Below are 55,762 nucleotides of genomic sequence, written 5' to 3' on the forward strand. Positions count from 1 at the left end.
CAGTAGGTTTGGTCAGGTGACATCGACTAGCAGACGGTATGCATCCAGCCGTGGGTATCGGGGGCCGTGCCATGCTGCAAGCCCAGCAGCGCTTCGCGCAGGGCCAGGGTGACGGCGCCGTTTTCATTATTGTTGATGGTCATTTCAAAGCCATTCGCCTTGGCCACACCCACCGGCGTGATGACGGCGGCCGTGCCGCAGGCGAACACTTCGGTCATGCGGCCCGAGGCGATGTCGTCGCGCCATTGCTGGACGGATAATTTACGCTCTTCCGTGGCATAACCGAGGTCTTTCGCCATGTCCAGCAGGCTGCGGCGGGTGATCCCTGGCAGCAAGGTGCCCGTCAGTTCCGGCGTCACGACGGTAACTTTCTCGCCATCCTTGTAGACGAAGAACAAGTTCATGCCACCCATTTCTTCGATGAATTCGCGGTGCACGGCGTCCAGCCAGACGACCTGATCGCAACCCTTCTCTTGCGCTTGCGACTGGGCCATCAGGCTGGCCGCGTAGTTGCCCGCGCATTTCGCTTCACCGGTGCCGCCCGGCGCGGCGCGCACGAAGTCTTCGCTGATCCACACGGTGACGGGTTTCACGCCTTTCGGGAAATAGGCGCCGGCCGGCGAGGCGAACAGCACGAACAGGTATTCTTCCGAAGGACGCACGCCCAGGTAAGGATCGGTGGCGATCATCAGCGGACGCATGTACAGACTCTCGCCCGTGTTCTTCGGCACCCAGTTGCGGTCTTGCGCAATCAGCGCGTCGCCCGCTTCCAGGAACAGCTCGACCGGGATTGCCGGCATGGCCAGGCGCGCGGCGCTGCGGTTGAAGCGCTGGGCATTTTGTTCTGGACGGAAAGTCTTGATGCTGCCATCGGGCTGGGCAAACGCTTTATAACCTTCGAAGATGGCCTGGCCGTAGTGCAACGACGAGGCGGACGGGTCCAGCGTCAAAGGGCCGTATGCCTTCAATTCGCCCTGCTGCCACTTGCCGTCGCGGTAAGGAATCACCACCATGTGGTCCGTGAAGATGCGGCCGAAGGCGGGATTGACCATGCGCGCGGCGCGTTCGGCGTCGGACAAGGGATGGGCGGATGGGGTGACGACGAGATTCGGTGTGGAAGTGGTCATGGCGGCAATGGGAACTAGTGAACAGTATCCCTATTGTAGCGCCTATGGCGCCTGATCAGGCAAACGAGGATGGCCAGGAGGCTGCGCAAGACGACGACCCTGCCCCGCGAAAAGCGGCCCCATCATTTGCGAATGATTCTCGTTTGCGTTATTATGTCAGCCTTCCTTCTTCCCCGCCATGCCTGACGCCCTGCTTGGCGGCGCCATCGAAAGCCGCTTCATGACGACCTCCTCCCTTCCACAACCCCAGCTGCGCGCCAGCGCCGACGAGGCGCCGGAAACCCTCCGGCAGCGTCTGTTTGCCGCCCCGCAACAAAGGCGCTGGCATTGGAGCTGGAAGCAAGTGTGGTTTCAATTGCATTGGTTCATCGGCATCACGGCCGGCACGGTGCTGGTGATCATCGGCCTGAGCGGCTCCACCCTGGCCTTCAAGGAGGAATTGCTCGATGTCATGAACCCCGGCGTGCGCCATGTCCCCGTGGAAACACGCGCGCCGCTGACGCCGGCCCAGCTGAGCAACATCGCCGCATCGGAACACGGCCAGCGCGTGGCGTCCATCACCGTGTATGCACAGGCGGGCGCTGCTCCCCGGCTGTTCTTCCCGCCGAAGAACGGCCAGCGGCGTGGCGAGTCCATTTATGTGCAACCGTACACGGGCGCCACCCAGCCGGCGCTGGCGGGGGCGGGATTTTTCGAGTGGACGGAGTCATTGCACCGCTGGCTGCTGCTGCCCCGCGATCCGGGCCGGCAAGTGGCGGGCGCTCTGGCCCTGTGCCTGCTGGGCCTGGCACTGTCGGGCCTGTATCTACGCTGGCCCCGCCGCCCGCTGGACTGGCGCACCTGGCTGACTGTCGACCCGGCCCTGAAAGGCCGCTCCTTCCTGTGGAATTTGCACGCCGTGGCCGGCACCTGGTGCCTGCTCGTCTACGTGGCCCTGACCCTGACGGGCATTTACTGGAGCTATGACGTGGTGCGCGACAATATCGACGCCTGGGCCGGCAAGCCGCCTAGAGTGGCGCAGGTGCCGGGTAAAAAAGGCCAGGCCAAGGAGAAGGCGCCGGCCGTTGACCTCAGCCTGGCCTGGAGCAGCTTCCAGCAGCATGCCCCCGGCTGGACCCTGGCCAGCGTGCGCCTGCCCACGCGCGCCGGAGAAGCCGTGCAATTCACCTGGCTGGCCAGCGATGCGCCGCACGAGCGGGCGCGCAGCCGCATGCGCATTGCACCGGCCAACGGCACGGTCACGGAAAACGAACCGTACAAACAGCAAACGCTGGGGGCGCGCCTCGTCAACATCATTTATCCGTTACACATGGGCACGTATTTCGGCTTGCCGGGCCGCATCATCGTCACCGTGGCCAGCCTGGGCCTGCCCCTGTTCGCCATCACGGGCTGGATGCTGTACCTGGGCCGCCGCAAGGCAAAACGGGCTGTGCAGGCACAGCGCGCCATGCTGGGCGCCGGTACGCCAGGCAAGACGGGCACGGGCTTGCCGACCCTGGTGGCCTACGCCAGCCAGTCGGGCCAGGCCGAACGCCTGGCCCTGGAAAGCGCGCGCGCCCTGCAGCAGGCGGGCGTGGTCGTCGATGTGCAGTCGCTGGACCGGTTTGATCCCGCGAAATTGCGCGAGTATGAACGGGCCCTGATCGTCGCCAGCACCTTTGGCGAAGGCGAAGCGCCGGACGGCACGCGCCGCTTCGCGCGCCTGTTGCAGCAGACGGCGGGCACGCCGCTGGCAAGCCTGGAAGTGGGCGTGCTGGCACTGGGCGACCGCCACTACAGCGACTTCTGCGGCTTTGGCCATGCGCTGGAGCGCCAATTGCGCGCGCTGGGCGCCACGCCCCTGTTCCCCCTGATCGAAGTGGACAAGCACGACCCCGCCGCCCTGGCCGACTGGTCGCAGGCATTGGCCCGCTACAGCGGCAGCGCCATCGACGCCATCGGCGTGCAGGAAGAAGCGTCATATGCCGAATGGCGTCTGGCGCGCCGCGTGCTGCTCAACCCGGGCAGCCTGGGCGGCGAGCTGCATGAAATCACGTTGACGGGCCCGGCCGATGCCACCTGGGAAGCGGGCGCGCTGGCCGAAATCATCGGGTGCAACGCGGACGGCAGCGATGGCGACGCGCAGGGCGCGCAACATGCGCCGCGCAGCTACTCGCTCGCGTCGCTGCCGTCCGATGGCGAATTGCAGTTGCTCATACGCCAGGAACGCCATGCGGGCGGCGACAACCAGGGCTATGGCATCTGTTCCGGATGGCTCACGCGCTTCGCCCCGCTGGACGCCAGCATCCGTTTGCGCCTGCAAGCCAATCCCGCCTTCGCGCCCGCCCTGGTCGATCTGCCCTGCATTTATATCGGCAACGGTTCCGGCCTGGCCGGCTTGCGCGCGCACCTGCGTGCGCGCCAGCGGGCAGGGCTGGCCCGCAACTGGCTGCTGTTCGGCGAGCGCCAGCAAGCTTTTGACAGCGTCTGCGGTGAAGAGTTGCAAGGCTGGCTCGATGCTGGCCACCTGGCGCGCCTGGACCGCATCTTTTCGCGCGATGGTGAAACACGGCAATATGTGCAGGACCGCTTGCGCGAGCATGCCGACGACTTGCGCGACTGGCTGGCGCAAGGCGCCATCGTCTACGTGTGCGGCAGCCTGCACGGCATGGCGGCAGGAATCGATGCTGTGCTGCAAGAAGTGCTGGGCCAGGAGGATCTCGACGCCCTGCTGGCGGCCGGACGTTACCGCCGCGACGTGTATTGATCTACATCAGTCCGCCCCCGGCGCCGCCCGGCTATGTGGGCAAGCGCACAGTCAGCGCCAGCCATCGGACTACAGTGGGGACATCGCGGCACGATTGCCGCTCCACTCACTGTCTGCGAGGCTAGCCATGAAAAACCCCTGGATGAGCATGTACCTGAGCGCGGCCAACCGCATCGCCAACACGGCGCGCGGTCACGCCACGGCCGCCGTCAAGCGCGAAGCGGCAAAGAATACGCGGCAATTGACGCAAGTGTGGTTCGACTCTTTCCTGCCCGCGGCAGGCAAGCCACGGCGCAGCCGCAAGGCGAAATAGGAGCAGTCACGAGCGGTATCTGGTGCGGTGCATCACAGCAATAAGTTGAAGTTACGACCAGGTGAGCTAAACTGCAAGCATGGTAGTAAAGATATGCGTACGCGATTGAAGTGACCGGCAGGCGCCGCATCCCCGCGCCGCCACCGGCTCATCAGGAGACGACCATGTTGACGCTTAAAGTACTGGCCTGCCTTGCCTTGTCGGCCTTGCTGCTCGCTCCCCTCGTGCTGAGGGATGCCATGCAGTTGTCGGCCGGCCAGCAATTGCAGGTACCCAATGTCGATGCGCACGCCATGTGGAGCCATTGGCCCAAGCAATAAGCAAGACAAGACGCGCAGCTGAGAAAACACCGCTGACTGCGTTGCTTTGACTTGCCGTACTAGCGTACTGTCTGCGTCAAAGACGCCTTGCCAACGGCGTTTTTCAGCGGCGCTTGCTAGTGGCATTCACCGTCAAAAACCGCTTTATTGCAGAGTGGAAATTTGTTCCTCTATCCATTTGTTTTTGCCTTGTTTCCCTCGCCCCTCTTCACCATATTTTTGATCCAGGTCATGGATTTGAAGTGTCGCTACGCCCACACTGGAACAGTCCGCTTCGCATCGGGACGGACTTAACCGGGAGCATCGGCATGGGTAAATCGGACTGGAAGGATGAGATGGCGCTGGGCGTTCCCGCCATCGACGAGGCGCATGAGGCACTGTTTCAAGAGCTGGCGCGGCTGGGACAGTTGAGTGACCAGCATTTCAGCGTGGCGTTTCGCGAGCTGATTGCGGCCGTCGAACGCGATTTCCGCGAGGAAGAAGATTTGATGGAAGAAATCTCCTTTCCCTCGCTGGCCAACCACCGCGAACAGCATGCGCGCGTGCTCAGCGGTTTGCACCATGCCTGGGCCGCCGTCGATGAAGGCGACCTGGAGCAGGGACGCCTTGCGCTCTCGCTCTTGCCGCAATGGCTGATCTTTCACCAGGCCACCATGGACCTGGCCCTGGCGGCGGCCCTGGAGTTGGTGCAGCGCCAACCGAACTAACGTCTACAGCAGCAGCACCGTGGCTAGCTCGGGCAAGACCACGCGGTAATGACCCGGGTATTTGTCTTCGCCATCGAAAATCTTGCAAAACACGGGCTGGCTGATGTCGTTGACGGCTGGCTCGTTCATGGGCAAGGTGGCGATCAGTTGCTCGCCATCCATCAACCGCAAGGCGCTGCCCCGTTCGGCCGCGCAAAAGGCCAGCGATTGCACATCGTTGGCAAACGGCCGCTTGTACCACGGCGTGATGGCCCGCACGGCGCGCCGGGCGTCGCGCAGGACTTGCCCCACGCGCGTGACATTCCACGCATCGCGCGCCACGGACGGCTGGAGGACGATATTTGCCGTCAGCTCGCCCCTGCCCTTGTTCACCAGAAAAGTGCCATCTTGCGCGGCAATGTCATCGTTGAGCGGCACGACAAACACGCCGCCGTCGGACACCTTGATCGGCACGGGGGCGCCATTGCCTTGCAAGGCCACCCGCACATCGTCGATGGTGGCGCTCAGCTTGGCCGGAATCAGGCGCAGTGCCATGACCACGCTGCCGCTCGACACTTGCCACACCTTCCTGGCAGTCAGATAACTCTCGCGGTAAGCCGTGAAACGTATGCGCGGCGCCTTGGCGTCGCTGTTGGCCGTAATCGTCACCGTTTGCGATGGCGAGGCGTCCTGCGCTGGCGCAGCGGGGGTGGCAGGCGCAAGGGGCGACGGCACAAGGGGTGGCAACACAACAGCGGCGGCGGGCGGCACGCTGGCGCTTTGCAGCGGCGTGGGAACAGCCGGCGGCGGCGCGTGTTCCTGGGCCCGGCCCAGCGACACGACACACAACCATCCGGCACAAGCGATCCATGTACGCATGCATTTCTTTCAATGTGGAAAATATTTTATCAGCGCCTGCATTATCGCAGAAGGTCAGCCTGTGCGCCGCTCCTGGCCTGCCGCACTCTATTGGTACGCACGCCGATGGCATGGCGCGCGGCGGCAATGCGCCGCTGCAAGACATGATCCTGTACGACCGCATCGAGGTCGTACGCGGCGCCACCGGCCTGATGGGCGGCACGGGCGACCCGTCAGCCACCATCAACATGATACGCAAGCGGCCGACGAAAGAATTCCAAGCCAGCGCCGGACTCATCATGGGCCGCTGGGACGACCAGCGCGTCGAGGCCGACCTTTCCACGCCGCTGAACGCGGAGGGCAGCGTGCGTGCGCGCACGGCCCTGGCCTGGCCTGGCAAAAACGCGATTCCTACCTGGACATGTATCACGAACGCAAGACCGTCGGCATGCTCATCGTCGAGGCGGACTTGCGTCCCGGCACCCTGCTGATAGCCGGAGTCGACTTCCAGGACAACCAGCCCACGGGCGCCACCTGGGGCGCCGTGCCCTACTGGAACGCGGACGGCAGCCTGGCCAACTTGCCGCGCAACACCAGCTGGACGGCGCCCTGGAGCAGCTGGGCCAACAAGCAGCACACGGTGTTCACCTCGGTGTACCAGCGCCTGCCCGGCAACTGGAATCTGCACCTGGGCTATGCGCGTACAGAAAGCACGAACCGCACCACTGTTCTCCATGCGGGCAAAGGTTATCCCGATCCAGCCACGGGCAAAGGCATGGAACTGTGGACGGGCGCCTGGGGTGCAGGCGAAATGAACAGCGACAATTTCGACATTTACGCTAGCGGGCCATTTACCTTGCTGGGACGCAAGCACACGGCCATCGTCGGCTGGAATGGCAATAACGGCCAGGAGCGTTCCATCGGCGGCAAGGAAAAAATCAATTACTCGAAATTCATCCCCGATTACCGCAGCTGGACGGGCAACATCCCCCGCCCCGTGTTTTACCCGGACGGCTCGCACACGGAAACCGTGACACGCCTGACGGGCGGCTATGTGGCCACGCGCCTGAGCCTGGCCGACCCGCTACACGTGATCGTCGGCGCGCGCAGCAGTACTTACCGCACGGACACGCGCAACTACAACACGCAAGGTGTATACACGGGCAGCGGCGACTTCGTGGAAACGCGCAATGAAGTCACGCCGTACGTGGGCGCCGTGTTCGATATCAACAAGCAATATTCGGCCTACGCCAGCTTCACGCAGCTGTTTAACCCGCAATCGAGCAAGGACCGCAACAACAAGTTCCTGGCGCCGGAAACGGGCGACAATGCGGAACTGGGCATCAAGGGCGAATTCTATGAAGGCAAGCTGAACGCGTCGGTCGCCCTGTTCCACACGAAGAAAAAGAATCTGGCGAAACTGGACCGCAGCGTGCCGCCCGGCTTTTTGCTGCCCGACGGCGGCCAGGCCATGGTGGCGAATGGCGCCGGCGTGACAGCCAAGGGCGTCGAGTTCGACGTTTCCGGCCAGTTGTCGCCCGCCTGGGAAGCCAGCAGCGGCTATACCTATCTGCACGCGGCCGAGGCCGATGGCCGCCGCGCCGCCACCACGCAGCCGCGCCATTTGCTGCGCCTGGCCACCAGCTACCGTTTCGACGGCCGTCTGGCAGGCCTGAAAGCGGGCGCCAGCATGACGGCGCAAAGCGCCATCTACAGCGAATCGTGGTACGGCCGCCCGCCGTCAAGCGAGATGACGAATATCCCGCAAGCGGGCTATTCGCTGGTCAACGCCATGGCCAGCTATGCGTTCAACAAGCATGCCAGCGTGCAGTTGAACGTCAACAACCTGCTCGACAAGCAATACTACCGCAACGTGGGCTTCTTCGACGGCGTATTCTGGGGCGAACCGCGCAACATCAGCCTGGCCGTGCGCACGACGTTTTAAGAGCCTATCCCAGTAGTGAGCGTCTTCTGCTGCCAGTTCATCAGGAGCGCGGACAAGGCGTGAGGAGGACGCGTGGCGAGCCACGCGACGACGATCAACGCAGTCCCCGCTTCTGAGGGGCGCCAGCAGGGGATGTATTCATCTACTGGAATAGGCTCTGAGCGCGGCCATCACACTGCCGCGCTGCGCCAGTGTGCGGGCGCCGGCAGGGTGAAGCCATCGAGCAAAGGACCGCCGACGGGCGCCAGCACGGCGGCGGTGACGTGTTCGAACGCGCGCTGGCCCGCCGCCAGGTCGCTGGCGACCAGGCGCAAGGCACCGTCGAGCTCCTTGGCGATGGCCGCGTCAAATGCCTGCAGGCGGCGGAACAGGTGCTTGCCGCCGCCGCTCCATTCGCCGGCCGCGCGCAAGTGCAGGTCGGCCAGCGCTTCATACAACTGGCAAGCCACGGCCAGCGCCTCGCCCGGTTGCATGATGTCGACCAGGTCTTCCAGCGAGGTGGTGATGGCATAGCGGCGCCGCTGCAAATTGTCCACGTCGAGCACGGGCGGCCCGGCCCCGTCGATGGCTTGCGCCAGCGCAAGCAATTGCGCGTAATGTGTGCCGGAGGCAGCGATATTTTTGCCTTCCAGCACCATGCGCACCAGCGGCACCGTGCCGCCCGGTGCATCCATTTCCTTGCAAAAATACGTGAACGTGGCCAGGTCGTGCGCAAACAGTTCCACCGTGCGCCCTTCGGCCACGATGGTCGAGCGCCAGGCGCAATCGACGTGGTCGAACAGCAGCAGCAAATCGATATCGGAACTGGGCGTCTGCCGGCCCGTGGCGAACGAGCCGCCGATGATGGCCGCCACGGCAGCAGGATAGCGCTCGCGCACCAGCCGCACGGCAATCGCGCGGATATCGTCATAGGTGAAAATGTTTGTCACAGCCAGTGCTCCGTGCTGAAAAACACTATCCTACACGGGATCTTGCACACGACATGCACACCGCCGCCATCCTGCTACACTGGCGCTATCTGATCAAGGAACAAACATGGAATACGACTGCATCGTGGTGCCCTCGCCCGTGGGCGAGCTGACCCTGGTGGCGCGCGGGGCGGCTCTGGCCGCCATCCTGTGGGAAAACGACAAGCCCAACCGCGTGCGCCTGGGCGAGATGCGCGTCGATGACAGTTGCGCCGTGCTGCAGGAAACGGCGCACCAGCTGGGCGAGTATTTCGCTGGTACCCGCCAGCAATTCGACGTCCCGCTCGATTTTGCCGGCACGTCATTCCAGCAGGAAGTCTGGCGCGCGCTGCTGACGATACCGTATGGCCAGACGCGCAGCTATGGCGAGATCGCGCGCCTAATCGGCCGTCCCGCCGCCGTGCGCGCCGTGGGTGCCGCCAACGGCAAGAATCCCATTTCCATCATCGCCCCCTGCCACCGGGTCATTGGCGCCACGGGCGAATTGACGGGTTTTGCGGGCGGCTTGCATGCCAAGGTAACTCTGCTGGCCCTGGAAGGCATCGCCCTGTCCAGCGACCGCGAAGCGCTGAAGACAGGCCACGCCCGCCGCCGCGCCGTACACCTTGATACCGCGCAAGGCTGTTTGTTCTAGCCGTTTATTCCTATTACTCCCGGATGGTTAAGCCATCCATTCAAGCAAACATATCAAGAATTATGCCGTATCTATCCATCCTGCTGTTTGCTGTCCTGTATCTGCTGGCCACTTTCTTTTTCCACATCCCCGCTTTGGTCGCCCTCGTGTATGGCGTGCTAAGCCTGAGCTGTTTCGTTGCCTATGCGATCGACAAGTCGGCCGCCAAACAAGGGCGCTGGCGCACATCGGAACGCACCCTGCTGCTGTTGGGGCTGCTGTGCGGCTGGCCCGGCGCCGTACTGGCGCAACAATGGCTGCGCCACAAGTCCAGCAAGCGTTCGTTCCGCGTGCTGTTCTGGATCACCGTCGCCATCAATATCGGCGCCTTCGTGTATTTCAGCATGCATTACGCGGCGCCCGATATCGGCACCGAGGTGGCGCCCATCGAACTGTAGGACCGCTGCGACCCATTACTCGCCCAGCAAGCGCAGCGATTCCAGCCAGTCGGCTTTCCATTCGCGCAGCAACGCTTGCGTGGCGAACGCCTTCTTCAGGTGCGCCATCGGCACGCGGTGCACATCGTGCAAGCCGAACGCCAAAGTCACCGGATGCCACAAATGGCTGTTCTTGCCGCCCCGCGAATTCTTGCGCACGCGCGCGCCGTCGTCGCCAAAGATGCCCACGCCACTGGCCATGCCTTTGTCCAGGTCGACCTTGCCCACGCCGGCAAAGGCGATCAGGATGTGCTCGCGCCCCAGGCCCTTCAAGGCGCTGGGCAAGACAAACGGCACTGCGTTGTCAGCTCCGGCTTCCGGCTCGGCCGGCTGCGGATGCTGCAACTCCTTGAGCAAACGTAACAGATCGCGCTCCTGGAAATGCAAGCCGTCGACGGGCACGCGCAAGCCCGGTGCCTTCAGTTCGATGGCGATATTGCCAGAGTCGCGCGTAAAACGCAGCCAGACATCCTCGGCGCCCGAAGCCAGATGCTGCTTGTCGCCGATGAACACGACGGGCGCCGCATAGCGTGTCACGCCGTCATGGAACAGCTCGGCCCACGCGTCGCTGTAATCGAGCCAGACAAACGGCAAGCCGCCCTGCTCCAGCAGGCGCGCCAGGGTCCACGGCGTGCCGGTCTGGTGCGCCAGCCAGGCACAGGCTTCGGTGGCGGTGGCGCGGTACGGCAAAGGAAGGGAAGTCATGGCAGTTCCGTCGATAAAAGTGGAACGCAGTGTAGCAGACGCCGCCCTCATCCCCTTGGGCAGGCGCAGCGGGCGCGCCGCGCGATGTGCGTGGCTTTATATTTTCATGAAACTGAATCCAGGCGCCCTACCCGCGCGTACATGGCTATGCCATGACCGAACAAAGTTACCACGCGAAGTTACCATGCGGAAAGGAGTCGCCATGCAGCATTACAGCAAAAAGACGGATCCCCTGGATCAGCGCCTGTATCTGGCCCAGCGCATCGACCGGGCCGATGCGCGCTTGCAATGCTTGCACGATGCGGCCGAGCGGCAACGCTGTGCGCAATGGATCACGGCCTGGGCCGTGGCAGCGGGCGCCGACGCGCCGCGCGGCATGAAGCTGCGCATCCGCGGCGAATTCATCTTGCTTTGATAAAAAGTAAAAACCCCGCCCGATGCATGCGCACGGGGCGGGGCCAGTCAAGCCGACACGCGCCTACTTGGGCGTGTCGCGGTACTGCTCGGGCGTCGTGTCGCCATCGGCAACTTCATACCACATTGCATTGAGCACGGCGAACGTCGCCGCCAGCGGAAGACCCAGTATCCAGGCGAAATACCACATAATTATGTCCTTTCTTCAATTCCAACTTGATCATTTTTAAGATCAAACTAACGACGCCTAACAAAACCGTAGCGAGCGGCAGCGATTTGTGGCCGAGAAGCGCAACCGTACTCTAGTACGGTGAGCATCGCCGGCCGCAAAGCGCGAGGCGCAGTAGGTTTGGTTAGGTGTTCTCAATAAGCGTGACCGGTGTCGTCTTCGATGGCTTTGCCGTCAACCTTGCCCCACAACACTTTATATACCCAGGTCGTGTACGCCACGATGAGGGGAATGAAGACGGCCGTGACTACCAGCATGATGAACAGGGTCATGTGGCTGGACGAGGAATCCCACACGGTCAGGCTGGCGCGCGGGTCGATCGACGAGGGCAGGATGAACGGGAACATGGCCGCGCCCACGCTGAGGATGATGCCGGCGATGCTGGCCGCGCTGGCCAGCAAGGCAGGCACTTCGCGCCGCGCGCGCAGGAAGGCAAAGGCCAGCAAGGGGCCCAACAAGCCTACCGCAGGGGCGATCCAGGTCCACGGATGGGCGGCAAAGTTGAGGAACCAGGCGCCCACGTGCACTTCCGCCGTTTTCAGCATCGGGTTGGACGGGCCATCGACGACGACGGCGCTGGTGTAGCGGTAGCCGTCGATCCACAGCCATAGGGCCACGCCGGCAGCCGCATACAGCACGACGGTGGCGATCGCCGCCACGCTGCCGTAGCGGCGCGAACGGTCAGCCACGGCACCGTCCGTTTTCACTTGCAGCCAGGTGGCGCCGTGCATCACCAGCATGGCCACCGAGACCAGGCCGCACAGCAGTGCGAACGGGTTGAGCAGCGCAAAGAAACTGCCGTCATAGAAGATGTGCATGTCCGACGAGAAACGGAACGGCACGCCTTGCAGCACGTTGCCTATCGCCACGCCGCAGATCAGGGCCGGCACGAAGCCGCCCACGAACAGGGCCGCGTCCCAGCGGGCGCGCCAGCGCGGGTCTTCGCGCTTGCTGCGGAATTTGAACGCCACGGGACGCACGATCAGCGCCACCAGGATGACGAACATGGCCAGGTAAAAGCCCGAGAACGAGACGGCGTACAGCTGCGGCCAGGCGGCAAAGATGGCGCCGCCGCCGAGGATCAGCCATACCTGGTTGCCTTCCCACACGGGACCGATACTGTTGATGACGACACGGCGCTCGAGGTCCGTCTTGCCGACGAAGGGCAGCAAGATGCCCGTGCCCAAGTCGAAGCCGTCCGTGATGGCAAAGCCCACCAGCAAGATGCCGATCAGCAGCCACCAGATCAGGCGCAGTGTTTCGTAAGAAATCATTTCATGCAAAATCATGGTCTGGCCCTCCTTAGGCGCGTTGAGTATGAATGGCTGCGGCCGCTGGCGCGGGGGCCGGTGGCGTCTCTTCCGGCCCTTTGCGGATGGCCTTGAGCATGAGCTTCATTTCAATAATCAACAGCACGGTGTAGATGGCGGCAAAGCCGGCAATGGTGATGAGCAAGGTGGTCGCACCCAGGTTAGAGACGGCCACGGCCGTCGGCAGCACGCCTTCGATCACCCACGGCTGGCGGCCCACTTCGGCCACGATCCAGCCCGCCTCAATCGCCACCCACGGCAGCGGGATGGCGAACACGGCCAGCTTCAACAGCCAGCGGTGCTTGTCCAAGGTGCGGCGCGTCGACAGGATGAAGAAAGTACCGGTGAGCAAGATAAAGAACATGCCCAGGCCCACCATCACGCGGAAAGACCAGAACAAGGGCGCCACGGGCGGCACGGTGTCGAGCGCGGCCTTGCGGATCTGCTCGGGCGTGGCCTCGCGCGGATCGTCGACATAGCGTTTCAGCAGCAAGGCGTAACCCATGGACTGGCCTTTCGACTCGAACATGTCTTTCGCCTCTTGCGGCACGGGCGCGCCGGGCGCCACGCTGCGGATGGTTTGCAGCGCGTCATACGCCTTGATGCCATCCTTGATCAGCAGCTCGCCGCGGTCGACCAATTGCTCGATGCCGGGGATTTCCGTCGTCAGCGAACGCGTACCGATCAAGCCCATCACCATCGGGATGTGCACGGCATAATGCGTCTCGCGCGCTTTCTCGTCGGGGAAGCCGAAAGCCGTGAAGGCGGCAGGCGCCGGTTCCGTGGTCCACATGGCTTCGATGGCTGCCAGCTTCATCTTTTGGTGTTCGGACGACAGGTAACCGCTTTCATCGCCCAGCACCACCACCGACAGCGAAGCGGCCAGGCCGAACGAGGCGGCCACCGTCATCGAGCGCTTGGCCAGCTGCACATGGCGGCCCTTCAGCAGATACCAGGCGGAAATACCCAGCACGAAAATCGCCGCCGCCGTATAGCCGGCCGACACCGTGTGCACGAATTTCGCCTGTGCAACAGGATTCGTCAGCACGGCGCCGAAGTCGGTCACTTCCATGCGCATGGTCTGCGGATTGAAGGCCGCGCCGACGGGATTTTGCATCCAGCCGTTGGCGATCAGGATCCACAGGGCCGAGAAGTTCGAGCCGATGGCCACCAGCCAGGTCGTGACCAGGTGGCCTCGCTTCGACAGCTTGTCCCAGCCGAAGAAGAACAGGCCGACGAAGGTCGCTTCCAGGAAGAAGGCCATCAAGCCCTCGATGGCCAGCGGCGCGCCGAAAATGTCGCCCACATAATGGCTGTAATAGCTCCAGTTCATGCCGAACTGGAATTCCATGACGATGCCTGTCGCCACGCCCATGGCGAAGTTGATGCCGAACAAGACACCCCAGAACTTGGTCATGTCGCGCCAGATGGTGCGGTTCGTCATCACGTAAACCGTCTCCATGATGGCGAGGATCACTGACAGGCCTATCGTCAGCGGAACGAATATAAAGTGGTACAGAGCTGTCAGCGCGAACTGCAGTCTGGATAAAGCGACAATATCGAAGTCCATATGATTTCCTTGGTATTTCCCTAATGTAATTGCAAACCTGATATCTACATGCGGCTGTTCGATAGCTTCTGCTGCTGTAAGCTATCGGGCTGTGCCGCCCGCCCATCAATCGCCGCGCAAGCCAGCCAGCGCCGCCTCGAAGGCTTGTGTGCCACGGCGCGCGTCGCCCACGATGCGGCCGTCGCGCAGGATGACCAGCCGGTCCGCCAGCGCCGCTTCGCGCCGCAAGTGGGTGGCGATCAGCACGGTACGTCCGACGCTGCGCGCGCGCAGGCGCTGCAGGACATCGATTGCCGCCTGCGCATTGAGCGCTTCGGTGGCTTCGTCCAGCAGCCACAGGGTCGACTCGTGCAGGAACAACCGCGCCAGCGCGAAGCGCCGCGCCTGCCCGCCCGACAAGCCCAGGCCGCCCTCGCCCAACAGCGTATCGAGGCCGCCCGCGAAGGCCCGCACTTCCTCATCCAGGCCTGCCGATTGCAGCGCCGCCCACAGCTGCGCATCGCTGGCGGACGGGTCGGCCAGGCGCAGGTTGTCGCGCAGGCTATCCTGGAACAGTTCCGTCTTCTGGGTGAACAAACAGGCGCGCGGTGCGGCCACCGTTCCCGACAGCGGCGCCAGCTCGCGCGCGGCGATGGCCAGCAAGGTCGACTTGCCCGCGCCGCTGGGGCCGATCAAGGCCACGCGCTCGCCCGCGGCGATGTGCAGGGAAATATCATGCAAAATTGCAACATGGCTGCCCGCATGCGCGCCGCTGACGTGCTCCAGGCGCAAGCCCGGCGCGGCATCCGCGGACGGCGCCACGTCCTGTCCATCGAGGCGCGGCGCCAGGCGGCGCATGGCCAGCAGCATGCGCCCCGCTTCCAGCGCGCCACGGCGCAATCCCGCAAACGGCTCCACGGCCGTCAGCGCAATCAACAACGCCAGGGCTGCTAGCGGCAGGTTCAGCACCTGCTGCTGCACCAGCGCGGCCACGGCCAGCAGCACGCCGGCCAAAGTCACGCTGCCGGCAACGCCATACGCGGCGCCGGCAGCCGTGTCCAGGCGCAGCAAGGCGAAATCGGCTTGCGCCAGCGAGCGGTCGATCTGCCCCAGCGCGAGGCACTGGGCATCGATGCGCCCCGCCATTACCAGGTCCGTCTGGCCCGCCACCAGGTCGATGGTACCGGAACGCAATTTTTCAATGGCGCGCGAGCGCACGATGGCGGGATGGCGGGCGCGGCGCACCACCAGCCAGCTGATGCCGCCACCGGCGGCCAGCAGCCACGCTGCCAGGCCCAAGCCCAGCTGCCACTGCATCACGCCCAGCGCCACGCCGGCCAGCAAGGCCGCGCACAGTGCCGTAAAAGCCGGCACCAGCAGGCGCAGGTACAGCGCTTCGAGCGCGTCGATATCGGCCGTCAGGCGGAACAGCAGTTTGGCGGGCTGGCGCAGCAAGCGGCTGGCCGCTTCCGGGCGCGACCAGCCGCGAAACAGTTGCACGCGGATGCAGACCAGCGCGGCGAACGTGGCGTCGTGCGTGACGAGGCGCTCCGCATAGCGCGAGCCCGTGCGGCCGATGGCCAGCAAACGGATGCCGGCCGAGGGGCCGAACACGTCGAACAGGATCGCGGTGGAAGCGTGCAAGCCGGCAATCGAGGTGGCCGTGATAAACCAGCCGGACAAGCCCAGCAAGGCCATGCCGGCCACCGCCGTCAGGGCCGCCAGCATGGCGCCCAGGATCAGCTTGCCCGGCTGGGCCAGCAACAATTGCCGCAGGACGGGATTCCAGATGAGAGAAGTTTTCATGCGCGCGCCTCTTCCTTCTGCGCCTGCGCATCGACCTGCACTGTGCGCTGCAGCCGGCCAGCCAGCACCGGGTCGTGCGTGGCAACGATCATGGTTTTGCCCTTGGCCAATTCCAGCAGGGCGTCCGTCACGCGCGCCGCCGTTTCGCTGTCCAGGTGGGCCGTCGGTTCATCGACCAGCAGCAGGTCGGCATGCGGGTGCAGGGCCACGCGGGCCAGCGCCAGGCGCACGGCTTCGCCGCCGGACAAGCCCTGGCCGCCATCGCTGAGCATGACGGCCGGCTGCGCCTGGGCCACGGCGGCCAGGTCGGCCAGGTGCAGCGCCTGCGTCACGTGCGCAGCGTTCGCGCCGACGCGGCCCAGGGTCACGTTCTGGCTGACGGACGCGGCAAACACATGCGGGCGCTGGCCCATCCAGGCCACGCGCTGGCGCAAGGTATTCACGGTGCTGTCGGTCAGGCGCACGCCACCGATGCGCATATCTCCGCCATTGGCGGGCAGCAAGCCGGCCAGCAAGGACAGCAAGGTGGTCTTGCCGGCGCCGCTGGCGCCCAGCAGGGCCACGTGCTCGCCGGCACGCACGCACAAGTCGAAGCCGTCAAACACTGGCGTTTCGCCCGGGTGGGCAAAGCGCAGTTGATGGATCTCGACGGCAGGCGGCGGGGCCACCGCCATGGCGGCGGCGGAAACGGCAGCCACTTCCGCACCAAAGCCAGGCAGGGGCACGCCCTCCCCCGCCAGGTCATGCAAACCGGCCAGGCCCGCTTCGCCGGCCGCCTTGTCGTGCCAGACGGCGGCCAATTCGCGCAGGGGCTCGAAGAATGCGGGCGCCAGCAGCAGGATGAACAAGCCCTGCCCCAGGTTCAGTTCCCGACCCCAGGTGCCGAAATTGATGCTGCCCAGCAAGGAGAATCCGATAAACGCCGCCACCATGGCCACACCCAGCGCGGAAAACAGTTCCAGCACGGCAGACGACAAAAAGGCGATGCGCAGCACCACCATCGTGCGCCGGCGCACGGATTGCGACGAGGCGTCCAGCCGTGCGGCCGTGGCGTCGATGGCGTCGAGCGCGCGCAGGGTGGCCAGGCCGCGCAGGCGGTCCAATAGAAAGGCGTTCATGCTGCCCATTTCCACCATCTGCGCGCGGCTGGCCGCTTGCGCGCCCATGCCCACCAGGGCCATGAAGACGGGAATCAGGGGTGCGGCGATGAGCAGGATCAAGGCGGCGATCCACGACAGCGGCGTCACGACGGCCAGGATCACGAGCGGCACGAGCAAGACTTTCCAGCGCGCGGGCTTGTAACGCACCAGATACGGCACGATGGCTTCGGCCTGCTCGGCGATGACGCTGGCAGCCTGGCCCGACTGCGCGCGCTGGCGGTCCAGCGGTGAACGGTGCGCCAGCGCTTGCGCCACCTGTGCGCGCAAAGTGGACAGGTGCTCGCGCGCCGCCGCATACATGCGCCGCGCGCCCCACGCTTCGCAGCCTGCGCGCAGCACGCCCAGCAGCAGCACGCCCGCAGCCGGCAGCAGGGCCGCGCGCCAGGGTGCACCGCCCTGCATGGCTTGCACGGCCCAGGCCAGCAAGGCCGCTTGCGGCAGCCACAGCAAGGCGGCACCACCTTGTGCCAGGCTGGCGGCACGGGGAAGAATACAGCGGGGCAAAGACAGTGGCGTGGTAGGCATCTCTATACTTTTTGAGTTTTCAGAATTTTCTGTAAATTCGATTTTTTGTATAATACTGCGAAACATGACATATATCAATTGACCCTGCGGGCATGGCGTGAAAAAATTCAGATAATTATGAAAACTCAACATATCCAAATGACGCCGTTGATCCTGACCTTTGTCAGCCATTTCGGCGAGATGGGCAGCCGCTGGGGCTTTAACCGAACGGTGGGGCAAGTGTACCCCTTGTTGTTTGTCGCAGAGCATCCTTTGCACGCGGACGAAATCGCGGAACACCTGAGTTTTTCACGCTCGAACGTGAGCATCGGCTTGAAAGAATTGCAGGGCTGGGGCTTGATACGCCAGTCGCGCATCCCCGGCGACCGGCGCGAATATTTTTCCTCGCTGGGCGATGTCTGGCAAATCTTCCGCGTGGTGGCCGCCGAACGCCGCCGCCGTGAAGTGGCGCCCACCCTGACAGTGCTGCGCGAATCGCTACTGGCGCCGGCCACGGAAGCCGTGGATCAGTATGCGCAGGAGCGCATGCGCGAAATGTATGAACTGGTCGATCTGGCCAACACCTGGTTCGACGACTTGCAGCGCCTGTCGCCCGAATCGATGGCGCAACTGATGAAAATGGGCGCCAAGGTGCAAAAGCTGCTCAATGCCAAGGACCGCCTGTTTGGCGTCAGCAATAACAGCGACTGAAGCTCTCTTTCCTTAACACAAAGTGGTGCGTGTTGTCACGCCATTTCTGCTCGCCGCACAGACTCCCGCTAACACAGCCATACATAGCCGTATGCGCTGTTATCAACTAAATCAATAGAATTATTTGAATTGCATTAGTTTACATCAAGACTAAGCTTGCATATGCGTACTCACGCAAAGGTGACCGGGTGACAAGTTGACCTCCCTGACTGGATGGCGCGCACCCTAAAGCAGTGAAATTTCTGCAATACAATAAAAGGGGATTTTCATGAAAAGCATAACAAGCATTGCAATACGGACATCCATACTGGCCACCCTGACGGCCTTGATGGGCATGGCGCAGGCTGCTACATGGATCGACGTGGGACCGGCCAGCGGTTTCAGCATCGCAGGCAGTACCGTTACCTACACGCCGTCGCCGGCACTGATGGTGAAATACTATGACGGCAACCTGACGCCGCAAAGCCCATCCGACATCCAGGGGTATATCAATGGCGTCTTCGGCACCAGCCTGGGCCCAGCCGTATCGTATTGCGACAATGCCACTTCGGGCTGCACTGCCGGCACCACGGCAGGCTTGAGTGGCGGCGTCAATTCCTATACGAGCGCGGCCGCCTATGACTTCCTGGCCATCCACTTCGGCCAGGGCGAACTGGTCTTCCACTGGGCCGCGCCCGTCGCAGCCGGCACGACGTTCACGGTAGAAGGCTTGCCCAAGGACCTGAGCAATTACCGCGCTTACGTTTCCGCCATACCTGAACCGGAAACCTATGCCATGCTGCTCGCCGGCCTGGGCCTGCTCGGTGTCATGGCGCGCCGCCGCCAGGCAAAATAGGAGCATCAAGAAGACCTGCAACACGGCGCCGGCGCACCCATGTTTACAGCGCGCTTGCGCCGCGCCGCCCACTCTTTACACCGCCTTTATGCCGCTTTCGCTATGCTGGTTGGCACCACAGCCACCCTTGCGAAGGAGCCTCCATGCATGAATCCCCATTCCAGTCGCGCACGCGCAGCGTGCTGCGCCAGCATTTGCCCGTGCGCGAACGGCTGCGCCTGGCACGCCTGGCGAGCAAGAAAATGCTGTCGGTATTGTCTGCGCTGCTGTGTGCGGTGCCGCTGCTGTATTTGCTGAGCGTTGTGCTGTTTGCGCAGCCTTAGGGCCGAGTGCGGAAGACAGGAAAAGAGAAGAAGCGGCCGCATGGCGCAAGCCGTGGCCAGCATGAAACTGGTCCGCCCAGAGGGAATCGAACCCCCATTCACGGTTTAGAAGACCGTTGTCCTATCCGTTGAACGATGGGCGGAAAGGTGCAGTATTTTAATCCATGCGCGCCAGCAATGACATGCCTGCGCGGAATAGAAAACGGGCTGTCATTTCTGACAGCCCGTTCATGACTTTGGTCGGAGTACAAGGATTCGAACCTTGGACCCCCTGGTCCCAAACCAGGTGCGCTACCGGGCTGCGCCACACTCCGAAGACAAGATAATAACGCCCCCGCCCAATTTCGTCAATTGCCCCAGGCGAATTAGATGGAAATAACTATCGCCCCTTGCCTTTACACACCGACCTTGTCGGCGATGCGGCGTGCCATCGATTCAGCCACCTCCTTGTCTTTCGCCTCGACCATCACGCGGATCAGCGGTTCGGTGCCCGAAGCGCGGATCAGCACGCGGCCCGTGTCGCCCAGCTCAGCCTCGACCAGTTCTTTCTCGGCCACCATGGCGGCATTTTTTTGCCAGTCGAAACCGGGCGCCACGCGCAGGTTGATCAGGGTTTGCGGGAACAGCACCAGTTCGGCCAGGCATTGCTGCAGACTCTGGCCGCTACGCTTGAGCGCAGACAACACTTGCAGCGCAGAGACAATGCCGTCGCCCGTCGTATGCTTGTCCAGGCACAGCAAATGGCCGGAACCTTCGCCGCCCAGTATCCAGCCCTTTTCCTTCATGACTTCCAGCACGTAGCGGTCGCCCACCTTGGCGCGCGCAAAGCCGATGCCTTGCTGCTTGAACAGCACTTCCAGCGCCATGTTCGTCATCAGGGTGCCCACGGCGCCGGCCACGGGACCCGTCGCCAGGCGGTCCTTGACCATGACGTACAACAACTCGTCGCCGTTATACAAGCGGCCCGTGGCGTCGCACATGATCAGGCGGTCGGCATCGCCGTCGAGGGCGATACCAAGATCGGCGCCATGCTCGACGACGGCATCGGCCATGGCCTTGGTCGCCGTGGCGCCGAAGCCCGCATTGATGTTGAAACCGTCGGGCTTGTTGCCGATGGCGATGACTTCCGCGCCAAGCTCATGGAATACGTGCGGGGCGATATGGTAGGCGGCGCCATGCGCGCAATCGACGACGATCTTCAGGCCGCGCAAGTCCAGCTCGTTCGGGAAGGTGCTCTTGCAAAATTCGATGTAGCGGCCCTGGGCATCGTCCAGTCGCTTGGCGCGGCCCAGCTTGTCCGACGGCACGCAAGCCATGGGCTCGTCGAGCGCCGCTTCGATTTCCAGTTCCACGCTGTCGGGCAGCTTGGTGCCCTGGCCGGAAAAGAACTTGATGCCATTGTCATGATAGGGATTGTGCGAGGCGGAAATGACCACCCCGGCCGACAGGCGCAGCGCCCGCGTCAGGTAGGCAATCGCCGGCGTCGGCATGGGGCCGGCCAGCATCACGTCCACGCCGGCCGCCGACAAGCCCGCTTCCAGCGCCGCTTCCAGCATGTAGCCGGAAATGCGCGTGTCCTTGCCGATCAGCACCGTCGGGCGCGCCTTGCCGCCTTGCGACTTGGCCAGCACCTTGCCGGCCGCATAGCCGAGGCGCATGACGAAATCGGGAGTGATCGGAGCCGTGCCCACCAGACCGCGGATGCCATCGGTACCAAAATATTTACGCGTCATATATTTCTCTTTTTGTTGTTTATAATGAATCTTACAGGCTCAGTGCGCCATGCGCCAGACCTTCAGCGCATCGACGGTTTCAGCCACATCATGCACACGGATAATTTCTGCACCTTGCGCTACCGCAGCAAGCGCACCGGCAACACTGCCAGCCAGGCGCTGCTCGACGGGACGTCCTGTGACGGCGCCTATCATCGACTTGCGCGACAGCCCGGCCAACACAGGCAGGTCCAGTTCGCTGCGCAACTGGCGCGTGGCGCGCAGCAAGGCATAGTTTTGCTCCACCGTCTTGCCGAAACCAAAGCCGGGATCGACGCACAGGCGCTCGCGGGCAATGCCGGCCACCGTCATTGTCTCGATGCGCTGGCGCAGGAAGGCGATGACTTCGCGCACCACATCCTCGTATTGGGGTTGATACTGCATGGTTTGCGGCACGCTTTGCATGTGCATGATGCACAGCGCGCAATCGCTATCCTGCACGGCCTCGATGGCGCCTGGCGCGCAGAAACCGTTGATGTCGTTGATCATGTCGGCACCCGCCAAGATGGCTTCGCGCATCACTTCGGGTTTGTACGTGTCGACGGACAGGGGCTTGCCGCAGTCGCGCAAGGCGTACAGCACCGGCATGACGCGCTGCAACTCATCCTGCAACGGCAGCGGCCGTGCGCCGGGGCGACTCGATTCGCCGCCGATATCGATGATGTCGACGCCGTCGACTATCATCTGCTCGGCGCGCGAAATGGCAAATTCCAGGTGTTGATACTGGCCCGCATCGGAAAAGGAATCGGGCGTGATGTTCAGGATGCCCATCACCAACGCCTGCGTGCCCTGCAGATTGAAGCCAAAACGGCCGAATTGCAAATAGTGTCGCATGTAACTCTTTTTAGTCGTCAGGAAAAAACTGCTGCTGCAACGAAAAAGGGCAAGGATTGCTCCTTACCCTTTTAGACAGCACGCCACCGATCAAGCGGCTGCCGTTATCAGGCTGGCGCCGTCACGTTTGGCGAGATGCCGCCCGCGCCGCTGTCGCCGCCCGCATTGCGGCGTGGCGGGATGACTTTCGGCGGACGCGGCTCCAGACCGGCCATGATGTCGTTGATTTGCTCTGCATCAATGGTTTCCCATTCCAGCAAGGCTTTGGTCATCATTTCAACCTTGTCGCGATTGCCTTCCAACAACTTACGCGACAAAGCATATTGCGTGTCGAGAATGTTGCGGATTTCAGCATCGACCTTTTGCTGGGTCGCTTCCGAGATCGTCTTGGTGGCGCCACCGAAGAAACCTTCATTTTCGCTGTCTTCGTAGACCATCACGCCCATGCTGTCGGACATGCCGAAGCGGGTCACCATGGAACGGGCCAGCTTGGTGGCACGCGAGAAGTCGTTCGACGCGCCGGTGGACATTTGTCCCACGAAAATCTCTTCGGCGATACGGCCACCGAACAGGATGGAAATTTCTTCCAGCATCTTGTCCTTGTAGGCGGACAAGTTGTCGTGTTCCGGCAATTGCCAGGTCAAGCCCAGGGCCCAGCCGCGCGGCATGATCGTTACTTTATGCACGGGATCGGCTTTCGGCAGCAGCTTGGCCACCACCGCATGACCGGACTCATGGTAAGCCGTATTGCGACGCTCTTCCTCGCGGATGATCATCGATTTACGCTCAGGACCCATGTAGATCTTGTCTTTCGCATCTTCGAAGTCGGCCATTTCCACCAGGCGCTTGCTGCGACGGGCGGCAAACAGGGCTGCCTCGTTGACCAGGTTGGCCAGGTCGGCGCCCGAGAAACCAGGGGTGCCGCGAGCCAGGATATCGGCTTTCACGTCGGTACTGATAGGCACTTTGCGCATGTGCACGTTCAAGATCTGTTCGCGGCCGCGGATGTCGGGCAAGCCGACGGAGACCTGGCGGTCGAAACGGCCCGGACGCAGCAAAGCTTTGTCGAGCACGTCGGCGCGGTTGGTGGCGGCCACGACGATCACGCCGGAGTTCGCTTCAAAACCGTCCATCTCGACCAGCAACTGGTTCAGGGTCTGTTCGCGCTCGTCATTGCCGCCGCCCATGCCGGCACCGCGGTGACGACCGACAGCGTCGATCTCATCGATGAAGATGATACACGGCGAATGCTTTTTCGCGTTCTCGAACATGTCACGGACACGCGAGGCGCCCACGCCGACGAACATTTCCACGAAGTCGGAACCGGAAATCGAGAAGAACGGCACCTTGGCTTCGCCGGCGATGGCGCGCGCCAGCAGGGTTTTACCCGTGCCCGGAGGACCGACCATCAGCACGCCGCGGGGAATGCGGCCGCCCAGTTTCTGGAATTTGCTCGGGTCCTTGAGGAAGTCGACCACTTCGTTGACTTCTTCTTTCGCTTCATCGCAACCGGCGACATCGGCAAAGGTGACGGTGTTGCTGGCTTCATCCATCATGCGCGCCTTCGACTTGCCGAACGAGAATGCCCCGCCCTTGCCGCCGCCTTGCATCTGACGCATGAAGAAGACCCAGACGCCGATCAACAGCAGCATGGGGAACCAGGATACAAAAATAGTTTGCAGGAACGACGCTTCCTCAGGCGGGCGCACATCGAAATGCACGCCATTGTCGCGCAGGTCGCCGATCAGACCCTTGTCGAGACTGGTGGCGGTGGTACGCACCTTGGTGTCGTCCATCAGCTTGGCGGTGATCGACGAACCCTCGATCACGACATCCTTGACGCGCTTGGCTTTGACTTCATCCAGCAAATCGGAATAAGCGATGGCCTTGCTGCCGCCTGTGGCGCCATGACTGTCGAATTGCTTGAACAGCATGAACAACAGCAGCAATACGACTACCCAGATGGCAGATTTGGAAAACATGTTATTCACGAAGACTCCTTGGATGCAGTGCGCATCTCTTTACCAATAGCTAGAAACACGATTTTACTCGCAATAAGCGGGCCGTGCCAAAGCCCGCCGATCCGTGCGCGCGAAAAAACCGCGTTCACGCAAAAAAAATGCAGTATAAACAATTTAGGCTTTTATGCCATCAGACGCTACTGCACTTCTCGTTCCCATGTGCGGATTCCCTCTTAAATATCAAGGGCGGAATCATCTTCTTGCACAGCATTTTTCAGCGGATTCTTGAGACCACGCCCCATCAGGAAGATTTCTGACGATTTATCGCGGCTGGCCTTGGGCTTTTTCTGCACCACAACCTTGAATTCGGCGCGGAATTTCTCCACGATCTGGCTGAAACCCATGTCCTTGAAACATTTCACCAGCAATACGCCCGATGGCTTCAAATGCAATTGGGAAAATTCGATGGCCAAGTCGATCAAATGCTCCATGCGCGCGGCGTCCGCCGTGGCGATGCCCGACAGGTTGGGCGCCATGTCCGACAGGACCACGTCGACCTTGCGCCCTTGCAACACCACTTCCAGCTGGCGCAGCACGCGCGCTTCGCGGAAGTCACCCTGAATGAAGTGGAAATCGGCGATCGGCTCCATTTCCAGCATGTCCAGGCCAATCAGGGTACCATTGACCCCGCCGCCGTCCTTGCCGGCCAGCTTGCGCCGCAGATACTGGGCCCAGCTGCCAGGAGTGCAACCAAGGTCGACAATTACCTGGCCATGCTTGATCAGTTTTTCGTCTTCATCGATTTCTTTGAGCTTGTATGCTGCCCGGGCGCGATAGCCCTCTTTTTGCGCCAACTTCACATAAGGATCATTTATGTGGTCGTGCAACCAGTTTTTGTTTAATTTCTTCTTTGCCATTCGCGTAGAATACTGCTTTTAAGGGAATTACTAAATATTATTATGCTAAAACTTACACCCGTAGAGCGCAGCGCACTGCGCGCCGAAGCACACGCGCTGAAGCCTATCGTCATCATTGGCGAAGCGGGCTTGACACCTGCTGTCCTCAAAGAGATCGACCTTGGCCTGGATTCGCACGGTCTGATTAAAGTCCGCGTGTTCGGCGACGACCGCGAAGCCCGCGTCGGAATGTACGATACGATTTGCGGCAATCTCGGCGCCGCCCCGGTACAACATATTGGCAAACTGCTGGTAATCTACCGTCCGAAAAAAGAAGTGGTTAAAGAGAAGGTCAGCGCCGGCAAAGGCATGCGCGAAGTGACCATCGTCAAAGCCAGCGCCAGCGGCACCAAGCGCCCCAGCGTGACGAAAGTCATGATCAAGGGCAATGAGCGCGTTACCGAAGGCGGTTCCATCAAGCGTGCCAAGCCACGTCAGAAAAGCGCCAAGAAAAGCGCACTGGGCAGCAAGTAAGCCTGTTCACCCGGCAACCGCAAGGCTGCCGGGTTTGAAACAAGAAGCGGAGCACGGGATATCCCCTGCTCCGCTTTTTTTCATGCAATTACTTTACTTATATCAAACTACTGCTGTTTCCAGATCAATACGCCCGCCAGCAAGCTCTGCACGGCAAAGATCAGGGTCGACACGCCATGCAGCATGCCGAAGCGGCTGCGCATGGCTTCGTCCATGATGCCCGACGGCGCTTGCGCCTTGAGCTCGGCCATCAGGGGCGAGATGCCAAAATGGCTGAGTAGCGCGCACACCAGCATGGACAGCACCAGCGCGGCCAGCAGGCGCCGGCGCTTCAGCTCCAGCGCGCCGGGACTCCATTGCAGCAAGGCCAACAGTATCAACGCACAGGCGATGGACAGCCAGGCCTCGGCGCGGAACATGCTGCCGGCGATATTGCCCGCCAGCATACGGTCGCTCAGAGTGCCAAACAGCGTGGGCGCCACGATAAAACCGATGGTCCACAGGCTGCCTGCCCACAGGGTGGCAACGAGGATGCGCACGCGGGCGAGCATCAGATGTACAGCACTTCCAGGATTTCGTATTCGCGCGGGCCGGACGGCGCCTGCACTTCCACCACGTCGCCGGCGTACTTGCCGATCAGCGCGCGGGCGATCGGGGACGTCACAGACACTTTGTTCTTTTTCAGGTCGGCTTCATCGAGGCCCACGATCTGGTAAGTGACTTTCTGGCCCGATTCCAGGTCTTCCAGGTTCACGGTCGAGGCAAAGACCACGCGGCCTTCCGCGTCGAGCGCGGTCGGGTCGATGATTTGCGCTGCGCCCAGCTTGCCTTCGAGTTCGGCGATGCGACCTTCCACGAACGCCTGGCGCTCCTTGGCGGCGTCATACTCGGCGTTTTCCGACAGGTCGCCGTGCGAACGCGCTTCGGCGATCGCATCGATGACGATGCGGCGTTCCTTGGTCTTCAAATGATGCAGCTCTTCTTTCAGAAGTTCTGCACCGTATGTGGTCAATGGGACTGAGGTCATGTTATCTCTACTATCTGCTAGTTATCGGCGCCGTTGTCCGTGTTTTGTCACGGTTAACGGATGCACCAAGTGAAAACCACAGAGGCCGCGCGCTGCTCTGCACGGAACTCTGTGGTTGATAAGCATGCAGTGTACCGCCTAACGGAGGCCACTGCAAATGACACGCGGACTATTCAGCTTGCTGCAGGGTCTTGTGCAGGCCTTGCAGATCGTACACGCGCAACTCATCCAGATGGCGGATGCCTTCGACGGCCGCTTCCGCGCCCGCGATGGTGGTGTAGGTCGTCACGCGCGACGCCAGGGCCGAAGTGCGGATGGCCCGCGAATCGACGATGGCGCTGCGTTTTTCTTCCACAGTGTTAATCACCAGCACGATTTCATGGTTCTTGATCATGTCGACGATGTGCGGACGGCCTTCGATCACCTTGTTCACTGGCGTGACGGCGATGCCGGCAGCGGCGATCACGGCGGCGGTGCCCTTGGTGGCGACCACGGTGAAACCCGACTCGACCAGGTCACGCGCCACTTGCACGGCGCGCGGCTTGTCCGACGCTTTCACGCTGATGAAGACCTTGCCCGATTTTGGCAGGTTCACGCCGGCGCCCAGTTGCGATTTCACAAACGCTTCGCCAAACGTCAGGCCCACGCCCATGACTTCGCCCGTCGATTTCATTTCAGGGCCCAGGATAGTGTCCACGCCCGGGAACTTGACGAACGGGAAGACGGCTTCCTTGACGCTGAAATATGGCGGCACGACTTCCTGCGTGATGCCTTGCGAGGCCAGCGATTGGCCGACCATGCAGCGGGCGGCAATTTTCGCCAGTTGCAAGCCCGTGGCTTTCGAGACGAAAGGCACGGTACGCGAAGCGCGCGGATTGACTTCCAGCACGAAGACGACATCTTTCATTTCGCCGTCAATTTCCTGCTTCTGGATGGCGAACTGCACGTTCATCAGGCCGACCACGTTCAAGCCCTTGGCCATCAGCGCCGTCTGGCGTTTCAGTTCTTCAATGGTTTCCGGTGCCAGCGAATACGGTGGCAGCGAGCAAGCCGAGTCGCCCGAGTGTACGCCAGCCTGTTCGATGTGTTCCATCACGCCGCCGATGAACGTCGTTTCGCCGTCGGAGATGCAATCGACGTCGCACTCGATGGCGTCGTTCAGGAAGCGGTCCAGCAACACGGGTGAATCGTGCGAAACCTTGACCGCTTCGCGCATGTAGCGCTCGAGGTCGCGTTGTTCATGCACGATTTCCATGGCGCGGCCACCCAGCACGTACGATGGACGCACGACCAGCGGGTAACCGATTTCCTGCGCCAGCGCCAAAGCGTCGGCTTCCGTGCGGGCGGTGCGGTTAGGCGGCTGGCGCAGTTCCAGCTTGTGCAACAGTTGCTGGAAACGCTCGCGGTCTTCGGCGGCATCGATCATGTCGGGCGAAGTGCCGATGATCGGTACGCCATTCGCTTCCAGGTCGAGCGCCAGTTTCAGCGGGGTCTGGCCGCCGTACTGCACGATCACGCCCACCGGTTTTTCAATGGCGACGATTTCCAGCACGTCTTCCAGCGTCAGGGACTCAAAGTACAGGCGGTCCGAAGTATCGTAGTCGGTCGACACAGTTTCCGGGTTGCAATTGACCATGATGGTTTCGTAGCCGTCTTCGCGCATGGCAAGGGCCGCGTGGACGCAGCAATAGTCAAATTCGATACCCTGGCCGATACGGTTCGGGCCACCGCCCAGCACCATGATCTTTTTCTTGTCGGTCGGATTCGATTCGCACTCTTCGTCGTACGTGGAGTACATGTACGCCGTGTCGGTCGAAAATTCCGCTGCGCAGGTATCGACGCGCTTGTAGACAGGACGAATGTTCAGCGCATGGCGCTGCTGGCGCACGGCCGTGTCGGTCGTTTGCAACAGGAAGCCCAGGCGGCGGTCCGAGAAGCCCTTCTGTTTCAACTTGTACAGGGTGTTCTTGTCCAGGTTTTCCAGCTTCTGCGTGTCCAGCCACAGTTCCAGGTCGACGATTTCCTTGATCTGGATCAAGAACCATGGGTCGATCTTGGTCAGGTTGTGCACTTCTTCCAAAGTGAAACCTTGGGCAAACGCATCGCCCACGTACCAGATGCGCTCAGGACCAGGCTCGCCCAGTTCTTCTTCGATCTTTTCGCGGTCCTTGGTTTTCTCGTTCATGCCGTCCACGCCCACTTCCAGGCCGCGCAAGGCTTTCTGGAACGATTCCTGGAAGGTACGGCCAATCGCCATCACTTCGCCGACGGATTTCATCTGCGTCGTCAGGTGGTGGTCGGCGGTCGGGAATTTCTCGAACGTGAAACGCGGGATCTTCGTGACGACGTAATCGATTGACGGTTCGAACGAGGCCGGCGTGGCGCCGCCCGTGATTTCATTGCGCAGCTCGTCCAGGGTGTAACCGACGGCCAGCTTGGCAGCGATTTTTGCAATCGGGAAGCCCGTGGCTTTCGATGCCAGGGCCGATGAACGCGACACGCGCGGGTTCATCTCGATGACGATCATGCGGCCATCGACAGGGTTGATCGAAAACTGCACGTTCGAGCCACCGGTGTCGACGCCGATCTCGCGCAGCACTGCCAGACTGGCATTGCGCATGATCTGGTATTCCTTGTCCGTCAGCGTTTGCGCTGGCGCCACCGTGATGGAGTCACCTGTGTGCACGCCCATCGGGTCGAGGTTTTCAATCGAGCAAATGATGATGCAGTTGTCCGCCTTGTCGCGCACCACTTCCATCTCGTACTCTTTCCAGCCCAGCAACGATTCTTCGATCAGCAGCTCTTTCGTCGGCGAGGCTTCCAGGCCGCGCTTGCAGATGGTTTCGAATTCTTCTTCGTTGTAGGCGATGCCGCCGCCGGAACCGCCCATGGTGAACGATGGCCGGATGATGGTCGGGAAGCCCAGGGTGCGCTGCACCGCCCACGCTTCCTCCATCGAATGCGCCACGCCCGACTTGGCCGAACCGAGGCCGATCTTGGTCATCGCGTCCTTGAACTTGGAACGGTCTTCCGCCTTGTCGATGGCTTCCGGCGACGCGCCGATCAGCTCGACGTTGTATTTCGCCAGCACGCCATTGTTGAACAGGTCCAGCGCGCAGTTCAGCGCCGTCTGGCCGCCCATCGTCGGCAGGATGGCGTCTGGACGCTCCTTGGCGATGATGCGTTCAACCACCGACCAGGTGATCGGTTCGATGTAGGTCACGTCGGCCATTTCCGGGTCCGTCATGATGGTCGCAGGATTGCTGTTGACCAGGATGACTTTGTAGCCCTCTTCACGCAGGGCCTTGCACGCTTGCGCGCCGGAATAATCGAATTCGCAGGCCTGGCCGATCACGATCGGGCCAGCGCCAATAATCAGAATACTTTTAATATCTAAACGTTTAGGCATTTTTCTTTTTCTCCTCCGCAGCCATCAAGTTGATGAAGCGGTCAAACAGGTAAGCAACATCCATCGGGCCCGGCGACGCTTCAGGGTGGCCCTGGAAGCAGAAAGCCGGCTTGTCCGTGCGGGCAAAGCCCTGCAGGGAGCCGTCGAACAGCGATTCATGGGTCACGCGGCAATTCGCGGGCAAGGTTGCCGCGTCGACAGCGAAACCGTGGTTTTGCGAGGTAATCAAGACTTGCTTGGTTTCCAGGTCTTGCACCGGATGGTTGGCGCCGTGGTGGCCGAACTTCATCTTCAGCGTTTTTGCGCCGGAAGCGAGCGCCATGATCTGGTGACCGAGGCAGATGCCGAAGGTCGGGATGCCCTTCTCGATCAATTCGCGGGTAGCAGCGATGGCGTAATCGCACGGTTCCGGGTCGCCAGGGCCATTCGAGAGGAAGATGCCGTCCGGATTCAGTGCCAGGGCGTCGGCCGCCGTGGCTTGCGCCGGCAGCACGGTGACTTTGCAGCCGCGCGCCGTCAGCATGCGCAGGATGTTGCGCTTGACGCCGTAGTCGAAGGCGACCACGTGGTATTTCGCATCGGCGTCGGCCAACTGGCCATAACCTTCGCCCAAGGTCCATTCCGTTTCGCGGTACTCGTAGGCAGTCTTGCTCGATACCACCTTGGCCAGGTCCATGCCGGCCAGGCCGGGGAAGGAACGGGCCAGTTCCAGCGCTTGCGCGGCGGATGGCTCATTGCCTTGCGTACCGACCAGGATGGCGCCGCCCTGCGCACCTTTTTCACGCAGAATGCGCGTGAGCTTGCGTGTATCGATGCCGGCGATGGCGACGATATTTTCAGCTTTCAGGTAGTCGGACAGGGAGAGCGTGGAACGGAAATTGGATGCCAGCAATGGCAAATCGCGGATGATGAGGCCAGCGGCGTGTACCTTGGAAGATTCGACATCTTCCGGATTGACGCCCGTATTGCCGATATGCGGATAGGTCAGGGTGACCATCTGGCGGCAATAGCTTGGGTCGGTAAGGATTTCCTGATACCCGGTCATGGAGGTGTTGAAAACAACCTCGCCCGTGGTATGACCGGCGGCACCGATCGAAAAACCTTTAAAGATCGTTCCATCAGCAAGCGCTAATATGGCTGGAACGGCAGGGCCAGAAAAAAATGGCGGCAAGGGCAACTCCTGATAAAGTTACCGTAGCTGCGCCACGTCAGACCGACCGCCTAATTACCCGAGCCAGATGCACTCAGGGTGTTTCAACGGTCATTTTGAATGATGGGATGGGTAGTCGCTACGGTATATGTGTGATTGGCTAAACCTTTGAATTATAACCAAAAGGAAGCTTTTCCACAAGGAAGAAAATGCAGAATGGGCGGCATTTTTTTGCATGGCAGCATAAAGCCTGTGCCCCATGAAAAAAGCCGCCCGGCTTGCGCGGGGCGGCTAGTTCTGCAACAGCGGCGACTACTTAGGCCGTCAAAGCTGCAATGCCAGCTTTCGCGATTTGCGCATCTTCCGCCGACTTCACGCCCGAGACGCCGACTGCGCCCACGTAGTGACCGTCGAACACGATGGGTACGCCGCCTTCGAGCAAGCCGTCTATTTCCGGCACGCTCAGGAAGGACACGCGGCCGCCATTGATCATCTCTTCATAGATGCGCGATTCGCGGCGGCCCAGCGCGGCCGTTTTGGCTTTCGAGGGGGCAATGTGCGACGAGATCGGCGCCACGCCATCCATGCGCTGCAGCCACAGCAAGTGGCCGCCGTCATCGACAATGGCGATCGTGACCGCCCAGTTATTCTTGACCGCTTCCGCTTCGGCGGCGGCAGCGATTTTCTTTACGTCGTCCAGGGTCAAAATCGGTTTCGATTGCATGGTGCATCCTTGTTATGTTGAAGCAAAATTGTATACGAAATGCGCAGCGGCGCGATCGCTTACTGCTCGCGCTTGGCCTTCAGCTTTTGCTTGAGCTGCGCCATGACGGCAAAGGTCGCCTGCTCGCCCGCCAGGATCGCCTGGTTGCGGCTGTTGAAATCGTTGCCTTTCATGGTGCCCAGGCTGGGCTGGATCACCACGTCCGCATCCTTCAGCTCGAACTGGTTGATGCGCTGGCCCATGATGGCAAACGTCTGCATCAGCACTTCCATCGAACTGATGGCCTTCTGGGTATCCGTTTGCGACGAAATATTCACGGCGATGATGAAATCGGCGCCCATGTCGCGCGCAAAGCGCACGGGCACGGGAGCAACGAGGCCGCCATCGACATAGGTGTGGCCGGCAATGGTCACGGGCTGGAACACGCCGGGCACGGCCGACGAAGCGCGCACGGCCATGCCGGTGTTACCGCGCTGGAACAGGATCGGCTGGCCATTCTTCAAATCGGTCGCCACCACGCCAAACGGTATCTTGAGTTTTTCCAACGGCACGCCGCCGACAGCCTTGTTGACATAGCTTTGCAGCGCCTCGCCCTTGAGCACACCGGACGACTTGCCGAACAGGGGCAAGGCCCAGTCGGAAATGGCCGCCTCGTCCATGTCGAACGCCATCTTTTGCAGGGCGAAGCCGGAGTTGCCTGCCGCATACAAGGCACCCACCACGCTGCCGGCGCTGGTACCGGTGACGATGTCGGCGTGGATGCCCTGCGATTCGAGTGCCTTGATCACGCCGATATGCGCGAAGCCGCGCGCCGCGCCACCGCCCAGGGCCAGGCCGATCTTGATCTTGCGCGGCGGCACGACGATGGGCTCGGGAGGCGTCAATACTTGTAGGGGTTTCGGGACGGTGGTATCGCAGCCGGCCAGCGCAAAGGCGGCCAGGGCAAGCAGGGTCAGGCGTTTAGGGAGCATAGTGGCAGAAGAGAACCGCGCGCGGCAGTGGCAACAAAGGAGAGCCGATTGTAGCGCAAGCGGGGCCGCCCGCACTGAAGCCTGTCTTAAATGATTGCGGTGACAATGTTCGTACGGGCCGACTCTGCCACCAGACGGCTGCTAGACTGGCGCCTGCTTTGTTACTTGCTCCCGATATGTCAGAACATCAATTTGCCGACAGCCGCGCCTTGAGCGCCCCTTTTTCACAGCAACTGGCCAGCCACCCCGGCGACGGCGCCCTCGCCTGGCTGACCTGCGTGCTGGCCACGCAAGCGCCCGCGCTGCGCTCGTCGAACGCCATCCTGCTGGCCTACACGGGCAACCCGGCCGCCATCGACTGGATCGATGACTATATCGGCTCGCCCGTGGCGGGGCAATGGGGTGTGGCGGCAGCCCTGCTGGGCACGCCCTGGCCGCGCATCCTTGACTGGCTGCAGCGCGGCGGCGCGCACCGGCTGATGGCGCTCGACACCCTGCGCGCGTATCGCAAGCCGGCCGTCAACATGTCGCCGCTGGAACAGATCGCCGCGCCCGTGCTGCCGCAGGCGCCCGCGCGCACCGACCTCGATGCGGCGCTGGTCGCCTGCCTGGCCGCGTCAGCCACGCCACGCATCCAGGCAGCCGTCAACTCGATCAACAAGCATGTGGACGAAATCCTGCGCGGCGGCCCACGCGGCGTGGCCTTGGCCGACTTGCCGCGCCTGTATCTCGATGCGGCACCGTTCAAGCATGCGCCCGCCATTCTGGAGCAGCATGCGACCATGGTGGGCGACATGCGCGAAAACCTGCAGAACCTGCTCAAGGGCATATTGTGAACAGGCAAACCCTTGTGATGATCGACTTGAGCGATATCAACACCGCGCGCCAGTTGCATGCCACCCTGGCAGCCGCGCTGGCCTTTCCGGCCTTCTACGGCATGAACTGGGATGCCTTCTGGGATGCCATCACGGGCCTGGTGGAAATGCCGCAACAGTTACAATTCACAGCATGGCAAGCGCTGGAAGAGCGGCTGCCGCGCGATGCGGCCATCCTGCAGCGCATCCTGGCGCGCATGGCGCGAGAAATGCCGGACGCGGCGGCGCACGTGCATTACATGCAAAGCAGAAACGCTTGACAGCCCGGCCCAACTTCCCGTACATTAAGTGCATGTCCTCCTTCAAACATTCCTCCCCTTCCCTGCTGTCGCTATCGCGACTACACCTAGCACGCGCATAAGTTTGCCGCATTGCTTCGCCTGGCCACACGCCGGCGTGTTTCAAAAACCCTGGAAGGTTTGATGATGTTTGCACCATCCCCCGCTACACCCGTAATTTCTGACGCGACCACCACCACTGGTGCCGTTGCCGTGCTTTGCCTGCTAAAACTACCGATCGCTTGCCTGGCCTAGTGTTGCGTGGCCGCCCGGCAAGCTTGCGCCACAACCATTGATTTCCCCCCTATCTTCAGGAGTACCCGATCATGATGTTGCAAAACCCAGCTTCCAAATACCGCGCCTTTCCTCCCGTCCAATTGACCGACCGTCAATGGCCAAACCAGATCATCAGCAAACCGCCTATCTGGATGAGCACCGACTTGCGCGACGGCAACCAGTCGCTGATCGAGCCGATGAGCGCGGAAAAGAAGCTGCGTTTCTTCGAGATGCTGATTGCCATCGGCCTGAAAGAAATCGAAGTGGGTTTCCCATCGGCATCGCAGACGGATTTCGATTTCGTGCGCAAGCTCGTCGATGAAGGCCGCATCCCGGACGACGTCACCATCATCGTGCTGACCCAGTCGCGCGAGGAATTGATACGCCGCACGGTGGAATCGGTCGTCGGCGCCAAGCGCGCCATCGTCCACCTGTACAACTCCGTGGCACCCGTGTTCCGCAAGGTCGTGTTCGGCATGTCGCGCGAGGAAATCACGCAGATCGCCACCACCGGCACCACCCTCGTCAAACAGCTGGTGGCGCAGCATCCGGAAACGCAATGGGGCTTTGAATACACGCCGGAATCGTTCTCCACCACCGAGCTCGATTTCTCCAAGCATATCTGCGACGCCGTCAGCGCCATCTGGAAGCCGACGCCGGCCAACAAGATGATCGTCAACCTGCCATCGACCGTGGAATGCAGCACGCCCAATGTGTATGCGGACCAGATCGAATGGATGTCGCGCAAACTGGCGCGCCGCGATTCCATCATCATCAGCGTGCACCCGCACAACGACCGCGGCACGGCCGTCGCGTCGGCCGAGCTGGCCGTGATGGCGGGCGCCGACCGCGTCGAAGGCTGTTTGTTCGGCAATGGCGAGCGCACGGGCAACGTCGACCTGGTGACCCTGGCGATGAACTTGTACACGCAGGGCGTGCACCCGGGCCTGGATTTCTCCGATATCGACACCGTGCGCAAGTGCGTGGAAGAGTGCAACCAGTTGCCCGTCCACCCGCGCCACCCGTATGCGGGCGACCTGGTGTTTACGGCATTCTCCGGCTCGCACCAAGATGCGATCAAGAAAGGTTTCGCCAAGCAACAACCGGACAGCATCTGGGAAGTGCCGTACTTGCCGATCGATCCGGCCGACCTGGGCCGCAGCTACGACGCCGTGATCCGCGTCAACAGCCAGTCCGGCAAGGGTGGCATGGCGTACTTGCTGGAACAGGAATATGGCCTGGTCTTGCCGCGCCGCCTGCAGATCGAATTCTCGCGCGCCGTGCAAGCCGTGGCCGACGCCACGGGCCGCGAAATCGCCGCGCAGGATATCCATGAAATATTCCAGAAGGAATACCTGGAGCAGACGGCGCCGTACGCCTACGCTTCGCACCGCATGGTGGAAGACACCAGCAGCGATGAATCCGTGCAGATCGACATCAGCCTGTCGCACCGCCAAACGCCGCTGGCCCTGCAAGGCGGCGGCAACGGCCCCATCGATGCCTTCGTGAATGCGCTGGGCCTGGACATCAAATTGATGGATTACCATGAGCATTCGATCGGCTCCGGCGCCAATGCGCAAGCGGCTTGCTACGTGGAATTGCGCCTCGACAATGGCCCGACCCTGTTCGGCGCCGCCATCGACAGCAATATCGTCACCGCCTCGTTCAAGGCCGTGCTGTCGGCCGTGAACCGCCGCATCGGGCAGACGGACGCCGAAAAAACAACTGCGGCCGATGTGGCGGCCAGCGCCGCCTAAGTTATTTCAGCGCGCTTCATAGGAGAAAAAGCGGTACGGCTTGATCGCCGTGCCGCTTTTTCATTTCTACCGGGCAATTAGTAGTGCAAATCAGGTATCGCCCACCGTATAATCGTTTCATAACAAGACCACCGGAGACAGATCATTAGCTACCGAGGGAATCAGTATGAAATTGACGGATATGAAGATAGGCGTGCGCCTGGGTGCCGGTTTTGGCGTGGTGCTGCTGCTGATGGCAGTGCTGGTAGGAACGGGCCTTTTCCGACTGGACAAGATCGGCGCGCTCAGCGAAGCCATCATCGAGAAAGACTGGGCCAAGGCCGATGCCATCGCCACCATTCGCAGTACCACGCGCTCGAACGCGGCGCTGGTGCTGGAACTGTTCATCCATGAAGATCCGGCCCGCGCCAACGCCATCCACGGCGAAATCGATGCCAACAAGGCCACCATCAGCGATGCGCTGGCCATCCTCGACCACCTGATCGTGCTGCCTGAAGGCAAGGAACTGCTGGCCACCCTGAAGCAGCAGCGCAAGGCCTATGTGGTCTCGTTCAGCCAGGCCGACAAGCTACTGGTGGCGGGACAGCGCGCGGAAGCGGCCGTGCATGTGCGCGACGACACTTTGCCCGCCCTGAATCAGTTGCAGAAAACGGTGAACCGCCTGAATGAAATCCAGCGCGCAGTGGTCGTGCATGGCGGCCAGCAAATCCGGCAGAATATTTCCTCAGCTAATGTCCTGATGGCCAGCCTGGGCACGACCGCGCTGCTGCTGGGCGTGCTCTTTGCCTGGTGGGTCACGCGCTCGATTACCACGCCCATCGCGTATGCCCTGCGCGTGGCACAAGCCGTGGCCGCAGGCGACCTAAGCAGTAAAATCGTGGCCGATGGCATGGATGAAACGGGCCAGTTGCTGCAGGCGCTGCGCGACATGAATACCAACCTGGCCACGCTGGTGGGGCAAGTACGCGGTGGCACGGGCACGATCGCCGTGGCGTCGAGCCAGATCGCCAGCGGCAATGCCGACCTGTCGGCCCGCACGGAAGCGCAGGCCAGTGCGCTGGAAGAAACCGCCTCGTCGATGATCGAACTGACGGGCACCGTGCGCAGCAATAGCGACAATGCGCGCCAGGCCGACAGCCTGGCCCGCTCGGCATCGGGCATCGCGCAGCGCGGTGGCACGGCCATGGCGGAAGTAATCGGCACCATGGATGCCATCAATGCCTCCTCGCGCAAGATCGTCGACATCATCGCCGTCATCGACGGCATCGCCTTCCAGACGAATATCCTGGCCCTGAACGCGGCCGTGGAAGCGGCGCGTGCGGGCGAAGAGGGACGCGGCTTTGCCGTGGTGGCGTCCGAAGTGCGCAACCTGGCCCAGCGCTCGGCCGCCGCCGCCAAGGAAATCAAGGAACTCATTGCCGACTCCGTCAATCGGGTCGACCAGGGCGCGCAGCTGGTCAGCCAGGCGGGTGCCACGATGGAAGAAGTGGTGGCCAGCGTGGGCCGGGTCAGCGCCATCGTCGGTGAAATCAGCGTCGCCAACCACGAGCAAAGCGAAGGCATCGAGCAGATCAATGCCGCCATCATGCAGATGGACCAGACGACGCAGCAGAATGCGGCCCTGGTCGAAGAGGCAGCCGCAGCGGCGGCAGCCATGCATGAACAGGCAGGCGAACTGGAAACCCTTGTCAGCCAGTTCAAGCTGGAACAGAACGCCGTCGCCAAGGCCCCGCCCCGCCCTGATGCGCCCACCGTCCCGCGCTTGCACTAGGCTATTTACGCCACCTGGCGCGCCAGGCGGATGCCGGAAAACTGCCAGCGCGCACCGGCCGGGAAGAAATTGCGGTAGCTGGCGCGCGCATGGCCGGCCGGCGTGGCGCACGACGCACCGCGCAACACATACTGATTCAGCATGAACTTGCCGTTGTACTCGCCCAGCGCCCCGGGCGCCGTGCGGTAACCGGGATACGGCGCGTAGCTGCTGCTGGTCCACTGCCAGCAGTGGCCAAACATTTGCCGCAAGCCTGCACGCAAGGTGGCCGGGGCTGGATGCAGTTGCCCGACTTGCACTTCGCTGCCTTGCGCCGCCACTTCCCACTCCGCTTCTGTCGGCAGACGCGCGCCAGCCCAGTTCGCATAAGCATCCGCCTCGAATAGCGACAAATGCGTGGCCGGCGCTTGGACGTCGAGCGGGCGCAGTCCAAACAAGGTGAATTCCTGCCAGCGCCCCGCCTCGTCGCGCTGCCAGTACAGCGGACATTCCAGCTGCTGGCTGCGCACCCAGTCCCAGCCTTCGGCCAGCCACCAATGCGCCGTGCGGTAGCCGCCCGCCTCGATGAAGGCCAGATACTCGCCATTCGTCACCAGCGCACTGGCCAGTTCGAACGGCGCCACGTATTGCGGATGGCGCGGCAATTCATTGTCGAAGCAAAAACCGTCGCCCGCATGGCCGATCTGCGCCAGGCCGCCGTCGAAAACGAGCCAGGCCGTGGGCTGTGCGTGTTCTTGCGCTGGCGCAACCGCACTGTCCAGGCAAGCGGGAGACAGGTAAGCGGAAGGCAGGTAAGCTGGAAACAGGGCGCTCTGCGCCAGCAAGTGTTTCACGTCCGTCAACAGCAATTCCTGGTGCTGCTGCTCGTGTTCGAGGCCCAGCGCCAGCAGCATGGTCAGCCGTTCGCGCTCGGCACGCGCCAGCTCGCCCGCCAGCAGGCGGGCGATGCGCGCATCGACGTTGGCCCGGTAGGCGCGCACCTGCGCCATGCCGGGGCGCGTCAGCAAGCCCCGCTGGGCGCGCGGATGCTTCTCGCCCACGCCGTTGTAGTACGAGTTAAACAATACGCGGAAGGCGGGGTGGAATGGCGTGAACGCCGCTTCCATGTTTTCCAAGATAAACGTTTCAAAAAACCAGGTGGTATGCGCCAAATGCCATTTCACGGGGCTGGCGTCCGGCATCGATTGGGCGCCGCAATCCTCGTCGGACAGCGGTTCGGCCAGCCGCAGCGAGTGCTGGCGCACCTTATTGTAATGATCGATCAACATCTCTTCCTTCTTAATCCCGGATCACTTTGGCGTAAATGACGGCAAACCACTGCTGCGGGTCTGTCCAAACTTGCACGGTGGAAAATCCCGCCTGCTCCAGCAAGCCGACAAAACTTGCGCGCGTGTATTTGTAGCTGTCTTCTGTATGGATGCGTTCGCCTTTCGCGAAACGCCGCTGGCCACCTTTCCAATGGACAACTTGCTCGCTGCGCGCTTCCAGGTGCATTTCGACGCGGCGCTCGTCGGCATTGAAAAAGCCATGGTGCTGCCAGGCGCGCACGTCGAAGTCCGCGCCGATCAGCCCGTTCACGTGGCGCAACATGTTCAGGTTGAAGGCGGCCGTGACGCCCAGCGCATCGTCATAAGCCGCGTCGAGGATGGCGTCGTCCTTGATCAGGTCAACACCGATCAGCAGGCCGCCATCGCCGTCCGCATTGGCGCGCAGGCGGCGCAGGAAGGCGGTCGCTTGCTCAGGAGCGAAATTGCCAATCGACGAGCCGGGATAGAAGAACAATCGCCGCGCCTCGCGCACGCTGTCGGGCAAGTCCAGCCGGCTGGAGAAATCCAGGCCCAGGCCCGTCATCTCGATGTGCGGAAAGCGCTGCTGCAGCCGGCTCAGCGATTCACTGAGGAAATCATAGGAAATATCCACGGCCACATACTGGACTGGATGCAGCAGGGGGAACAGGCTGGCGGCCTTGGCGCAATTGCCTGCCCCCAGGTCGATCAGGGTGCTGCCCGGCCCCACGGCGTGCGCGATCTCGGCGCCGTGACGGGCAAAGATGGCGGCCTCGGTGCGCGTCGGATAGTACTCGGGCAAGGCGCAAATGGCTTCGAACAGCTTCGAGCCCAGCGCGTCGTACAGGTACTTGGGCGAGGTCCATGCCTCGCGCGCCAGCAGGCCGCTGCTGATCTCGACTATCGTGGCAGGTGTGGCGCTGGCCACTCGGACGTTGCTGGCGGGAGACAAATCTGACTGCTGTTGCGCGAGTGGCATGGTCATGGGCTGGCGTCGTCTATCAAGGTTCACAAAAGGCTTGCTGGGCTGGTACCTGGCATGCGCGCGCTGCCTGCTGCCGCGCAGGGCATGGAAGACGCCATTGCCGATGATTTTTTCCCATCATAGCGGAATCCGCACAAGCCAGCCGTGCGACAGGTAACGCAAGATCAAACTAGCAGTGTGCACATAAAATTGGTATTGCCAAGCAAAAAGGATAAGCCTGTCGTATACTACACGTTGCCGGCCAAACAATCCGCGCCCCTTTGCAGTTCCCAGGCCCCCCTCTCCCCCGCGTGCCTCCCTTTACGATAGCCGTTATTAATCAAGATCACCATGCTCGAATTGCGCCATCTGTCGAAGTCCTATGCCCATGCCCGTCCCGTGCTGGCTAACATTTCCTGCCGCTTCAAGGCGGGGGAATTCATCGCCATCATGGGTGACTCGGGCGTTGGCAAGTCGACCTTGCTGAACCTGATCGCCGGCCTCGATACACCCGATGCGGGTGCCGAAGCGCACCCTATCCTGGTGGACGGCATTGCCATGTCCAGCCTCGATGACGCCGCCGCCACCCGGCTGCGTCGCGCCCGCATGGGCTTTATATTCCAGGCCTTCCACGTCTTGCCACACCTGACCCTGCTGCAAAACGTGGCCCTGCCGCTGCTGCTCAACGGACTGCCCCAGGAGCGTGCCGCCAGCATGCTCGAAGCGGTCGGCCTGGGCGGACGCGGCGGCGACTTTCCGCAACAACTGTCCGGCGGCGAAATGCAGCGCGTGGCCATTGCCCGCGCGCTCGTGCATAAGCCGGCGCTGGTATTGGCCGATGAGCCTACCGGCAACCTCGATCCCGATACGGCGCACAGCATCCTGCAATTGCTGCGCGCCGAAATCAAGGCCAACGGCAGTTGCGCGATCATGGTCACGCATTCGCTGGCCGCCGCCGAAATGGCGGACAGAACCATGATCCTGACGAAAAACGGCTTACAAAATACAACAATCGTCAACCGAATTAATCAAACAAACAGTTAATTTAACTAACTATCTGTCACAAGTTTTGTTATCGTAGTATTATTGAAAACACTTGCATGGTTATCAATGTTTTAATGCGAATGTTGTTACGTCACCCGGACAGCCTTACTGCGATGACGAACTTTAGCCGGGACCGCAGTGTGTGGTCTCGTCCCTTGCATAACCTGAAGGAGGAGTAAATGAACGTTCGGCAAAAGAAGCTGGAAATGATTGAAGCGATGAACCGGGCGCGGGCGCTCGAACCATCGAGTTTTGTGCCCAACAAGCTGCTCGATACCCTGATCGAGAAGATGAACCTGAAAAATGATGCGGAACTGTGCCGTGTTCTGGAAGTACAGCCTCCCATCATCAGCAAGATTCGTCACGGCAAACTGTCGGTCGGTGCAACGATTTTATTGCGCATGCATGAAAAGTCGGACATCACCATCCGCGAACTGAAGGAACTGTCCGCCACGCCAGTCCACTGATACATCCGCTGTTGTAATGCCCTGCCAGGCACCCAGGTTCCCGGCGCCATGAACTTTTGCCATACAATTCGCGTAGTTCGCTCACCGCACAACATCCGAGCACGATAGCGAAGAGACCCAGCCCAAACCATGCTGACCGTTTCTCTGCCCTCCCGCTCCCGCGCTACCCCTCCCTGCTTTCACTTCGCATTGCTCCCGCCAGCCAGCATTTCCACTCAAACTTGATCTGACACAACACGCACAGTACGCGCAGGCATCAAGGTCAGCTTTTAAGCAGTGATCTCAACCGCATATCCAGCGACCCACGCGCTGTCGGGCGCGCGCGGTATCGGCAACTGCCGCATCGCACTCGATATCGGTCCTGCCGACGTGGTGCAACTGCTGCTGTGCGACGGCAGTTCGCTGCTGGCGCGCGCCATTGCCGCCGCCGCGGCCATCGAGCAAATCATGGCCGAGACGCGCTACCAGGGCAGCTTCACGTTCGAGCGGCGCATCCGCCACAGCCGCAAGTGGCCGGCCCCGGCATCGCCCATACGGGCCTGGTGCTGGGACCGAAGACGCGGCTGACGGCGCCGCTGCACTTCCTGCTGGAACTGCTGCCGCCCGACAGCGCGGAGACCGGCTTGCGCAGCGCCGTGCAAGCGCTGGCCAGCCAGCTGCAGGCGTCACTGCCCGGCATGAATCTTGATTGCCTTAGCCAGGCACCACTCCGTAATGGCGCGCATAGCGCTCATCCAGATTCGCCAGCGGCATCATCATGAACATGTCGGCGCTTTCGAAATCAGGGTCCCAGGCCGGTTCGCCGCAAATCCAGGCGCCCGAACGCAGATAACCCTTGATCAGCGGCGGCACCTGCGGCTTGTGCGCCGCTTCCACCTGGTGGATGGGGAAAGGCAGGTGCGGCGTGACGCGGTATTCGGCCGGCGCCATGTGCTTTTCCGCCAGCGCCTGGTACACGGCGACAGCGTTATGCCCGCCATCGGCCAGGCTGATGCTGGCGCAGCCGACCAGGTAGTCGCAGCGCTCGCGGCGCATGTACTCGGCCAGGCCCGACCACAGCAGCATGATCACGCTGCCGCCCCGGTATTTCGGGTGGATGCAAGCGCGGCCCGCTTCGACCATGCGTCCGCGCAGGTTCTTCAGGCGGCTCAGGTCGAACTCGTTTTCCGAATACAGGCGGCCGATCTTGGCAGCCTTGGCCGCGCTCAGCACGCGGTAGGTGCCCACCACTTTCAGGGTATCGGCATCGCGCACGATCAGATGATCGCAATGCGCGTCGAATTCATCGCTGTCGAGGCCATCGGCATTGGCCAGCGACGTCAGGCCCATGGTCTCGATAAACACCTTGTAACGCAAACGCTGGACTTCGCGCAATTCCACCGCTGTCGTGGCCTGGCTCAGCACCAGTTGGACCGGCCGGGCCTTGGCTTCGTTTGACGTGCTTATGTTTTGCATGGTTTCATCCCCTGTGATCAAGACGACTCCAGCGTACTTGTCTAATATGTCAGGAAAATGACAGCCGAATGTCATTTCCATGACGCAAGTCAATGTCATTCGGGGATCGTGCATAATTACCACACTCGCCCGGCAGGAAAACAGGATGAAAGACCGGGACGCCCCCCACATCACGCCCTATACCAAGCCGGCCGCCGGCTGGGATGCCTTGAAACACGTGGCCATCAGCCTGCGCCAGGAACGGGTGGCGCCCGGCAATCTGAAAGCCCTGCTGGCGCAAAACCAGCCGGACGGCTTCGACTGCCCCGGCTGCGCCTGGCCAGACCGCAACCACGCTTCCACGTTTGCCTTTTGCGAAAACGGCACCAAGGCCGTCGCAGCGGAAGCGACCAGCCGCCGCACCGGTCCGGACCTGTTTGCCAACACCACCGTAACGCAACTGCTGGAACAGTCCGACTATGCGCTGGAACAGCACGGCCGGCTGACCGAACCGATGGCCTACGACGCGGGCAGCGACCGCTATGTGCCCATCGCAGGAAACGACGCCTACGCCCCTCACTTGCGCCGCCCTGCGCAGCTGCGCGCTGACGGTGCAGATGGCCACCAAGCTCAATCGCAACCACCTGGTCATCGGCAAGGAAGACTTGCTGCTGGCCCACCCTGGGGCGCACGGAAATCGACCTGCAGGGCGGCCTGGCGCAAGGCATGACGGTGGAAGACTCGATGCGCATGGTGCATATCTCGTACGGCCGCAATACACCCGCTTCGCCGCAACTGCGCTCGGAAGTGGCCATCGTGGCCGGCATGGCCGAAGCGACGGTCGGCTGCGCCCTGGTGGACTGGCGCGCGTATGCTGCCGACTACGCGCGCATCCGCGACGACATCGAAAAGGTGTTTGACGATTTTTACGACTACAACGTCGCGCCATGGGGAACGCCTGATGGTCTTGATGAGTACGCGCTCGCACGACCAGTACAACACCACCATTTACGGCATGGATGACCGCTACCGCGGGGTGTACGGCACGCGCAAGGTCGTCTTCGCCAACAAGGAAGATATCGCCATGCTGGGCTTTGCCGATGGCGAGCTGGCAGATATGATCAGCGCGTGGGACAATGGCGTGGCGCACCGACGTCGAAATCCGTCCCCGTAGCGCTGGAACCCAGCGGAACTTAAAGCGCGATGCCGGGAGTGTAGTCGACGAAAGCATCCTGGCGGCAAAAGCCCACCAGCTTCATGCCCGCCTGCGTGGCGATGGAAATGGCCAGCGAACTGGGGGCGGAAATGGTCGCCAGCAAGGGAATCTGCATGCGCGCCGCCTTGCGCGCCAGCTCGTAGCTGCCGCGACTGGACAAGAAGACGAAGCCGCGCCGCATGTCGGTGCCTCTCAGTGCGAGGTGGCCAATCAGTTTATCCAGGCCGTTATGCCGGCCGATATCCTCGAACACGTGCACGATATCGCCGTCGGGCGTGCACCACGCGGCCGCATGCACGCCGCCCGTTGCCTGCATCAGTGCCTGGTGTTCGCGCAAGCCGCTCGACGCGCGCGCCAGCGCGGCGGGCAAGTCGACCTGAATCAGGGACGGCGGCAGCGCTTCGGGCTGCAAGTCGAGCATGTCGATGCTGTCGATGCCGCACACGCCGCAGCCGCTGCGGCCCGTGAGCGCGCGGCGCCGGTCCTTCAGGCGCACGAAATCCTCCTGCGCAATGGTCAGTGCCACTTCGGCGGAATCGGCGCGCAGGAAGACTTCACAGTCGAAGATGGCGCCGGCAGAAGCGACCACGCCTTCCGTCAGCGCGAAACCATAGGCAAACGCTTGCAGATCACGCGGGGTAGCCATCATGACGACGTGGGAAATGCCATTGAAGACCAGCGCGACGGGGATTTCTTCGGCGACGTGGTCGATGGCGGCAGTGGAGTCGCCCGCGTGGTGGCGGACGATGGCGCGCTCGACAAAGCCGGCGCGATCAATACTGATTTCTTCTGACATGGCAACCATGGGGGAACTATCACAGGCCCCATGGTAAACCAGAATGGGCAAGCGGGGGGTGGCCCCTCCGCTCGCGCCATCAATCCTTCTTCGGACGGCCCGTTTTCAGCTGCGGCAAGCCGGCCAGCACATTTTGCAGGGTCGCCAGATCGATCTGGCTGATCAGCGCCACGCCGATGCGCAGCAATTCGCTTTTCTTGATCTCGAAACCGGCCTTCAGGCAAGCTTTCTTGACCTGGCCCAAAACTTCATACTCCGCTTCCGGCATGGTGAAGCTGTCGCGCACCAGTTTCGGCTTGCGGGCTTTTTCCTTGACGGCGGCAACCTTGGCGGCCGGCGCTTTTTTTGCGGCGGCCGGCTTGGCAGCGGCTTTGGCTACCGGTTTGACGGCGGCTTTCACTGCCGGCTTGGCGACGGCCTTGGCGGCTGGTTTCGCAGCAACCTTGGCCGCCGGTTTGGCAACGGCTTTCACCTCCGCCTTGGCAGCCGGCTTGGCAGCGGCTTTGGCGACTGGTTTGGCCACGACAGCCTTGGTCGCCAGCTTGGCAGCGACAGGCTTTGCTGCTACCGGCTTCGCTGCGGCGGGCTTGGCGGCCACTGGCTTGGCGGCGGCTTTTGCCACCGGCTTGGCGGCCGGCTTGGCGGCCGGTTTTACGGCAGGCTTGGCGGCCGGTGCGGCCTTGGCCGCTGCCGCATTGATCGAGGCGCTGGTGGGGAACATCGATACGGTCGCGCTGTCGGCTTTTTTCACTGGAACGGTTTTGGTCATGGATTATCCAATCTAATAAATAATATAAACAATATATACTCTTTTTTGAAAACTTGCTTGCTGCACATCAAGCCATGCGAACGGCATGGCCTCCTAGGCGCTGGCACGGATGGTGAAATCGACCCCGACCTCATCCCAGAATTCCTGCTCCTTCTCGATCCAGAACGACACGGTGGGATGGTGCGCCACCCAGCCGCGTTTGATGTCGAGCTCGATGCGGCTCTTCATGCGCAGCCGCAGTTCGCTGAAATCGGCTTCGATGCGCGCATGCATGAGCAGAATCGACAGGCGCAACGCCAGCACGGCCTTGGCAAAATCAGGGTCGGACAGCACTTCGCCGATCTTGCGCAAATTGCCCTTCTGCGCCAGGATCAGCCGGCTCATGGTCTTCTGTTCGCGCGTGGTAAAACCGGGCAAGTCCGCGTTTTCCACGATGTAGGATGCGTGCTTGTGGTAGCCCGTCTGCGACACGGCCAGCCCCACTTCGTGCAGCAGGCTGCTCCAGCGCAGGCATTTCACCAGGGCATCGGACGTGGGCTTGAGCTGCGCGTACATGGTCAGTGCCTGTTCGGCCACCCGGCCGGCGCGCTGCTGGTCGATATGGAATTTCTCCATGCAGCCCTGCACCGACTGTTCACGGCGGTCGCGCTTGGTCGAACGCAGATACAAATCCCACATCACGCCCATGCGCAAGCCTGCCTCGATCGGCGTCATGACGGGAATGGCCAGTTCGCGGAACAGGCCGATCAAGATGGCCAGGCCGCCGACAATGGTGCTGGCGCGGTCGGGGCGCAGACCGGGCATGTCGATGCGGCTGGTGTGACCCAGCTCGATGAAGCGCCGCGCCAGCGCATCGAGGCTGGCGCTGGTGAGCAAGCCATCGCCCAGCTTGTTGCGGGCGATGATGTCGGCGATCGTGCGGATGGTGCCGGAAGAGCCGTAGGCCGTCTTCCAGTGCTGCGTATGGTAAGGCGGGGCGGCATCTTCGAAATGGCTGCGCGCCGACAGGATGGCCGCCTCGAACGACGGCGCGTCGATGCGCCCGCCGATGAAGAACGACAGGCTTTGCTTGACGGTGCCCAGGCTGAAGGATTCGACGCGTTCGATATCGTTGCCGCGCCCCAGTATCAGTTCGGTCGAACCGCCGCCGATATCCATCACCAGCCGACGTTCGCCGGGAATGGCCAGCGCATTGGCCACGCCCATGTAAATCAAACGCCCCTCTTCCTCACCCGAGATGATCTCGATCGGATGGCCGATGGCTTGCTCGGCCAGCGGCAGGAAGACGGCGCCGTTGCGCGCCACCCGCATGGCCGACGTGGCCACCACGCGCACGGCATCGAGCTCGAAGCCGGCGAGGATGGCGCGAAAGCGCTGCAAGCAGGCCAGCGCCCCCTGCATGGCCGCCTCTGTCAGGTCGCCATTGGCATCGAGGCCGGCGGCCAGGCGTATCGGGTCGCGCACGCTCTTGACCACGCGTATGGTGTCGCCATCATGCTTGCCGACGTGTAAACGAAAACTGTTGGACCCCAGGTCCACCGCTGCATACATACTGGCCTCTTGTCTTGTCTTTGCTGTACCAAGCGCCAAAAAATTGGCAAACTCAATTAGTAAATTATATAAATCATTTAAACGATTTAAAAATCCTACCACACTACCCTCATCGTATGACAGCGGCGTGACAGGATTGTGACAAGAAGTCGTACGGCGACGACGCTTAGGGCACGATGGTAGTGAACAGATAAACAGCAAAAATCACCAGGTGCACGGTACCCTGCATCACCGTGGTGCGGCCCGTACCCAGCGACAGTGTGGCCACCATCAGCGACAACAACAGCAGCACTGTCGACTTGATATCGAGTCCCAGGGTAATCGTCAGGCCCGTGGCCAGCGATACCACCACCACGGCGGGAATCGTCAGGCCGATGCTGGCCAGTGCGGAGCCGAGTGCCAGATTCAGACTCGTTTGCAAACGGTTGGCGCGCGCGGCGCGCACGGCGGCCAGGCCTTCGGGCAGCAGCACGATGGCGGCGATGACGATGCCGACCAATGTCTTTGGCGCGCCCATGGCGGCAATCGCCGTCTCCAGCGCGGGCGCCAGCGACTTGGCCAGCAGCACCACGGCGCCCAGGCACACCAGCAGCGCGCCGGCGCTGACCCAGGCGACGGTGGGCGTCGGCGGCGCAGCATGCACCTCCTCATCGCCGACGGCTTCCTTGGGCAGGAAGTAGTCGCGGTGGCGCACCGTCTGCACCAGCACAAAAGTGCCGTACAGGACCAGCGAGATGACGGCGATGAAAATGAGCTGGCTGGAGTTGTAATAGGGTCCGGCGGCGCTGGACGTATAATTTGGCAGCACCAGCGTCAGGATGGCGATGGCCGCCAGGGTGGCCAGCGAGGCACTCACGCCCAGCAGGCCGAAAGTCTGCTCGCGGTGGCGCCCGGCGCCCAGCAGCAGGCAGATGCCGACGATGCCGTTCAAAATGATCATGATGGCGGCAAACACCGTGTCGCGCGCCAGTCCCGTCGTTTCCGGTCCGCCGGCCAGCATCAGCGAGACGATCAGCGCCACCTCGATCAGGGTCACGGCCAGCGCCAGCACCAGGGTGCCATACGGTTCGCCGATGCGGTGCGCCACCACTTCCGCGTGGTACACGGCGGCCAGCACGCTGCCGATCAGGCCCGCCACCAGCAGGATCTGGTAGGCGCCGCCGACATTGAAGGTGGAACCGAACAGGAACAGCCAACCGGCAAGGGGGGCGGCAAGCGGCCATACAGGCAGGGATTTAAGCATTTTCATTATGGGCCTGGCAAGAGTAAAAAAAGGGGAACTGCGGTGCGGACGGCAAAGGGGAGCCCAGCGTGCGCGCCATAGCATAACTTGCTTAGCTTAAATGAAAGTTAGGCAATGCACACGTCCGGCTGCCGGCGCCCCGCGTCTCGACTACCTTGCTGCAGTGCACCTGCTTGCTATTGGTAACTATAGTCCCTTTGGTAACATGCCGTTGCAATTTCCTTGTTTTTTTGCTTCCGGCTGCCGTCATAATGCAGGCCCGCCCTCCCGGCACCGATCAAGCACAGACCATGATTTCAGTAAACAGTGCCGCCATGCGTACGTTCATCTTCGCGGGCAGCTTGCTGTGCGCCGCCGCACATGCGGACACGCCGCCAGCGCCCACAGCGCAGCTTGATGCAAACTGGGCCACCCCGCCTGCGCCTGCCGCCGCACCAAGGTGGCAAGACAGCCTGCCGCCTGCGCCACCGGTGGCGCCACGCGAAGAAAAGATCCTGCCCAGGAGTGAATGGTTGAACGTGGAGCCGATGAAGGCGCCTGACAGGCGCTGCGATCCCGGCCTCGACGCCTTGTTCTTGAGCAGGGAATGCGGCAAGGAACCCAGCTGGCTGGGGTCGCCCAAGAAGTAAGCCGATTTAAATATCCAAGGTGCTGGCGCCCTGCGCCTCGACCACCCTGTTGCGGCCCGCCTGCTTGGCCGCCTGCAGCGCCTCGTCGGCCCGCTTGAACAGGCTGACGGTGCTGTCTTCGGCGCGGATGGTGGTCACGCCCAGGCTGGCCGTCAGTTGCAGCACGGCGCGCTCCGTCTTGACGGGCAGCACTTCGACGGCAGCGCGGATGCGCTCGGCCACCATCAGCGCATCGGCCAGGGTCGTGCGCGGCAGCTGGATGGCGAATTCGGCGCCCCCCAGGCGACCCATCAGGTCGCTGTCGCGCAGTTGCTGACGGCACGTGTCGACGATGGTTTTCAGTACCGCGTCGCCCACCGGATGGCCATAGCTGTCGTTGACGCGCTTGAAATGGTCGATATTGAGTACCACCAGCGCCGTCGGCAAGCCGGGCCGGCGCGCCAGCGCCATCCACGGCGCCAGCGCCTGGTAAAAACCGCGCCGGTTCGGCACGCCCGTGGCCGCATCGAGCACTTCCAGGCGCGCCAGTTCGCCGCCCAGTTTTTCACGCGACAGCAGCAGGTAGCCGAAGGCGTTCGTCAGCATCATCAGGTACAGGGCGCCAAAACCGGCCAGCTGCAGCAGCTCGGCATCAAAAGCGGGGACGGCGGCGGCGAGCACGCCGCGCGCGGCGATCAGCAGCGACAGCAGGCCCATGCTGACGACGAGGAAACGGCGCAGCATGCTCGCCTCGCGCCATTTCAGGCACAGCGCGGCCACGCCGGCGAGGAAGAAGCCGGCCACGATCAGCGAACCGCCGGCGCTGCGCAACAGGGGCGCCACGTCGAACAGATAGCAGGCGGCAAACAGCGCCACCGATAGTCCCAGCGCCGGCAATACATAGCGGCGCCAGCCGCTGCGCCCGGCCGCCTGCCACAGCGCGCCCGCGTCGAGCGCCATGCCGGCAAACAGCAGGCTGTTACCGAGCAAGATGGAGAGGAAATCAGGCAGCACGCCGCGGAAATACAGCAAGCACCAGGCCACGGCCTGGCACTGCTTGGCTACCGCCCAGGTAGACATGCTGAGCGACTTCTTGCGCTCGTACTCGAAGAAGAACAGGGCCGCGCACAGGCTCAGGTTGCCGAGTGCCAGGGCCAGTACCAGGGTCTTGATATCCATGGGCTACACTATCGATGCGCAGGCGCGGCGCGCCAGATCAGATTTCGTGTTCGACATTGCTGCTGCCGTCGCCGACCTTGCTGGCCCACGCCTGCACGAAATACTGCTTTTCCACTTCGCTGGGCGCCTCATGCCAAAACACGATGAGGGTGCCCTTGTGATCGTGGATCTGCGCTACTTTTTCAATGAATCCGACATTGTCGGCCTGGTCGGCCAGCGCCGCCGCGTAACCGTACACGCGCGTCAGCCGCTCGATGCGGTCAGGCTCGGTAAAACTGTTCGTCGCCGTAATGATGGGGTGATCCAAAAACATGCTTGTCTCCATGGTGCCCGACTGCGCGGCCGTGCCGCCGCGCGCCATTACACATGCTCGGCGCGGATTAATCGGGTATGCTCACGGGAGCTTATCAGATTTCTCTGAATGCAACAAAGCATCTCCCCCTGTCCACTCAGCGAAGTCGTCCTATGTCGGATAGCAAATTACCTGCCGTGCGCGCGCCCCAGGTGCATACCTGCGGCGACCGGCGTCGCCTGGAATTCCAACCAGGCATGATCCAGAGCGAAATGCTGCTGTCGCGCCCCGATCATCTGCTGCTGCGCTATGCGCGCGCCATGATGTGCTTCACCCTGTTCGTGCCGCGTCCCCGGCATATCCTGATGGTGGGACTGGGCGGCGGCTCGCTGCTGAAGTTCTGCCACCGCTACCTGCCCGAGGCGCGCATCACGGTGCTGGAATTGCGCGCCGACGTGATCGCCCTGCGCGAGCAGTTCATGCTGCCGCCCGACGACGCGCGCTTGCGCATCATCGAAACGGACGCGGTCAGCTATATCCGCCAGCATCCGGGCTGCGCCGACGTGCTGCTGCTTGATGGCTACGATGAAACGGGCCTGCCGCCCGCACTGGGCAGCGCGCGCTTCTATGCGGACTGCCTGCGCGCCCTGCTGCCCGGCGGCGTGCTGGTGGCCAACCTGTTCAGTTATGACGAGCAGTACCCCGCCATGCTGGCGCGCCTGCTGCTCACCTTCCGCGGCGCCGTGTGCCACTTCGATGGCATCGCCGGCAACAACCGCATCGTCTTCGCCGCCAGGCCAGACAAGCGCGGGGCGGGCCGAGCACTGCGCATCGTGCGCCTGGTGCGCTGGCGGCGGATGTGCGGCCTGGCGTTCCTGAACCGCGTGCTGCCCGCATGGCAGTTGTGGCGGGTGCGTCAGCAGTCAGGCGCGGGCAGGGGCTGAAAGTCGTCTTCCCCGGCCATGGATGTTGTTGCTTATTAGTAGTAATTTGGTACAAAATCAGCATGATGGATGTGGTTTATGACAAACTACTGCCTGCGCGGGGCCGGCAGGCGCCGCCGAATTCAAGTATCCATGAAGTGAGATAGGAAAAAACATGCTGCGTGGCCGCCTGCCATTGTCGATCTCTGCCGCGGCCGCGCTGACCTTTACCTGCGGCGTCAGCATCACCGCCGTGCTCTTCGCCGCCATCAGCCAGCTCGAGTACGACAAGATGAGTCTGAGCCTGCAGCAGCGCGCGGGCGCGCGCGTGGCCGCCATCGAGCAGGGACTCGACGATGCGGTCGAGGTGCTGACCACGACCAACCAGCTGTTTGCTGCCGTCATGCCCGTCACGCGCGAGCAGTTCCACGACTTCACCACGCCGCTGCTGCAGCGCCACCCTTTCATCCAGGCCTTCAATTTTCACCGCCTCGTGCCGCATGCGCAGCGCGCCGCATTCGAGGCCGAACTGCGGCGCATCGTGCCCGATTACGCCATGACGGAAATGCGCGACGGCGTCGTTGTGCCCGCGACAACGCGCGCCAGCTACCTGGTGGTGGACTACCTTGAACCCTTGCAGGGTAACCGCCCTGCCTTCGGCTTGAACGTCAGCCCGAACGGCTTGCTGGCGCGCGCGCTGGAACAAGCCATCATCAGCGGCCAGACCACCGCCACCAGCCTGCTGGCCCTGGCGCAGGGACCGCAGCAGGGCTTCGTCATCCTGCGCCCCGTGTACCGCCACGGCATGCCGCTGCAAACGGTGCAGCAGCGGCGCGCGGCGCTGATTGGCGATACGGCGGCCATCGTCCGCGCCGGAGAACTGGTGCAGAAAATCCTCGCCGGCGCCGACCTGCTGGGCGACCCGCAGCTTGAACTCAGCGTCTACGCGGACGCTGGCGCCGACCCGCGCCAGATGATCTTCCGGCATGGCCAGGCACCTGCCGACGAAGCGGGCGGCGCCTGGGAATCGCTGCCACGCTGGCTGCAGTTTGCTTATCACAGCCATTATGACCGGGCATTTTCATCCGCCGGCCGGCCCTGGCATGTGCGCGTGGTGGCCCATCCGCGCCCCTTCCTGGCCGAGCACCTGGGTTCATTGTTCACCCTGATCACGGGCTTGCTGTTCAGCATGCTGACGGCCGCCTTCGTGCAGTCGCTGACGCAGCGCTCGCGCCGCGTGCAGCTGCTGGTGGAACAGCGCACGGCCGACCTCAAGCGCAGCAATGAGCTGCTCAGCGCCGACGTGCGGGCGCGCCAGCGCACGGAACGCGCCTTACAGGAAAGCGAGAAACGTTTCCGCCGCCTGCTGGCCCTGTCCTCGGACTGGTACTGGGAACAGGATGCCAACTTCTGCTTCACCCACATCACCAGCGGTTTTACGGACAAGTCGAACATGCCGCTGGAACGCTTCATCGGCATGACGCGCTGGGAAAACAACCCGGAGATGCGCAATTCGCGCTGGGGCAAGCAGCATATCGCCAACCTGGCAGCGCACCTGCCCTTTTCCAACCTCGAATATGCGATGAAAGACCGCGATGGCCAGCTGCGCTGGTTCAGCATCAACGGCGAACCGCTATTCAACGAGCTGGGCGAATTTCGCGGCTACCGGGGCACGGGGTCCGAAATCACGGAACGCAAGCTGGCCGAGCAGCAAATCCAGCACATCGCCCACCACGACGTGCTGACGGGCTTGCCCAACCGCGCCCTGCTGCGCGACCGCCTGGCGCAAGCGATGGCCCTGTCGCGCCGCAAGAACCGCGCGCTGTGGGTGCTGTTGATCGACCTCGACCGCTTCAAGTTCGTCAATGACAGCCTGGGCCACAAGGCCGGCGACCTGCTATTGAAAACCATTGCCGCGCGCCTGCAGGCCAGCCTGCGCGAAAGCGACACAGTGGCGCGCCTGTCCGGCGACGAATTCGTCGCTATCCTGTGCGAACAGGCCGACGAAGTGCTCAGCGGCGCCATCGTGCAGCGCCTGATGGATGCGGTGGCCCAGCCGGTATTGCTCGACGGCAAGGAATTTTTTGTCACCTGCAGCATCGGCGTGGCCGTCTACGACATGTCGCGCTACGACGCCCCCGGCGACGCGACTTTGAATGGCGAGACGCAGAACCTGATCGAACAGGCCGACATCGCCATGTACTGCGCCAAGAAACAGGGCCGCAACAACATCAAGTTCTACACCACGGCCATGAACCAGGCCACACTGGAGCGCCTGCGCATCGAGACCGCGCTACGCAACGCGCTGGAGCGCGGGCAGTTCGTGCTGCATTACCAGCCGCAGCTGGACTTGGCCAGCGGGCGCATCGTCGGCGTGGAAGCGCTGCTGCGCTGGCAACACCCGGACCTGGGCATGGTAGCCCCGCAGCGCTTCATCGCGCTGGCAGAAGATACGGGTTTGATCGTGCCGATCGGCGCCTGGGTCATGCGCCAGGCATGCGCGCAGATGCAGGCATGGCATGCGGCCGGGCTGGGCCAGCTACGCCTGGCCGTGAACCTGTCGGCGCGCCAGTTCAACGAGCCGAACCTGGTCGCCTCGATCGCCGAAGTGCTGCTTGAAACGGGCCTGCCGCCCGCCTGCCTGGAACTGGAACTGACGGAAAGCCTGTTCATGCACGACGTGGCGCTGGCCGTCAGCCAGCTGCACGACATGAAGGCACTGGGGGTGCAGCTGTCGATCGACGACTTCGGCACCGGCTATTCCAGCTTCGCCTACCTGCGCACCTTCCCCATCGACGTGCTGAAGATCGACCGCAGTTTCGTGGGCGACGTGGCGCGCGACGCGGACGACGCTGCCATCGTCGTCTCCATCATCGCCCTGGCGCACAATTTGAAGCTGCGCGTGGTGGCCGAAGGTGTGGAAACGGTGGAACAGCTGGACTACCTGCGCCAGCACGGCTGCGACGAAGCGCAAGGCTTTTATTTCAGCCACCCGCTGCCCGCGCACGAGGTGGAAGTCCTGCTGCGGGCAGCCATCCACGATACCGGCGCCCTGGCCTGAGCATACTGCGCGGGCCTACAGCTTTTGCTGCAGGAATTCGAGGAAGCAGCTGATGCGCTGCGCCAGTTGCGTATTGCGGTAATACACAGCGTGGATCTGCTGGCGGTAGCCCGTGTAGAACGGCTGCAGCACCTTCACCAGGCGCCCGGCCGCGATGTCGTCCCTCGTCATGAAGTCGGACAGGCAGACGATGCCCTGGTCATGCAGCGCCAACTGGCGCAAGGTTTCGCCGCTGGAAGCGGCCAGCGCAGGCACGATCTGCAGGCTGTTGCCGGCATCGTGGCGCAGCGGCCAGTGATTGCCCAGTTCATATTGCGCAAAACCCAGCAGCGCATGGCTGGCCAGGTCTTCCGGCGCGGCCGGCTCGCCGTGGCGCGCCAGGTAGGCGGGCGTGGCCAGCACGTGCAAAGGACTGGCACTCAGCGGGCGCGCATGCAGGGTCGAGTCGACCAGGGCACCGATGCGGATGGCGATATCGGTGCGGTGCTCGAGCAGGTCGGCGATCTGGTCGTTGCTGGTCAGTTCCAGGCGGATGTCCGGGTACATGGCGCGAAACTCGGCCACGTGGGGCACCACGCAATGCAGCATGAAGGGCGAGGCGGCGTCCACGGACAAACGCCCGGCCGGCTTCTGGCGGCGGATACGGATCGATTCCTCCACATCCTCCATCGAGGCGAGGATGGCGCGCGCCTTGTCCAGGAACAGCTGCCCCTCTTCCGTCAGCTCCATGCGCCTTGTGGTGCGCGTCAAGAGCGAGGTGGCCAGCTTGTCTTCCAGGCGCGACAGGGCGCGGCTGACGCCCGAGGTGGTTTGTCCCAGGTGCACGGCAGCCGCGCTCAGGGTGCCGCTGTCGATGACGGTGACGAAGATTTTCAGGTCGTCCGAATTGATATCCATTGCTGCCTTAATATTGCCGCATTGTTGCGCGATTTTCACATATCACGCCATTATAATGGAATCACGGCAACAGTGATGGCAACACACTACGTCAGGCAACGTAGAACAAAATGGCGATAAAATGACAGCTACTGCCCGCCAGCACGAACAAATGCCAGATGCCGTGGCCATGGCGCAG

53 protein-coding genes, 2 tRNA genes and 1 pseudogene (1 of these 56 running past the window's edge) are annotated in these 55,762 nt (G+C 62.3%); 24 read left to right on the forward strand and 32 right to left on the reverse strand.

Going from position 1 to position 55,762, the window contains the following annotated elements; translation table 11 throughout:
- Window positions 1-26 precede the first annotated feature (26 nt).
- Entirely contained in the window at window positions 27-1,127 is a 1,101-nt protein-coding gene (locus ACP7DE_RS16105) for a branched-chain amino acid aminotransferase (RefSeq protein ID WP_426073036.1), read from the reverse strand.
- Between the two features lie 220 nt (window positions 1,128-1,347).
- Here ACP7DE_RS16105 and ACP7DE_RS16110 point away from each other — a divergent pair, with 220 nt between their 5' ends.
- The 4 genes from ACP7DE_RS16110 (at window position 1,348) to ACP7DE_RS16125 (ending at window position 5,213) form a co-directional block, all read left to right on the forward strand.
- The gene (locus tag ACP7DE_RS16110) at window positions 1,348-3,873 is read left to right on the forward strand and encodes a PepSY domain-containing protein (RefSeq protein ID WP_426073037.1); all 2,526 of its coding nucleotides are present in this window, start codon (window positions 1,348-1,350) and stop codon (window positions 3,871-3,873) included.
- A 127-nt stretch (window positions 3,874-4,000) separates the two neighbouring features.
- Window positions 4,001-4,186 (forward strand): hypothetical protein, encoded by a 186-nt coding sequence (locus ACP7DE_RS16115; RefSeq protein WP_070222074.1) that lies wholly within the window; start codon window positions 4,001-4,003, stop codon window positions 4,184-4,186.
- A gap of 164 nt (window positions 4,187-4,350) precedes the next feature.
- Window positions 4,351-4,506: a hypothetical protein gene (locus ACP7DE_RS16120; RefSeq protein WP_426073038.1), complete on the forward strand. Its 156-nt coding sequence runs from the start codon at window positions 4,351-4,353 to the stop codon at window positions 4,504-4,506.
- A 308-nt stretch (window positions 4,507-4,814) separates the two neighbouring features.
- Entirely contained in the window at window positions 4,815-5,213 is a 399-nt protein-coding gene (locus ACP7DE_RS16125; RefSeq protein WP_426073039.1) for a bacteriohemerythrin, read from the forward strand.
- A gap of 3 nt (window positions 5,214-5,216) precedes the next feature.
- Here ACP7DE_RS16125 and ACP7DE_RS16130 read toward each other — a convergent pair whose 3' ends face one another.
- Window positions 5,217-6,071, reverse strand: coding sequence for a hypothetical protein (locus ACP7DE_RS16130; RefSeq protein ID WP_426073040.1), 855 nt, complete (start codon window positions 6,069-6,071; stop codon window positions 5,217-5,219).
- Here ACP7DE_RS16130 and ACP7DE_RS16135 point away from each other — a divergent pair.
- Both ACP7DE_RS16135 and ACP7DE_RS16140 read left to right on the forward strand, forming a co-directional pair.
- Window positions 6,062-6,541, forward strand: a complete 480-nt coding sequence (locus ACP7DE_RS16135) for a hypothetical protein (protein WP_426073041.1) — start codon at window positions 6,062-6,064, stop codon at window positions 6,539-6,541. The genes ACP7DE_RS16130 and ACP7DE_RS16135 overlap by 10 nt on opposite strands.
- A complete protein-coding gene (locus tag ACP7DE_RS16140) occupies window positions 6,472-7,995 on the forward strand; it encodes a TonB-dependent siderophore receptor (RefSeq protein ID WP_426073042.1) in 1,524 nt (507 codons plus the stop codon). Before ACP7DE_RS16135 ends, ACP7DE_RS16140 begins: the two co-directional genes overlap by 70 nt.
- Before the next feature lie 170 nt (window positions 7,996-8,165).
- On the opposite strand, the gene ACP7DE_RS16145 is transcribed toward ACP7DE_RS16140, so the two are convergent.
- On the reverse strand, window positions 8,166-8,924 hold the full coding sequence (locus ACP7DE_RS16145) for a nucleotidyltransferase domain-containing protein (RefSeq protein WP_426073043.1): 759 nt from the start codon (window positions 8,922-8,924) through the stop codon (window positions 8,166-8,168).
- A 106-nt stretch (window positions 8,925-9,030) separates the two neighbouring features.
- On the opposite strand from ACP7DE_RS16145, the gene ACP7DE_RS16150 reads away from it, so the two are divergent.
- Both ACP7DE_RS16150 and ACP7DE_RS16155 read left to right on the forward strand, forming a co-directional pair.
- On the forward strand, window positions 9,031-9,597 hold the full coding sequence (locus ACP7DE_RS16150) for a methylated-DNA--[protein]-cysteine S-methyltransferase (RefSeq protein ID WP_426073044.1): 567 nt from the start codon (window positions 9,031-9,033) through the stop codon (window positions 9,595-9,597).
- Window positions 9,598-9,659: 62 nt separating this feature from the next.
- A complete protein-coding gene (locus ACP7DE_RS16155; protein WP_426073045.1) occupies window positions 9,660-10,034 on the forward strand; it encodes a DUF1294 domain-containing protein in 375 nt (124 codons plus the stop codon).
- Window positions 10,035-10,049: 15 nt separating this feature from the next.
- Here ACP7DE_RS16155 and ACP7DE_RS16160 read toward each other — a convergent pair whose 3' ends face one another.
- Window positions 10,050-10,778 carry a hypothetical protein gene (locus tag ACP7DE_RS16160; RefSeq protein WP_426073046.1) on the reverse strand — a complete coding sequence of 243 codons (729 nt, stop codon included), beginning with the start codon at window positions 10,776-10,778 and terminating at the stop codon, window positions 10,050-10,052.
- A gap of 202 nt (window positions 10,779-10,980) precedes the next feature.
- Here ACP7DE_RS16160 and ACP7DE_RS16165 point away from each other — a divergent pair, with 202 nt between their 5' ends.
- Complete coding sequence (locus ACP7DE_RS16165) at window positions 10,981-11,193, forward strand: hypothetical protein (RefSeq protein ID WP_426073047.1); 213 nt, start codon at window positions 10,981-10,983, stop codon at window positions 11,191-11,193.
- Window positions 11,194-11,256: 63 nt separating this feature from the next.
- On the opposite strand, the gene cydX is transcribed toward ACP7DE_RS16165, so the two are convergent.
- The 5 genes from cydX to cydD form a co-directional block, all read right to left on the reverse strand.
- Window positions 11,257-11,382 carry a cytochrome bd-I oxidase subunit CydX gene (gene cydX / locus ACP7DE_RS16170; protein WP_076570210.1) on the reverse strand — a complete coding sequence of 42 codons (126 nt, stop codon included), beginning with the start codon at window positions 11,380-11,382 and terminating at the stop codon, window positions 11,257-11,259.
- A gap of 173 nt (window positions 11,383-11,555) precedes the next feature.
- Window positions 11,556-12,710, reverse strand: a complete 1,155-nt coding sequence (gene cydB / locus ACP7DE_RS16175; RefSeq protein ID WP_426073048.1) for a cytochrome d ubiquinol oxidase subunit II — start codon at window positions 12,708-12,710, stop codon at window positions 11,556-11,558.
- A 13-nt stretch (window positions 12,711-12,723) separates the two neighbouring features.
- Complete coding sequence (locus tag ACP7DE_RS16180) at window positions 12,724-14,301, reverse strand: cytochrome ubiquinol oxidase subunit I (RefSeq protein ID WP_426073049.1); 1,578 nt, start codon at window positions 14,299-14,301, stop codon at window positions 12,724-12,726.
- A gap of 105 nt (window positions 14,302-14,406) precedes the next feature.
- A complete protein-coding gene (locus tag ACP7DE_RS16185) occupies window positions 14,407-16,086 on the reverse strand; it encodes an amino acid ABC transporter ATP-binding/permease protein (RefSeq protein WP_426073050.1) in 1,680 nt (559 codons plus the stop codon).
- On the reverse strand, window positions 16,083-17,771 hold the full coding sequence (gene cydD, locus ACP7DE_RS16190; protein ID WP_426073051.1) for a thiol reductant ABC exporter subunit CydD: 1,689 nt from the start codon (window positions 17,769-17,771) through the stop codon (window positions 16,083-16,085). The genes ACP7DE_RS16185 and cydD overlap by 4 nt, the downstream gene beginning before the upstream one ends.
- A 138-nt stretch (window positions 17,772-17,909) precedes the next feature.
- Here cydD and ACP7DE_RS16195 point away from each other — a divergent pair, with 138 nt between their 5' ends.
- The 3 genes from ACP7DE_RS16195 to ACP7DE_RS16205 all read left to right on the forward strand — a co-directional run bounded on the left by ACP7DE_RS16195 (window position 17,910) and on the right by ACP7DE_RS16205 (window position 19,619).
- Complete coding sequence (locus tag ACP7DE_RS16195; RefSeq protein WP_426073052.1) at window positions 17,910-18,461, forward strand: GbsR/MarR family transcriptional regulator; 552 nt, start codon at window positions 17,910-17,912, stop codon at window positions 18,459-18,461.
- A gap of 268 nt (window positions 18,462-18,729) precedes the next feature.
- Complete coding sequence (locus tag ACP7DE_RS16200; protein ID WP_426073053.1) at window positions 18,730-19,296, forward strand: PEP-CTERM sorting domain-containing protein; 567 nt, start codon at window positions 18,730-18,732, stop codon at window positions 19,294-19,296.
- 143 nt (window positions 19,297-19,439) lie between these two features.
- Window positions 19,440-19,619 (forward strand): hypothetical protein, encoded by a 180-nt coding sequence (locus ACP7DE_RS16205; RefSeq protein ID WP_426073054.1) that lies wholly within the window; start codon window positions 19,440-19,442, stop codon window positions 19,617-19,619.
- 68 nt (window positions 19,620-19,687) lie between these two features.
- Here the strand turns inward: ACP7DE_RS16205 and ACP7DE_RS16210 are convergent.
- The 6 genes from ACP7DE_RS16210 to ACP7DE_RS16235 all read right to left on the reverse strand — a co-directional run bounded on the left by ACP7DE_RS16210 (window position 19,688) and on the right by ACP7DE_RS16235 (window position 25,103).
- Window positions 19,688-19,762 (reverse strand) — tRNA-Arg (locus ACP7DE_RS16210).
- A gap of 94 nt (window positions 19,763-19,856) precedes the next feature.
- Window positions 19,857-19,933 (reverse strand) — tRNA-Pro (locus ACP7DE_RS16215).
- Between the two features lie 81 nt (window positions 19,934-20,014).
- Complete coding sequence (glmM, locus tag ACP7DE_RS16220; RefSeq protein WP_426073055.1) at window positions 20,015-21,352, reverse strand: phosphoglucosamine mutase; 1,338 nt, start codon at window positions 21,350-21,352, stop codon at window positions 20,015-20,017.
- A gap of 39 nt (window positions 21,353-21,391) precedes the next feature.
- Entirely contained in the window at window positions 21,392-22,225 is an 834-nt protein-coding gene (folP, locus tag ACP7DE_RS16225; protein WP_426073056.1) for a dihydropteroate synthase, read from the reverse strand.
- 107 nt (window positions 22,226-22,332) lie between these two features.
- The gene (ftsH, locus tag ACP7DE_RS16230) at window positions 22,333-24,216 is read right to left on the reverse strand and encodes an ATP-dependent zinc metalloprotease FtsH (RefSeq protein WP_426073057.1); all 1,884 of its coding nucleotides are present in this window, start codon (window positions 24,214-24,216) and stop codon (window positions 22,333-22,335) included.
- A 203-nt stretch (window positions 24,217-24,419) separates the two neighbouring features.
- Window positions 24,420-25,103, reverse strand: coding sequence for an RlmE family RNA methyltransferase (locus ACP7DE_RS16235; RefSeq protein ID WP_096234939.1), 684 nt, complete (start codon window positions 25,101-25,103; stop codon window positions 24,420-24,422).
- 42 nt (window positions 25,104-25,145) lie between these two features.
- Here ACP7DE_RS16235 and ACP7DE_RS16240 point away from each other — a divergent pair, with 42 nt between their 5' ends.
- On the forward strand, window positions 25,146-25,616 hold the full coding sequence (locus ACP7DE_RS16240; RefSeq protein WP_010397237.1) for a YhbY family RNA-binding protein: 471 nt from the start codon (window positions 25,146-25,148) through the stop codon (window positions 25,614-25,616).
- Between the two features lie 107 nt (window positions 25,617-25,723).
- Here ACP7DE_RS16240 and ACP7DE_RS16245 read toward each other — a convergent pair whose 3' ends face one another.
- The 6 genes from ACP7DE_RS16245 to ACP7DE_RS16270 form a co-directional block, all read right to left on the reverse strand.
- Window positions 25,724-26,167 carry a DUF4149 domain-containing protein gene (locus ACP7DE_RS16245; protein WP_426073058.1) on the reverse strand — a complete coding sequence of 148 codons (444 nt, stop codon included), beginning with the start codon at window positions 26,165-26,167 and terminating at the stop codon, window positions 25,724-25,726.
- Window positions 26,167-26,643: a transcription elongation factor GreA gene (gene greA / locus ACP7DE_RS16250; protein ID WP_426073060.1), complete on the reverse strand. Its 477-nt coding sequence runs from the start codon at window positions 26,641-26,643 to the stop codon at window positions 26,167-26,169. Before greA ends, ACP7DE_RS16245 begins: the two co-directional genes overlap by 1 nt.
- Before the next feature lie 169 nt (window positions 26,644-26,812).
- Complete coding sequence (gene carB / locus ACP7DE_RS16255; protein WP_426073061.1) at window positions 26,813-30,052, reverse strand: carbamoyl-phosphate synthase large subunit; 3,240 nt, start codon at window positions 30,050-30,052, stop codon at window positions 26,813-26,815.
- Window positions 30,045-31,223 (reverse strand): glutamine-hydrolyzing carbamoyl-phosphate synthase small subunit, encoded by a 1,179-nt coding sequence (gene carA / locus ACP7DE_RS16260; RefSeq protein WP_426073062.1) that lies wholly within the window; start codon window positions 31,221-31,223, stop codon window positions 30,045-30,047. The genes carB and carA overlap by 8 nt, the downstream gene beginning before the upstream one ends.
- Before the next feature lie 295 nt (window positions 31,224-31,518).
- On the reverse strand, window positions 31,519-31,926 hold the full coding sequence (locus ACP7DE_RS16265) for a GlcG/HbpS family heme-binding protein (protein WP_426073063.1): 408 nt from the start codon (window positions 31,924-31,926) through the stop codon (window positions 31,519-31,521).
- Window positions 31,927-31,985: 59 nt separating this feature from the next.
- Window positions 31,986-32,897 carry a patatin-like phospholipase family protein gene (locus tag ACP7DE_RS16270; RefSeq protein ID WP_426073064.1) on the reverse strand — a complete coding sequence of 304 codons (912 nt, stop codon included), beginning with the start codon at window positions 32,895-32,897 and terminating at the stop codon, window positions 31,986-31,988.
- A 176-nt stretch (window positions 32,898-33,073) separates the two neighbouring features.
- On the opposite strand from ACP7DE_RS16270, the gene ACP7DE_RS16275 reads away from it, so the two are divergent.
- The 4 genes from ACP7DE_RS16275 to ACP7DE_RS16290 all read left to right on the forward strand — a co-directional run bounded on the left by ACP7DE_RS16275 (window position 33,074) and on the right by ACP7DE_RS16290 (window position 37,854).
- A complete protein-coding gene (locus tag ACP7DE_RS16275; protein ID WP_426073065.1) occupies window positions 33,074-33,733 on the forward strand; it encodes a hypothetical protein in 660 nt (219 codons plus the stop codon).
- Between the two features lie 17 nt (window positions 33,734-33,750).
- Entirely contained in the window at window positions 33,751-34,032 is a 282-nt protein-coding gene (locus ACP7DE_RS16280; protein WP_426073146.1) for a barstar family protein, read from the forward strand.
- 344 nt (window positions 34,033-34,376) lie between these two features.
- On the forward strand, window positions 34,377-36,083 hold the full coding sequence (gene leuA, locus ACP7DE_RS16285) for a 2-isopropylmalate synthase (RefSeq protein WP_426073066.1): 1,707 nt from the start codon (window positions 34,377-34,379) through the stop codon (window positions 36,081-36,083).
- Between the two features lie 166 nt (window positions 36,084-36,249).
- Entirely contained in the window at window positions 36,250-37,854 is a 1,605-nt protein-coding gene (locus ACP7DE_RS16290; RefSeq protein ID WP_426073067.1) for a methyl-accepting chemotaxis protein, read from the forward strand.
- Between the two features lie 5 nt (window positions 37,855-37,859).
- On the opposite strand, the gene egtB is transcribed toward ACP7DE_RS16290, so the two are convergent.
- Window positions 37,860-39,122, reverse strand: coding sequence for an ergothioneine biosynthesis protein EgtB (egtB, locus tag ACP7DE_RS16295; protein ID WP_426073068.1), 1,263 nt, complete (start codon window positions 39,120-39,122; stop codon window positions 37,860-37,862).
- A gap of 10 nt (window positions 39,123-39,132) precedes the next feature.
- Window positions 39,133-40,125 carry an L-histidine N(alpha)-methyltransferase gene (gene egtD, locus ACP7DE_RS16300; RefSeq protein ID WP_426073069.1) on the reverse strand — a complete coding sequence of 331 codons (993 nt, stop codon included), beginning with the start codon at window positions 40,123-40,125 and terminating at the stop codon, window positions 39,133-39,135.
- A gap of 330 nt (window positions 40,126-40,455) precedes the next feature.
- Here egtD and ACP7DE_RS16305 point away from each other — a divergent pair, with 330 nt between their 5' ends.
- The 3 genes from ACP7DE_RS16305 to ACP7DE_RS16315 all read left to right on the forward strand — a co-directional run bounded on the left by ACP7DE_RS16305 (window position 40,456) and on the right by ACP7DE_RS16315 (window position 42,182).
- Complete coding sequence (locus ACP7DE_RS16305) at window positions 40,456-41,148, forward strand: ABC transporter ATP-binding protein (protein ID WP_426073070.1); 693 nt, start codon at window positions 40,456-40,458, stop codon at window positions 41,146-41,148.
- Window positions 41,149-41,327: 179 nt separating this feature from the next.
- Window positions 41,328-41,615, forward strand: coding sequence for a hypothetical protein (locus ACP7DE_RS16310; protein ID WP_034786045.1), 288 nt, complete (start codon window positions 41,328-41,330; stop codon window positions 41,613-41,615).
- 276 nt (window positions 41,616-41,891) lie between these two features.
- Window positions 41,892-42,182, forward strand: a complete 291-nt coding sequence (locus ACP7DE_RS16315) for a hypothetical protein (protein ID WP_426073071.1) — start codon at window positions 41,892-41,894, stop codon at window positions 42,180-42,182.
- A 126-nt stretch (window positions 42,183-42,308) separates the two neighbouring features.
- On the opposite strand, the gene ACP7DE_RS16320 is transcribed toward ACP7DE_RS16315, so the two are convergent.
- Window positions 42,309-43,070 (reverse strand): GNAT family N-acetyltransferase, encoded by a 762-nt coding sequence (locus tag ACP7DE_RS16320; protein ID WP_426073072.1) that lies wholly within the window; start codon window positions 43,068-43,070, stop codon window positions 42,309-42,311.
- Between the two features lie 145 nt (window positions 43,071-43,215).
- Between ACP7DE_RS16320 and ACP7DE_RS16325 the strand changes: the two are divergent.
- Window positions 43,216-44,103: pseudogene (locus tag ACP7DE_RS16325) on the forward strand (hypothetical protein); the annotation flags it as partial.
- A gap of 139 nt (window positions 44,104-44,242) precedes the next feature.
- On the opposite strand, the gene fdhD reads toward ACP7DE_RS16325, so the two are convergent.
- The 4 genes from fdhD to ACP7DE_RS16345 all read right to left on the reverse strand — a co-directional run bounded on the left by fdhD (window position 44,243) and on the right by ACP7DE_RS16345 (window position 48,630).
- Entirely contained in the window at window positions 44,243-45,061 is an 819-nt protein-coding gene (gene fdhD / locus ACP7DE_RS16330) for a formate dehydrogenase accessory sulfurtransferase FdhD (RefSeq protein WP_426073073.1), read from the reverse strand.
- A gap of 79 nt (window positions 45,062-45,140) precedes the next feature.
- Window positions 45,141-45,830: a hypothetical protein gene (locus ACP7DE_RS16335; RefSeq protein WP_426073074.1), complete on the reverse strand. Its 690-nt coding sequence runs from the start codon at window positions 45,828-45,830 to the stop codon at window positions 45,141-45,143.
- A 93-nt stretch (window positions 45,831-45,923) separates the two neighbouring features.
- Window positions 45,924-47,381 carry a Ppx/GppA phosphatase family protein gene (locus ACP7DE_RS16340; RefSeq protein WP_426073075.1) on the reverse strand — a complete coding sequence of 486 codons (1,458 nt, stop codon included), beginning with the start codon at window positions 47,379-47,381 and terminating at the stop codon, window positions 45,924-45,926.
- A 166-nt stretch (window positions 47,382-47,547) separates the two neighbouring features.
- Window positions 47,548-48,630 (reverse strand): calcium:proton antiporter, encoded by a 1,083-nt coding sequence (locus tag ACP7DE_RS16345; protein WP_071077959.1) that lies wholly within the window; start codon window positions 48,628-48,630, stop codon window positions 47,548-47,550.
- A gap of 284 nt (window positions 48,631-48,914) precedes the next feature.
- Between ACP7DE_RS16345 and ACP7DE_RS16350 the strand changes: the two genes are divergently transcribed.
- Window positions 48,915-49,253: a hypothetical protein gene (locus tag ACP7DE_RS16350; RefSeq protein WP_426073076.1), complete on the forward strand. Its 339-nt coding sequence runs from the start codon at window positions 48,915-48,917 to the stop codon at window positions 49,251-49,253.
- Window positions 49,254-49,259: 6 nt separating this feature from the next.
- On the opposite strand, the gene ACP7DE_RS16355 is transcribed toward ACP7DE_RS16350, so the two are convergent.
- Window positions 49,260-50,411 carry a diguanylate cyclase gene (locus tag ACP7DE_RS16355; protein ID WP_426073077.1) on the reverse strand — a complete coding sequence of 384 codons (1,152 nt, stop codon included), beginning with the start codon at window positions 50,409-50,411 and terminating at the stop codon, window positions 49,260-49,262.
- A gap of 37 nt (window positions 50,412-50,448) precedes the next feature.
- Complete coding sequence (locus ACP7DE_RS16360) at window positions 50,449-50,724, reverse strand: hypothetical protein (RefSeq protein WP_426073078.1); 276 nt, start codon at window positions 50,722-50,724, stop codon at window positions 50,449-50,451.
- Window positions 50,725-50,876: 152 nt separating this feature from the next.
- On the opposite strand from ACP7DE_RS16360, the gene ACP7DE_RS16365 reads away from it, so the two are divergent.
- Together ACP7DE_RS16365 and ACP7DE_RS16370 are read left to right on the forward strand one after the other, a co-directional pair.
- Window positions 50,877-51,647, forward strand: coding sequence for a transferase spermidine synthase (locus tag ACP7DE_RS16365; RefSeq protein WP_426073079.1), 771 nt, complete (start codon window positions 50,877-50,879; stop codon window positions 51,645-51,647).
- A 154-nt stretch (window positions 51,648-51,801) separates the two neighbouring features.
- Complete coding sequence (locus ACP7DE_RS16370) at window positions 51,802-54,687, forward strand: bifunctional diguanylate cyclase/phosphodiesterase (RefSeq protein WP_426073080.1); 2,886 nt, start codon at window positions 51,802-51,804, stop codon at window positions 54,685-54,687.
- A gap of 15 nt (window positions 54,688-54,702) precedes the next feature.
- Here the strand turns inward: ACP7DE_RS16370 and ACP7DE_RS16375 are convergent, their stop codons facing one another.
- Together ACP7DE_RS16375 and trhA are read right to left on the reverse strand one after the other, a co-directional pair.
- Window positions 54,703-55,584, reverse strand: a complete 882-nt coding sequence (locus ACP7DE_RS16375) for a LysR substrate-binding domain-containing protein (RefSeq protein WP_426073081.1) — start codon at window positions 55,582-55,584, stop codon at window positions 54,703-54,705.
- A 91-nt stretch (window positions 55,585-55,675) separates the two neighbouring features.
- Window positions 55,676-55,762, reverse strand: partial view of a PAQR family membrane homeostasis protein TrhA gene (trhA, locus tag ACP7DE_RS16380; protein WP_426073082.1) — the 3' end only. 531 nt of this gene lie beyond the right edge of the window; the window shows 87 of its 618 coding nt (coding positions 532-618); its start codon lies off the right edge, out of view; it ends in the stop codon at window positions 55,676-55,678.

It is taken from the genome of Janthinobacterium sp. DSP2-3-3 (genome assembly GCF_049897325.1).
Lineage (GTDB): Bacteria > Pseudomonadota > Gammaproteobacteria > Burkholderiales > Burkholderiaceae_D > Janthinobacterium.

Bases quoted from the DNA above. Each gene is read 5' to 3' on its own strand.
- ACP7DE_RS16270 (WP_426073064.1), bottom strand. From the start codon at position 32,897: ATGCTCCCTAAACGCCTGACCCTGCTTGCCCTGGCCGCCTTTGCGCTG.
- ACP7DE_RS16105 (WP_426073036.1), bottom strand. From the start codon at position 1,127: ATGACCACTTCCACACCGAATCTCGTCGTCACCCCATCCGCCCATCCC.
- ACP7DE_RS16235 (WP_096234939.1), bottom strand. From the start codon at position 25,103: ATGGCAAAGAAGAAATTAAACAAAAACTGGTTGCACGACCACATAAAT.
- ACP7DE_RS16355 (WP_426073077.1), bottom strand. From the start codon at position 50,411: ATGGATATCAAGACCCTGGTACTGGCCCTGGCACTCGGCAACCTGAGC.
- greA (WP_426073060.1), bottom strand. From the start codon at position 26,643: ATGACCTCAGTCCCATTGACCACATACGGTGCAGAACTTCTGAAAGAA.
- cydB (WP_426073048.1), bottom strand. From the start codon at position 12,710: ATGATTTTGCATGAAATGATTTCTTACGAAACACTGCGCCTGATCTGG.
- ACP7DE_RS16120 (WP_426073038.1), top strand. From the start codon at position 4,351: ATGTTGACGCTTAAAGTACTGGCCTGCCTTGCCTTGTCGGCCTTGCTG.
- ACP7DE_RS16125 (WP_426073039.1), top strand. From the start codon at position 4,815: ATGGGTAAATCGGACTGGAAGGATGAGATGGCGCTGGGCGTTCCCGCC.
- ACP7DE_RS16365 (WP_426073079.1), top strand. From the start codon at position 50,877: ATGTCGGATAGCAAATTACCTGCCGTGCGCGCGCCCCAGGTGCATACC.
- ACP7DE_RS16275 (WP_426073065.1), top strand. From the start codon at position 33,074: ATGTCAGAACATCAATTTGCCGACAGCCGCGCCTTGAGCGCCCCTTTT.
- carB (WP_426073061.1), bottom strand. From the start codon at position 30,052: ATGCCTAAACGTTTAGATATTAAAAGTATTCTGATTATTGGCGCTGGC.
- glmM (WP_426073055.1), bottom strand. From the start codon at position 21,352: ATGACGCGTAAATATTTTGGTACCGATGGCATCCGCGGTCTGGTGGGC.
- ACP7DE_RS16140 (WP_426073042.1), top strand. From the start codon at position 6,472: ATGTATCACGAACGCAAGACCGTCGGCATGCTCATCGTCGAGGCGGAC.
- ACP7DE_RS16165 (WP_426073047.1), top strand. From the start codon at position 10,981: ATGCAGCATTACAGCAAAAAGACGGATCCCCTGGATCAGCGCCTGTAT.
- ACP7DE_RS16180 (WP_426073049.1), bottom strand. From the start codon at position 14,301: ATGGACTTCGATATTGTCGCTTTATCCAGACTGCAGTTCGCGCTGACA.
- ACP7DE_RS16370 (WP_426073080.1), top strand. From the start codon at position 51,802: ATGCTGCGTGGCCGCCTGCCATTGTCGATCTCTGCCGCGGCCGCGCTG.
- ACP7DE_RS16320 (WP_426073072.1), bottom strand. From the start codon at position 43,070: ATGCAAAACATAAGCACGTCAAACGAAGCCAAGGCCCGGCCGGTCCAA.
- ACP7DE_RS16205 (WP_426073054.1), top strand. From the start codon at position 19,440: ATGCATGAATCCCCATTCCAGTCGCGCACGCGCAGCGTGCTGCGCCAG.
- ACP7DE_RS16185 (WP_426073050.1), bottom strand. From the start codon at position 16,086: ATGAAAACTTCTCTCATCTGGAATCCCGTCCTGCGGCAATTGTTGCTG.
- ACP7DE_RS16375 (WP_426073081.1), bottom strand. From the start codon at position 55,584: ATGGATATCAATTCGGACGACCTGAAAATCTTCGTCACCGTCATCGAC.
- ACP7DE_RS16200 (WP_426073053.1), top strand. From the start codon at position 18,730: ATGAAAAGCATAACAAGCATTGCAATACGGACATCCATACTGGCCACC.
- ACP7DE_RS16340 (WP_426073075.1), bottom strand. From the start codon at position 47,381: ATGTATGCAGCGGTGGACCTGGGGTCCAACAGTTTTCGTTTACACGTC.
- ACP7DE_RS16345 (WP_071077959.1), bottom strand. From the start codon at position 48,630: ATGAAAATGCTTAAATCCCTGCCTGTATGGCCGCTTGCCGCCCCCCTT.
- ACP7DE_RS16195 (WP_426073052.1), top strand. From the start codon at position 17,910: ATGACGCCGTTGATCCTGACCTTTGTCAGCCATTTCGGCGAGATGGGC.
- ACP7DE_RS16360 (WP_426073078.1), bottom strand. From the start codon at position 50,724: ATGTTTTTGGATCACCCCATCATTACGGCGACGAACAGTTTTACCGAG.
- ACP7DE_RS16130 (WP_426073040.1), bottom strand. From the start codon at position 6,071: ATGCGTACATGGATCGCTTGTGCCGGATGGTTGTGTGTCGTGTCGCTG.
- ACP7DE_RS16310 (WP_034786045.1), top strand. From the start codon at position 41,328: ATGAACGTTCGGCAAAAGAAGCTGGAAATGATTGAAGCGATGAACCGG.
- ACP7DE_RS16160 (WP_426073046.1), bottom strand. From the start codon at position 10,778: ATGACTTCCCTTCCTTTGCCGTACCGCGCCACCGCCACCGAAGCCTGT.
- leuA (WP_426073066.1), top strand. From the start codon at position 34,377: ATGATGTTGCAAAACCCAGCTTCCAAATACCGCGCCTTTCCTCCCGTC.
- cydX (WP_076570210.1), bottom strand. From the start codon at position 11,382: ATGTGGTATTTCGCCTGGATACTGGGTCTTCCGCTGGCGGCGACGTTC.
- ACP7DE_RS16350 (WP_426073076.1), top strand. From the start codon at position 48,915: ATGATTTCAGTAAACAGTGCCGCCATGCGTACGTTCATCTTCGCGGGC.
- ACP7DE_RS16290 (WP_426073067.1), top strand. From the start codon at position 36,250: ATGAAATTGACGGATATGAAGATAGGCGTGCGCCTGGGTGCCGGTTTT.
- egtD (WP_426073069.1), bottom strand. From the start codon at position 40,125: ATGACCATGCCACTCGCGCAACAGCAGTCAGATTTGTCTCCCGCCAGC.
- cydD (WP_426073051.1), bottom strand. From the start codon at position 17,771: ATGCCTACCACGCCACTGTCTTTGCCCCGCTGTATTCTTCCCCGTGCC.
- ACP7DE_RS16155 (WP_426073045.1), top strand. From the start codon at position 9,660: ATGCCGTATCTATCCATCCTGCTGTTTGCTGTCCTGTATCTGCTGGCC.
- ACP7DE_RS16150 (WP_426073044.1), top strand. From the start codon at position 9,031: ATGGAATACGACTGCATCGTGGTGCCCTCGCCCGTGGGCGAGCTGACC.
- ACP7DE_RS16115 (WP_070222074.1), top strand. From the start codon at position 4,001: ATGAAAAACCCCTGGATGAGCATGTACCTGAGCGCGGCCAACCGCATC.
- ACP7DE_RS16245 (WP_426073058.1), bottom strand. From the start codon at position 26,167: ATGCTCGCCCGCGTGCGCATCCTCGTTGCCACCCTGTGGGCAGGCAGC.
- ACP7DE_RS16265 (WP_426073063.1), bottom strand. From the start codon at position 31,926: ATGCAATCGAAACCGATTTTGACCCTGGACGACGTAAAGAAAATCGCT.
- ACP7DE_RS16280 (WP_426073146.1), top strand. From the start codon at position 33,751: ATGATCGACTTGAGCGATATCAACACCGCGCGCCAGTTGCATGCCACC.
- ACP7DE_RS16305 (WP_426073070.1), top strand. From the start codon at position 40,456: ATGCTCGAATTGCGCCATCTGTCGAAGTCCTATGCCCATGCCCGTCCC.
- ACP7DE_RS16240 (WP_010397237.1), top strand. From the start codon at position 25,146: ATGCTAAAACTTACACCCGTAGAGCGCAGCGCACTGCGCGCCGAAGCA.
- folP (WP_426073056.1), bottom strand. From the start codon at position 22,225: ATGCGACACTATTTGCAATTCGGCCGTTTTGGCTTCAATCTGCAGGGC.
- ACP7DE_RS16110 (WP_426073037.1), top strand. From the start codon at position 1,348: ATGACGACCTCCTCCCTTCCACAACCCCAGCTGCGCGCCAGCGCCGAC.
- fdhD (WP_426073073.1), bottom strand. From the start codon at position 45,061: ATGTCAGAAGAAATCAGTATTGATCGCGCCGGCTTTGTCGAGCGCGCC.
- egtB (WP_426073068.1), bottom strand. From the start codon at position 39,122: ATGTTGATCGATCATTACAATAAGGTGCGCCAGCACTCGCTGCGGCTG.
- ACP7DE_RS16135 (WP_426073041.1), top strand. From the start codon at position 6,062: ATGTACGCATGCATTTCTTTCAATGTGGAAAATATTTTATCAGCGCCT.
- ACP7DE_RS16335 (WP_426073074.1), bottom strand. From the start codon at position 45,830: ATGACCAAAACCGTTCCAGTGAAAAAAGCCGACAGCGCGACCGTATCG.